The 56,482-nt window shown below is 69.4% G+C and carries 50 protein-coding genes (1 of these 50 cut by a window edge); 8 read left to right on the top strand and 42 right to left on the bottom strand.

What is annotated here, in order from left to right; translation table 11 throughout:
- Positions 1-1,637, bottom strand: the 5' portion of a protein-coding gene (locus tag QLQ83_RS14460; protein ID WP_282736221.1) for an SEC-C domain-containing protein. 190 nt of this gene lie to the left of the window's left edge; 1,637 of the gene's 1,827 nt are visible here — the first part of the coding sequence; its start codon is at positions 1,635-1,637; its stop codon lies beyond the left edge, outside the window.
- Between the two features lie 84 nt (positions 1,638-1,721).
- Positions 1,722-2,966, bottom strand: a complete 1,245-nt coding sequence (locus QLQ83_RS14455; RefSeq protein ID WP_282736220.1) for an ABC1 kinase family protein — start codon at positions 2,964-2,966, stop codon at positions 1,722-1,724.
- 118 nt (positions 2,967-3,084) lie between these two features.
- On the opposite strand from QLQ83_RS14455, the gene QLQ83_RS14450 reads away from it, so the two are divergent.
- The 3 genes from QLQ83_RS14450 (at position 3,085) to QLQ83_RS14440 (ending at position 6,592) form a co-directional block, all read left to right on the top strand.
- Positions 3,085-5,004 carry a DNA topoisomerase III gene (locus QLQ83_RS14450; RefSeq protein WP_282736219.1) on the top strand — a complete coding sequence of 640 codons (1,920 nt, stop codon included), beginning with the start codon at positions 3,085-3,087 and terminating at the stop codon, positions 5,002-5,004.
- 16 nt (positions 5,005-5,020) lie between these two features.
- Positions 5,021-5,956, top strand: a complete 936-nt coding sequence (locus QLQ83_RS14445) for a ketopantoate reductase family protein (protein WP_282736218.1) — start codon at positions 5,021-5,023, stop codon at positions 5,954-5,956.
- 63 nt (positions 5,957-6,019) lie between these two features.
- Positions 6,020-6,592 (top strand): hypothetical protein, encoded by a 573-nt coding sequence (locus tag QLQ83_RS14440; RefSeq protein WP_282736217.1) that lies wholly within the window; start codon positions 6,020-6,022, stop codon positions 6,590-6,592.
- A gap of 107 nt (positions 6,593-6,699) precedes the next feature.
- Here QLQ83_RS14440 and ppc read toward each other — a convergent pair whose 3' ends face one another.
- Genes ppc through cysM form a run of 5 tightly spaced genes read right to left on the bottom strand, consistent with a single transcriptional unit; the run spans position 6,700 to position 14,860 of the window.
- On the bottom strand, positions 6,700-9,348 hold the full coding sequence (gene ppc / locus QLQ83_RS14435; protein WP_282736216.1) for a phosphoenolpyruvate carboxylase: 2,649 nt from the start codon (positions 9,346-9,348) through the stop codon (positions 6,700-6,702).
- Entirely contained in the window at positions 9,345-10,241 is an 897-nt protein-coding gene (mazG, locus tag QLQ83_RS14430; protein WP_282736215.1) for a nucleoside triphosphate pyrophosphohydrolase, read from the bottom strand. The genes ppc and mazG overlap by 4 nt, the downstream gene beginning before the upstream one ends.
- Entirely contained in the window at positions 10,238-12,523 is a 2,286-nt protein-coding gene (gene relA / locus QLQ83_RS14425) for a GTP diphosphokinase (RefSeq protein WP_282736214.1), read from the bottom strand. Before relA ends, mazG begins: the two co-directional genes overlap by 4 nt.
- The gene (locus QLQ83_RS14420) at positions 12,516-13,961 is read right to left on the bottom strand and encodes a TRAM domain-containing protein (protein WP_282736213.1); all 1,446 of its coding nucleotides are present in this window, start codon (positions 13,959-13,961) and stop codon (positions 12,516-12,518) included. The genes relA and QLQ83_RS14420 overlap by 8 nt, the downstream gene beginning before the upstream one ends.
- A 2-nt stretch (positions 13,962-13,963) precedes the next feature.
- Positions 13,964-14,860, bottom strand: a complete 897-nt coding sequence (gene cysM, locus QLQ83_RS14415; protein WP_282736212.1) for a cysteine synthase CysM — start codon at positions 14,858-14,860, stop codon at positions 13,964-13,966.
- 118 nt (positions 14,861-14,978) lie between these two features.
- On the opposite strand from cysM, the gene QLQ83_RS14410 reads away from it, so the two are divergent.
- Complete coding sequence (locus tag QLQ83_RS14410; protein WP_282736211.1) at positions 14,979-17,708, top strand: ATP-binding protein; 2,730 nt, start codon at positions 14,979-14,981, stop codon at positions 17,706-17,708.
- Here QLQ83_RS14410 and QLQ83_RS14405 read toward each other — a convergent pair.
- From QLQ83_RS14405 to rpoE, 11 genes are all read right to left on the bottom strand, one after another.
- Positions 17,648-18,025, bottom strand: a complete 378-nt coding sequence (locus tag QLQ83_RS14405; protein ID WP_282736210.1) for a holo-ACP synthase — start codon at positions 18,023-18,025, stop codon at positions 17,648-17,650. The two genes, QLQ83_RS14410 and QLQ83_RS14405, sit on opposite strands and share 61 nt — an antisense overlap.
- Positions 18,022-18,822, bottom strand: coding sequence for a pyridoxine 5'-phosphate synthase (gene pdxJ, locus QLQ83_RS14400; RefSeq protein ID WP_282736209.1), 801 nt, complete (start codon positions 18,820-18,822; stop codon positions 18,022-18,024). The genes QLQ83_RS14405 and pdxJ overlap by 4 nt, the downstream gene beginning before the upstream one ends.
- A 200-nt stretch (positions 18,823-19,022) precedes the next feature.
- Complete coding sequence (recO, locus tag QLQ83_RS14395; RefSeq protein WP_282736208.1) at positions 19,023-19,724, bottom strand: DNA repair protein RecO; 702 nt, start codon at positions 19,722-19,724, stop codon at positions 19,023-19,025.
- Positions 19,725-20,624 carry a GTPase Era gene (gene era, locus QLQ83_RS14390; protein ID WP_282736207.1) on the bottom strand — a complete coding sequence of 300 codons (900 nt, stop codon included), beginning with the start codon at positions 20,622-20,624 and terminating at the stop codon, positions 19,725-19,727.
- Positions 20,621-21,325, bottom strand: a complete 705-nt coding sequence (gene rnc / locus QLQ83_RS14385; RefSeq protein WP_282736206.1) for a ribonuclease III — start codon at positions 21,323-21,325, stop codon at positions 20,621-20,623. The genes era and rnc overlap by 4 nt, the downstream gene beginning before the upstream one ends.
- A gap of 100 nt (positions 21,326-21,425) precedes the next feature.
- Complete coding sequence (gene lepB, locus QLQ83_RS14380) at positions 21,426-22,229, bottom strand: signal peptidase I (protein WP_282736205.1); 804 nt, start codon at positions 22,227-22,229, stop codon at positions 21,426-21,428.
- A 14-nt stretch (positions 22,230-22,243) separates the two neighbouring features.
- Positions 22,244-24,061, bottom strand: a complete 1,818-nt coding sequence (gene lepA / locus QLQ83_RS14375) for a translation elongation factor 4 (protein ID WP_282736204.1) — start codon at positions 24,059-24,061, stop codon at positions 22,244-22,246.
- 181 nt (positions 24,062-24,242) lie between these two features.
- Positions 24,243-25,664: a DegQ family serine endoprotease gene (locus tag QLQ83_RS14370; RefSeq protein ID WP_282736203.1), complete on the bottom strand. Its 1,422-nt coding sequence runs from the start codon at positions 25,662-25,664 to the stop codon at positions 24,243-24,245.
- A gap of 61 nt (positions 25,665-25,725) precedes the next feature.
- The gene (locus tag QLQ83_RS14365; RefSeq protein ID WP_282736202.1) at positions 25,726-26,724 is read right to left on the bottom strand and encodes a MucB/RseB C-terminal domain-containing protein; all 999 of its coding nucleotides are present in this window, start codon (positions 26,722-26,724) and stop codon (positions 25,726-25,728) included.
- Complete coding sequence (locus QLQ83_RS14360) at positions 26,724-27,431, bottom strand: sigma-E factor negative regulatory protein (RefSeq protein WP_282736201.1); 708 nt, start codon at positions 27,429-27,431, stop codon at positions 26,724-26,726. Before QLQ83_RS14360 ends, QLQ83_RS14365 begins: the two co-directional genes overlap by 1 nt.
- Positions 27,432-27,632: 201 nt before the next feature.
- Positions 27,633-28,238 carry an RNA polymerase sigma factor RpoE gene (rpoE, locus tag QLQ83_RS14355; protein WP_282736200.1) on the bottom strand — a complete coding sequence of 202 codons (606 nt, stop codon included), beginning with the start codon at positions 28,236-28,238 and terminating at the stop codon, positions 27,633-27,635.
- 307 nt (positions 28,239-28,545) lie between these two features.
- Between rpoE and QLQ83_RS14350 the strand changes: the two genes are divergently transcribed.
- Entirely contained in the window at positions 28,546-29,625 is a 1,080-nt protein-coding gene (locus tag QLQ83_RS14350; protein ID WP_282736199.1) for a 3-deoxy-7-phosphoheptulonate synthase, read from the top strand.
- Positions 29,626-29,736: 111 nt separating this feature from the next.
- Here the strand turns inward: QLQ83_RS14350 and dinG are convergent, their stop codons facing one another.
- Complete coding sequence (gene dinG / locus QLQ83_RS14345; protein WP_282736198.1) at positions 29,737-31,878, bottom strand: ATP-dependent DNA helicase DinG; 2,142 nt, start codon at positions 31,876-31,878, stop codon at positions 29,737-29,739.
- Positions 31,879-31,884: 6 nt separating this feature from the next.
- Positions 31,885-33,159 carry an ATP-dependent RNA helicase RhlB gene (gene rhlB / locus QLQ83_RS14340; RefSeq protein WP_282736197.1) on the bottom strand — a complete coding sequence of 425 codons (1,275 nt, stop codon included), beginning with the start codon at positions 33,157-33,159 and terminating at the stop codon, positions 31,885-31,887.
- 169 nt (positions 33,160-33,328) lie between these two features.
- Here rhlB and QLQ83_RS14335 point away from each other — a divergent pair, with 169 nt between their 5' ends.
- Entirely contained in the window at positions 33,329-33,580 is a 252-nt protein-coding gene (locus QLQ83_RS14335; protein ID WP_282736196.1) for a hypothetical protein, read from the top strand.
- 2 nt (positions 33,581-33,582) lie between these two features.
- On the top strand, positions 33,583-34,410 hold the full coding sequence (gene xthA / locus QLQ83_RS14330) for an exodeoxyribonuclease III (protein WP_282736195.1): 828 nt from the start codon (positions 33,583-33,585) through the stop codon (positions 34,408-34,410).
- Positions 34,411-34,437: 27 nt separating this feature from the next.
- Here the strand turns inward: xthA and QLQ83_RS14325 are convergent, their stop codons facing one another.
- The 9 genes from QLQ83_RS14325 to QLQ83_RS14285 form a co-directional block, all read right to left on the bottom strand.
- Positions 34,438-35,532 (bottom strand): hypothetical protein, encoded by a 1,095-nt coding sequence (locus QLQ83_RS14325; protein ID WP_282736194.1) that lies wholly within the window; start codon positions 35,530-35,532, stop codon positions 34,438-34,440.
- 19 nt (positions 35,533-35,551) lie between these two features.
- The gene (locus tag QLQ83_RS14320; protein ID WP_282736193.1) at positions 35,552-36,334 is read right to left on the bottom strand and encodes an energy transducer TonB; all 783 of its coding nucleotides are present in this window, start codon (positions 36,332-36,334) and stop codon (positions 35,552-35,554) included.
- A complete protein-coding gene (locus QLQ83_RS14315; protein ID WP_282736192.1) occupies positions 36,331-36,741 on the bottom strand; it encodes an ExbD/TolR family protein in 411 nt (136 codons plus the stop codon). Before QLQ83_RS14315 ends, QLQ83_RS14320 begins: the two co-directional genes overlap by 4 nt.
- Positions 36,734-37,267, bottom strand: coding sequence for a MotA/TolQ/ExbB proton channel family protein (locus QLQ83_RS14310; protein ID WP_282736277.1), 534 nt, complete (start codon positions 37,265-37,267; stop codon positions 36,734-36,736). Before QLQ83_RS14310 ends, QLQ83_RS14315 begins: the two co-directional genes overlap by 8 nt.
- A complete protein-coding gene (locus QLQ83_RS14305) occupies positions 37,251-38,639 on the bottom strand; it encodes a MotA/TolQ/ExbB proton channel family protein (RefSeq protein ID WP_282736191.1) in 1,389 nt (462 codons plus the stop codon). The genes QLQ83_RS14310 and QLQ83_RS14305 overlap by 17 nt, the downstream gene beginning before the upstream one ends.
- Entirely contained in the window at positions 38,636-39,442 is an 807-nt protein-coding gene (locus tag QLQ83_RS14300; protein ID WP_282736190.1) for a DUF3450 domain-containing protein, read from the bottom strand. The genes QLQ83_RS14305 and QLQ83_RS14300 overlap by 4 nt, the downstream gene beginning before the upstream one ends.
- A 240-nt stretch (positions 39,443-39,682) precedes the next feature.
- Positions 39,683-40,294 (bottom strand): superoxide dismutase, encoded by a 612-nt coding sequence (locus QLQ83_RS14295; protein WP_282736189.1) that lies wholly within the window; start codon positions 40,292-40,294, stop codon positions 39,683-39,685.
- 324 nt (positions 40,295-40,618) lie between these two features.
- Positions 40,619-41,545, bottom strand: a complete 927-nt coding sequence (locus QLQ83_RS14290; RefSeq protein WP_282736188.1) for an electron transfer flavoprotein subunit alpha/FixB family protein — start codon at positions 41,543-41,545, stop codon at positions 40,619-40,621.
- Complete coding sequence (locus QLQ83_RS14285) at positions 41,542-42,294, bottom strand: electron transfer flavoprotein subunit beta/FixA family protein (RefSeq protein ID WP_282736187.1); 753 nt, start codon at positions 42,292-42,294, stop codon at positions 41,542-41,544. The genes QLQ83_RS14290 and QLQ83_RS14285 overlap by 4 nt, the downstream gene beginning before the upstream one ends.
- 393 nt (positions 42,295-42,687) lie before the next feature.
- Between QLQ83_RS14285 and QLQ83_RS14280 the strand changes: the two genes are divergently transcribed.
- On the top strand, positions 42,688-44,331 hold the full coding sequence (locus QLQ83_RS14280; RefSeq protein ID WP_282736276.1) for an electron transfer flavoprotein-ubiquinone oxidoreductase: 1,644 nt from the start codon (positions 42,688-42,690) through the stop codon (positions 44,329-44,331).
- A 103-nt stretch (positions 44,332-44,434) separates the two neighbouring features.
- Here QLQ83_RS14280 and QLQ83_RS14275 read toward each other — a convergent pair whose 3' ends face one another.
- The 13 genes from QLQ83_RS14275 to fabD form a co-directional block, all read right to left on the bottom strand.
- Positions 44,435-45,265: a sulfurtransferase gene (locus QLQ83_RS14275; protein ID WP_282736186.1), complete on the bottom strand. Its 831-nt coding sequence runs from the start codon at positions 45,263-45,265 to the stop codon at positions 44,435-44,437.
- Positions 45,250-47,475 (bottom strand): ATP-dependent helicase, encoded by a 2,226-nt coding sequence (locus QLQ83_RS14270; protein WP_282736185.1) that lies wholly within the window; start codon positions 47,473-47,475, stop codon positions 45,250-45,252. The genes QLQ83_RS14275 and QLQ83_RS14270 overlap by 16 nt, the downstream gene beginning before the upstream one ends.
- Positions 47,466-48,044 (bottom strand): DUF1285 domain-containing protein, encoded by a 579-nt coding sequence (locus tag QLQ83_RS14265; protein WP_282736184.1) that lies wholly within the window; start codon positions 48,042-48,044, stop codon positions 47,466-47,468. Before QLQ83_RS14265 ends, QLQ83_RS14270 begins: the two co-directional genes overlap by 10 nt.
- Before the next feature lie 46 nt (positions 48,045-48,090).
- Positions 48,091-48,936 (bottom strand): TatD family hydrolase, encoded by an 846-nt coding sequence (locus QLQ83_RS14260; protein ID WP_282736183.1) that lies wholly within the window; start codon positions 48,934-48,936, stop codon positions 48,091-48,093.
- A 48-nt stretch (positions 48,937-48,984) separates the two neighbouring features.
- Complete coding sequence (locus QLQ83_RS14255; protein ID WP_106229220.1) at positions 48,985-49,320, bottom strand: PilZ domain-containing protein; 336 nt, start codon at positions 49,318-49,320, stop codon at positions 48,985-48,987.
- 29 nt (positions 49,321-49,349) lie between these two features.
- Complete coding sequence (locus QLQ83_RS14250; RefSeq protein ID WP_282736182.1) at positions 49,350-50,345, bottom strand: DNA polymerase III subunit delta'; 996 nt, start codon at positions 50,343-50,345, stop codon at positions 49,350-49,352.
- A complete protein-coding gene (tmk, locus tag QLQ83_RS14245; protein WP_282736181.1) occupies positions 50,342-51,010 on the bottom strand; it encodes a dTMP kinase in 669 nt (222 codons plus the stop codon). The genes QLQ83_RS14250 and tmk overlap by 4 nt, the downstream gene beginning before the upstream one ends.
- A gap of 19 nt (positions 51,011-51,029) precedes the next feature.
- Complete coding sequence (gene mltG, locus QLQ83_RS14240; RefSeq protein WP_282736180.1) at positions 51,030-52,034, bottom strand: endolytic transglycosylase MltG; 1,005 nt, start codon at positions 52,032-52,034, stop codon at positions 51,030-51,032.
- A 15-nt stretch (positions 52,035-52,049) separates the two neighbouring features.
- Complete coding sequence (gene pabC / locus QLQ83_RS14235; RefSeq protein WP_282736179.1) at positions 52,050-52,871, bottom strand: aminodeoxychorismate lyase; 822 nt, start codon at positions 52,869-52,871, stop codon at positions 52,050-52,052.
- A 17-nt stretch (positions 52,872-52,888) separates the two neighbouring features.
- Positions 52,889-54,127 carry a beta-ketoacyl-ACP synthase II gene (gene fabF / locus QLQ83_RS14230; protein ID WP_282736178.1) on the bottom strand — a complete coding sequence of 413 codons (1,239 nt, stop codon included), beginning with the start codon at positions 54,125-54,127 and terminating at the stop codon, positions 52,889-52,891.
- A gap of 200 nt (positions 54,128-54,327) precedes the next feature.
- Positions 54,328-54,561 (bottom strand): acyl carrier protein, encoded by a 234-nt coding sequence (gene acpP / locus QLQ83_RS14225; RefSeq protein WP_008956801.1) that lies wholly within the window; start codon positions 54,559-54,561, stop codon positions 54,328-54,330.
- Between the two features lie 132 nt (positions 54,562-54,693).
- The gene (fabG, locus tag QLQ83_RS14220; protein WP_282736177.1) at positions 54,694-55,437 is read right to left on the bottom strand and encodes a 3-oxoacyl-ACP reductase FabG; all 744 of its coding nucleotides are present in this window, start codon (positions 55,435-55,437) and stop codon (positions 54,694-54,696) included.
- A 31-nt stretch (positions 55,438-55,468) separates the two neighbouring features.
- Positions 55,469-56,440: an ACP S-malonyltransferase gene (gene fabD, locus QLQ83_RS14215; RefSeq protein WP_282736176.1), complete on the bottom strand. Its 972-nt coding sequence runs from the start codon at positions 56,438-56,440 to the stop codon at positions 55,469-55,471.
- Positions 56,441-56,482: the final 42 nt, after the last annotated feature.

Genomic DNA, 56,482 nt, shown 5'->3' with positions numbered 1-56,482 from the left:
TCCCCCAGCGCCTCGGCGGCCTCGTCGCGGCGCTCCAGGCGATAGAGCGCCAGCACCCGCCCCATCAGCAGCCCCAGCGGCGGGGTCTCGTCGTCATCGCCGTCGAGCTCGCGCTCACTCAGGGCCAGGGCAGCGCGGTCGCGACCTTCCCGGAGCAGCTGGTCGAGCACCAGCTCGCGCAGGCCCAGGCTGTCCTGGTCGTCCAGGGTGAGCAGCCGCTCGGCGAGCTCTCGGGAGCGCGCCCGGGCACCGCGCTCCATGCCCACCACCAGTGCCAGACCGGTGCGCAACAGCACGGCGTTGTCGGCACTGTCCCACAGGAAGGCGCCCTCCCCCTCGGCGCGCACCTGCTCAAGCCAGCGCTCCAGCCGGCTCGCCAGGGGCTCGAACAGGCTCGGCGCCATCCACGGCAGGCTGCCGAAGCGGCTGGCGAGTGCCAGCGCCAGGGATTGCACCACGGCGGGGGCGTCCAGCCACTCGGGATGGGCGCAGAGCGCCGGCAGCCACTCCCCGGCATGGGGCCAGGGATCCTCGTCGAAGCCCATCGGGGCGTCGCTCTCGACCCGCGCCCGGAAGACCTTCTGCCAGGCGGCGAACAGGGTGTCCTCGCGGGCGGTGGTGTGGTACTCGAGGCTGCCATCGTCGCCGACGCGGATCTCCAGGCGCGGGGCCACGGGCAGCGATTCCAGCAGCGCCTGCAGGGCCACCAGCGGCTCGGCCAGGTCCTCCTCGGCACTGAGCAGCTGATCGGCGAGCGTCGCCCCGGGGTTCTCGGCCAGGTCGGCCAGGAACTGCAGCTGGTCGGGGTCCAGGTCGCCCTGGCGGGCCAGGCGCCGGAACCAGAAGCGCGACCGCTCGGCGGCTTCCTGCTCATGCCCCTCGTGCAGCAGCAGCATGGCCTCGATATAGGCCAGGGTCGGCGAGTCGGGCAGGGCCTGCTGGGCGCGCACGAAGGCCGCCCGGGCACTGTCCAGGTCATCGTTGTCCAGGTGCATCAGGCAGAGCCGCTCCAGGGCCACGCCGCGCAGGAACAGCGGCCCGCGGTCGAGCACGGCGTCGAGCAGCGCCTCGCGCTTGCGGTGGAAGCCGCGCTCCTGGTAGAGGTCGATGAGGATCTCGAAGGCGGGCTCGGCCTGCTCGGGGAGGGTCAGCCAGTCAGCACGCTCGAACAGCGACTCGAGGATCTGCTGGGCCCGCCCGCGCTGGCCGGACTCGGCGGCGATAAGGCCGGCCTCCAGCAGCGCCTGGGCCGGGGCGCGGCCGCTGGCCAGGGCGGCCTTGAGGGTATCGCCCTTCCAGTCGCGCAGCGAGAGCATCCACATCAGGTGCGGCGGCACATGACCGGGCAGGCTGACCGCCCCGCAACAGTGCTTGGTCTTGCGCCCGGAATCGCACCAACAGGGTTCGTTGCGCCCGGGCCGGGCCAGGGGCTCGGCGGCGAAGTCGAGTCGTGCCAGCGGGGTCTGCGACCACAGCTCCGGCGCCAGCGCCTGGGCCAGCGCCAGGTTGCCGCCGACCAGGGCTGGCCCCTCGTCGCGGGCCCAGGCCATCAGCGTGGGGTAGCGCTCGTCCTGGCGAATGGCCACCAGGGCACCCGAGGCAAAGCCCAGCAGCTGTTCTACCCATACTGCCAGCATCGCGCACTCCAACGTTTGGAAAACGGCATAGTCTACCAGTCCGGCGCCAGGCTGGGCAGGTGGGTCTGTCGCCTGTCCGGGAGATCAGGCGTGCCCTCTGGGGAACAGCGGCCGGGTGCGCTCGGCCATGTCGAGTCTCGCGCCGAGGCGCACCAGATTCCAGTAGTGGCCGTTGAGGGTGCGCGAGAGCAGCAGCGTGTCCGCCGGGGGCTGCAGGCGGTCCATGGCTGCCCAGACCTTCGGGGAGAGCTCGCGTAGCCGACGGTGTACCCGGACGTCGCCGAAGTCCTGCTCACCCGGTTCGAACAGCGGCGTGACCGCCTCGGCCGCCTCGCGGTAAAGGGCCAGGGGCGCCCCCTGCCCCTGACGGCCACCCAGTTCGAGCATCGCCGCGTCCATGGCCATGGGATCCCCCACCAGGGTCGCCTCGAGCAGCCGCATCATCGCGGCCAGGCGCGCCTCGGGCACCGGGATCACGGCGCCGAGATCGTAGATCACCAGACGCCCCGTCGGGTCGGCGGCGAAGTTGCCGGCATGGGGGTCGGCATGCAGCTCGCCATGGGTGAAGAGTTCCTCGGTCAGCCAGTCGGCGAGCGTCGTCGCCACCCGCTGGCGCAGGGCGTCGTCGGCCGCCTCGAGATCACGCAGCGGGGTCCCGGCGACGTAGCGCATGGCCAGCACCCGCGGGCCGGAGAAGTCCGGCAACGGCTCGGGGATCACCAGGCTGTCGAGGTGCGCATAGCGCGAGCGGTAGCGGGCCAGTGCCTGTGCCTCCGCGTGGTAGTCCAGCTCGCCGCGCAGGCTCACCGCCAGCTCCTCGAAGAGCGCATCGAGCCGCGCCTGGGGCACCTTGAACCAGCGACCCAGGCGCATCAGGCGTCGCACCTGCGCCAGGTCGCTCTCCAGTACCTCGGCCAGTCCCGGATACTGCACCTTGAGCACCAGGGTCTCGCCGTCCCGGGTCGTGGCGCGGTGCACCTGGCCCATGGAAGCGCTGGCGAAGGGGCGCTCCTCGATGCCGGAGAACACCGCGTCCAGGTCGCCGTACTGGGCGACCAGGGTGCGGCGGATGCCCGTCCAGGGCATCGGTTCGGCCTGGCGCTGCAGGCGGGAGAGCTCCTCGGCGAGGTCGGGCGGCAGCAGGTCGTCCCACTGGGACATGATCTGGGCCAGCTTCATGGCCGGCCCCTTCAGCTCGGAAAGCCCCTCGAAGAGGGCCTCTCCCAGGGCCCGCCAGTCGGCCTGCCCGCCCATTCGGGTGCGGATCAGCGCCCCGCCGGTGCGGGCGCCGAGTCCCAGCAGGCGCCGGGTACGGCCGCGTTCGCGCATGCCTCTCTCCTCCGATCAATATTGTACAACCATTGTACATCTATTGGTGCAGCTTACACCTGGCGAGGCGTGGCGAATACTGGAAGAATGTCCATGTCATTCACCGCGACGAGCCATCATGCGACTGATCATCGCCGAGAAACCGAGCCTGGCCCGGGCCATCGCCGAGGCCCTGCCCGGCTCCCCCCGCCGCGACGACGGGGCCCTGGTGGTGGGTGAGACCACGGTCACCTGGTGCCTGGGCCACCTTCTGGAACAGGCCCCGCCCGATGCCTACGACCCGGCCCTGAAGCAGTGGCGCCTCGACCAGCTGCCGATCCTGCCGGGCCGCTGGAAGCTGATGCCTCGCCCGAAGGCCCGCGGCCAGCTGGCGGTGATCCGTCGACTGCTCAAGTCCGCCCGCGAGGTGGTGCATGCCGGCGACCCCGACCGCGAGGGGCAGCTGCTGGTGCAGGAGGTGATCGAGCACCTGGGCTGGAAGGGGCCGGTGTCGCGGCTGCTGGTCAGCGACCTCAACCGCCCGGCGGTGCAGCGCGCGCTCGCCCGGCTCGAGGACAACGGTCGCTTCGCGCCGCTCTACCGGGCAGCCCAGTGCCGCGCCCGGGCCGACTGGCTCTACGGCATCAACCTGACCCGCGCCTGGACGCTCACCGGCCGCCAGGCCGGCCACGACGGTGTGCTCTCGGTGGGACGGGTCCAGACCCCGGTGCTGGGGCTGGTGGTGCGCCGCGACGCCGAGATCCGCGACTTCGTCCCCAGACCCTTCTTCGTGCTGTGGGCCGACCTCGCCGTCGCGCAGGGCCGGTTGCGCACCTGGTGGGTGCCCGGGGAGGCCCATCCCCTCGACGACCAGGGGCGCCTGCTGGTCCGGGAACCGGCCGCCGCCCTGGCGGAGCGCCTGCCCGGTGCCGAGGGTCGGCTCACGGCACTCGAGCGCCGTGACAAGCGCCAGGCCGCTCCCCTGCCCTACTCGCTCTCGGCGCTTCAGGTGGATGCGGCACGGCGCCATGGGCTCTCCGCCAAGGCGACCCTGGACATCTGCCAGCGTCTCTACGAGCGCCATCAGCTGATAACCTACCCCCGCTCGGACTGCCGCTATCTGCCCGAGGAGCATTTCGCCTCGGCCCGTAGCACGCTGGAGGGCGCCTGCCGCCAGGACGAGACGCTGCGAGGCTGGCTGGCCGGTGCGGATCTCTCACGGCGCTCCAGGGCCTGGGACGATCGCAGGGTCGGCGCCCACCACGCCCTGGCGCCCACCGGCAAGACCGCCGACCTCGCGCGACTCGAGAAGGCCGAAGCCGATGTCTTCCGGCTGATCGCCCGCAACGTCCTGGCGCAGTTCTATCCCGCGCTTTCCACCCGCGAGGTGAAGGCGGCATTTTGCCTCCTCGACGAGACCTTCCGCGCCCGGGGCCAGGAGATCCTCGACCCCGGCTGGAAGCCGCTGTTCACCACCCGTGACGAGGCACCACCGCTGCCACCGCTCACCGAGGGGGAGACATGCCGGGTCCTGGAGGCCGGTGTCGAGGACCGTGAGACCCGCCCGCCGGAGCCCTTCACCGACGCCAGCCTGATCAAGGCGATGATGAACATTGCCCGCTACGTGGAGGACCCGGCCGTCCGGCGCACCCTGCGCGAGCACGACGGCCTGGGCACCGAGGCGACCCGGGCCGGCATCATCGAGACGCTGGTGGAGCGCGGCTACCTGATCCGCCAGGCAAAGGCGCTGCGCGCCACGCGGCTCGGCAGCGCGCTGATCGCCTCGCTGCCCGAGGCGGTGGGCCGCCCCGAGCGTACCGCGCTCTGGGAGCAGCGCCTGGGCGCCATCGCCGAGCAGGGCGACGCCCCGGCCCCCTTCCTCGCGGCCCTGGTCGAGGACCTGCATGGCCTGCTCGCCGCCGCCGACGCGGGGCGGATGCGCGAGGCGCTGCACAGCGCCCGGGGCGAGCAGGCCCCGGCGGCGCGCTCGGCTCGAGGCCCCCGGCGCGGCGGGTCGCGCCGCAGGACGCCCGCGGCACGGCGCACTCGCCGCCCATGATCCCGGGAGCTGCCCCATGACCCCTGCGACCCACTGGATCGTCGGCCCCGGCGCCCTGGGACGGCTGATCGCCCTCCGGCTGGCCGGACGGGTCCCGGTGAGGCTGGTCGGCCGCCGCCCGCTTCCCGACCGCCAGACCCTGGTCACCCCGGAGGGCGACGCCCGGGTACAGGCAGTTGTCATGGCGCGGATCGATGCCCTGCCCGCGGACCCCCCGGCTGTGGTGCACCTGACCACCAAGGCCCACGGCGCCGAGGCGGCCCACGCCGCCCTTGCCGCCCGGCTGCCCGCCGGGGTGCCGCTGGTGCTGTGGCAGAATGGCTTCGCCTGTCAGCCCCGGCTCACCGAGCACCATCACGGCCCGGTGCTCTGCGCCACCACCACCGAGGGCGCCCATGTACAGGACGACGACCGGGTGACCCATGCCGGCCATGGCGACACCTACATCGGCGCCCTGGACGGGAGCCACGCGGACCTGGCCACCGCGCTGGCGCAGACCCTGACCGCCGCCGGGCTGCCGGCCGAGGCGGTTGCCGACATCCGCGTGCGGCTATGGCGCAAGCTGGCCGTCAATGCCGCCATCAACCCCCTGGTCGCCCGGTTCGCGATCCGTAACGGGCAGTTGCGCGACCGCCCCTTCCGCCCCATGGTCGAGCGGCTGATCACCGAGGTCGCGGCGATCCTCGCCGCCGAGGGCGTCACCCCACCCGGCGATGGGGGGCTGGAGGGCTGGCGGCAGCTGGTCTGGCAAGTCGTCGAGGCCACGGCGAGCAACCGGGCCTCCATGCTGCAGGACGTGATGGCCGGCCGCCTCACCGAGCACGAGGCGATCCTCGTCCCGCTGCTGGACGCCGCCGCACGGCACCGGCTGACGGCCCCCTGCCTGGCACGCCATCTCCATGACCTGCGCCTCCGGGCGGCGGCATTGGCGGAACCTCCGGCGGCTTGCTAGTCTTGAGTGACTATGATTCCGGGCCGGCGGCCCCCTCAGACTGCCGACTCAAGGTCGGGGAACATGCAACCGGATTCACGCCTCGCCATCGCACTGGCTAGCGTCCTGGCGCTGGTGGCGCTGCCCACGCAGGCCGACTCGGCCATGCCCGCCTACGGCGGCATGGCGCAGGATCTGGTGCACCTCGACAATGGCATGATCGTCCAGGGAAGCGACGTCGAGACCCCCGATGGCTATACCTCGGGCTTCCGCCTCACCGCCGGCTTCACGCCGCAGCACCTGCCCCGCCTCGACCTCGGCGCCGAATTCAGCTACCGCGAGAGCGATGACGTGCCGGTGTCACTCACCGATGGCCAGCAGCTCCTCGACACCACCAGCCTGGGAGGCAGCCTGGTGGCCGGCGTGCGTCTCGGGCCACTCGGCCTCTATGCCAAGTCGGGCCTGGCGGAGTGGCAGGGAGATCCCGTCGGGGGCGGTGACCAGCTTCGCGAGGGCGGGGGTACGGCCAGGGTGCAGGGCTTCGGTGCCCGCTTGCAGCTGCGCCACCTGGTGAGTCGCCTGGAGTTCGAGGAGATCGATGCGCCGGCCATGAACCACCTCAACCTGATGACCGCCTCGCTGCACTTCCCTTTCTAGCTGCAAGCTGCAAGCTGCAAGCTGTAGGATGATGGTGTCCATCCAGGCACAAGCCACAAGGGATTTCCTTGTCGCTTGTGCCTTGCCGCCTGAAGCCGGCCGAAGGCCTAACCCGTATTGCGCAGCCCCGCGGCGATCCCCGCCATGGTCACCATCAGCGCGCGGGAGAGGTCCGCGCTGATCGCCCCGTCGGCATCGCGGTTACGCTGCAGGAGCTCGGCCTGCAGGCCGTGCAGCGGATCGATGTAGGGGTTGCGCACCTCGATGGCCTGGCGAATCAACGGCGTCTTCTCCAGCAGTTCCTGCTGGTCGAGCACCTCCAGCAGCGCCTCGTGGAGTCGACCGAAGCGGGTGCGCAGCCGCTCCCCGAGCGCCTTGAGGGCCGGCTCGTCGACCAGCCGGTGCTCGTAGTAGGCGGCGATCCCCACGTCGGCCTTGGCCAGCAGCATCTCCAGCATGTCCAGGTAGGTACCGAAGAAGGGCCACTGGTCGCGCATCTCGCGGAGCACCTCGAGCCCCCCCTCATCCTCCAGCCGCTGGCTGAAGGCCTCGCCACTGCCCAGCCAGGCCGGCAGCATCAGGCGGATCTGGGTCCAGGCGAAGATCCAGGGAATCGCCCGCAGGGTCTCCACACCACCGTCCTGGCGACGCTTGGTGGGGCGTGAGCCCAGTGGCAGACGCCCGAGGGCGCCTTCCGGGGTCACCGAGCGGAAATAGGGGACGAAATCGGGATCCTCGCGCACCACCCCCACATAGGCGCCATGGGCCACCTCGGCCAGGCGGTCCATCTCCTCGCGCCATTCCGGCCTGGGCGCCGGCGGCGGCAGCAGGCTCGCCTCTAGCACCGCACAGGCATAGATCTCCATGGAACGCAGGGCGATCTCCGGCTGGCCGAACTTGAAGCGGATCATCTCGCCCTGCTCGGTCACCCGCAGGCTGCCGTTCACCGAGCCCGGCGGCTGGGAGAGGATGGCCGCGTGGGCGGGACCGCCACCCCGGCCCACGGTACCGCCGCGGCCATGGAAGAGGGTGAGGTCGACCCCGTGGCGGTCGCAGACCGCCACCAGCGTCTCCTGGGCCCGGTACTGCGCCCAGGCCGCAGCCAGCTGGCCGGCATCCTTGGCGGAGTCCGAATAGCCGATCATCACCTCCTGGCTGTCGCCGGCCAGGGCGCGATACCCCGGCAGCGCCAGCAGGTGGTCGATTACCTCTCCGGCGTGGTCGAGGTCATCGAGGGTCTCGAACAGCGGCGCGATAGGCAAGGTGACCGTGCCCCCCACCTCCTTCATCAGCAGCGCCACGGCGAGCACGTCGGACGGCTCCCCGGCCATGGAGATGATGTAGGTCCCCAGCGCCTCACGATGCTCGGAGGCGATGACCCGGAAGGTATCGATGACCTCGCGGGACTCGGCGGAGCACTCCCAGCGCCGCGGGATCAGTGGACGCCGCGAGGCGAGCTCGGTGAGCAGGAACTCCTGGCGCTGCGCCTCGTCCCAGTCGCGGTAGTGGCCGAGCCCCAGGCCATGGGTGAGTTCCTCCATCACCTGGGCGTGGCGACTGGCTTCCTGGCGCAGGTCGAGCTTGGTCAGGGTCACCCCGAACACCGCCACGCGGCGCAGGGTGTCGAGCAGCACGCCGTTGGCGATGGTGTCGAGCCCCACGTCACACAGCGAGCGATAGCAGGCCAGCAGGGGGGCATAGAGCTGGTCGCGGGTCTCGATGATGGGGCCACCCTTGTAGCTGCCCCCGTCGAGCTCGGCCTTGGCCCAGTCACGGGTCGCCTCGACCCTCGCAAGCAGGCGCTTGATCAGTTCGCGGTAGGGTTCGGCGACATCGCCCACCTCGGCCTTGAGCGCGCTGTTGGCCTTCCACATGGAGAGCTCGGCCTTGAGCTGCTCCAGGTCGCGCAGGTAGAGGTCCGCCGCCATCCAGCGCCCCAGCAGCAGCACCTCCCGAGTCACCTTCGCCGTAACGTTGGGATTGCCGTCGCGATCGCCGCCCATCCAGGACGCGAAGCGGATCGGTGCGGCGTCCAGCGGCAGGCGCTCGCCGGCGGTCTCCAGCAGCAGGTTGTCCAGGTCGCGGTGGAAGTCGGGCACCGCCTGCCACAGGGAGTTCTCGATCACCGCGAAGCCCCACTTGGCCTCGTCCACCGGGGTCGGTCGCTCATGGCGGATCTCGTCGGTGTGCCAGGCCTGGCTGATCAGCTCCTCCAGGCGGCCCTGGGCACGCGCCCCGCGCTCCGGGTAGTCCCCGGAGGACTCGATGGCCGTGAGGCAGTCGTCGATGGCGTCATACTTCTGGATCAGGGTGCGGCGAATGACCTCGGTGGGGTGCGCGGTGAGCACCAGCTCGACGCGCATGCCGGAGAGGGTCTCCACCAGCTTGCGCGGCGAGTGGCCCTCGCCCCGGGCCCGCTCGAGCAGCTCGGAGAGCACCGGCTGGGAGCCGGGCTTGTAGTCCTCGACCCGACGGAAGCGCGCCCGATAGTGCTGCTCGGCGATATTGGCCAGGTTGAGGAACTGGTTGAAGGCCCGGGTCACCGGCAGCAGGTCCCGGTCGGGCAGCTTGCGCAGGTACTCGATCAGGGCGCGCTGGCTGCCCTCCTCGCCCTGGCGGCCGCGCTTGGCGAAGCTGCGAATGGTCTCGATGCGGTCGACGAAGCCCGGGCCCAGGTCATCGGCGATGGTGCGGCCCAGGCTGTCGCCCAGGATACGGACATTGTCACGCAGCGATTCATGCAGGTCATGGCTCATGGCCGGGACTCTCCTTGCGGCGGTTCCTGAACGGGGGTGTCGAGGCGCTTGGCGTCCTGCCAGTGCCGCTCCATGGCCTCCAGGCCGGCCTCCTGCAGCGGCACCTCGGCGGCGGCCAGGGCCGCCTCAACGTGACGGAAGCGCCGCTCGAACTTGGCATTGGTGGCCCGCAGGCACTGCTCGGGTTCGGCCTTGAGCGTGCGCGCCAGGTTGGTCACCGCGAACAGCAGGTCGCCCACCTCCTCGGCGGCATGCGTCCGGTCCCCCTCGGCCAGGGCCTGCTCCACCTCGTCGAGCTCCTCGCGGATCTTGGCCAGCACGCCATGGGCATCCGGCCAGTCGAAGCCGACCCGGGCGGCACGCTTGGAGAGCTTGGCCGCCCGGGAGAGGGCCGGCAGGGTGCGGGGGACATCGTCCAGCACCGACGCCGCGGCGCTGTCACGCGAGGCACCCGGGGTGTCGCTTGCCCGCTCGGCGCGCTCCTCGGCCTTCAGCGACTCCCAGCGGGAGTGGACCTGTCGGGTCTCGATGTCCTCGGCACTGACCCCCGGCGGGCGGCGCGAGGCCAGGGTCCCGTCGGGGAAGACGTGGGGATGACGGCGCAGCATCTTGGCGGTGAGGACATGGACCACCTCGTGGAAATCGAAGCGCCCTTCCTCGGCCCCGAACTGGCTGTAGTAGACCACCTGGAAGAGCAGGTCACCGAGCTCGCCGGGCAACTCGTCCCAGGCCCGCCGCTCGATGGCATCGGCGACCTCGTAGGCCTCCTCCAGGGTATGGGGCACGATGGAGTCCCAGTCCTGCTTCACGTCCCAGGGGCAGCCCTGATCGGTGTCACGCAGCACGGCCATCAGCTCGAGCAGGTCATCGAGGTCATACCGGGGCTTGCTCATGTCATCCTCCTCCTGCGCTTGCCCGACTTGCCCTGGCCACCCCCGCTGCGCAGCCGTCGCACCTCGATGACGTTGGGCAGCTGCTGGATGCGCGAGAACAGACGCCCCAGGGTCTCCAGGCCGTCGACCTCGACGGTGATGGACATGCGTGCGATGCCGTCCTCGGTGTCGGTGAGGGTGTTCACCGAGAGGACGTTGACGCGGTCGTTGCTGAGCACGCCGGTGACATCGCGCAGCAGTCCCGAGCGGTCCCAGGCCTGGATCTCGATGTCCACCGGGTACTGGGTGCGGGCACGCTCGCCCCACTCCACCTCGATGATGCGCTGGGGCTCGTCCAGGCGCAGCTGCAGGATATTGGGGCAGTCCTGGCGATGCACGGTGACGCCGCGCCCCTGGGTGATGAAGCCGACGATGGCGTCGCCGGGCACCGGATGGCAGCAGTTGGCCATGCTGGTCTTGAGGTTGCCCACCCCGAGCACGGTGATGTCGCTGCCACTGCCCTTTCCCAGCGCCTTGCGGGGTTTGGCCAGCAGGCGGTCGAGCTGTTCCTGATCGTCGCTCTCGCCGAACAGCTGCTGGGCCTGGTGCAGCACCTGGCCGATGCGCAGGTCGCCCGCCCCCAGGGCCGCATACATGTCGTCCGGGGTGGGGTAGTTGACCTTGTTGGCCAGGCGCGTCAGGTCCATGCCCTCGACGTCGAGACGCTTCATCTCGCGCTCGAACAGCGCCCGGCCCTCCTCGAGGTTGCGGTCACGGGCCTGCAGCTTGAACCAGGCCTGGATCTTGGCCCGCGCCCGGGAGGTGCGCACATAGCCCAGGTTGGGGTTGAGCCAGTCGCGGCTGGGCCCGCCCTTGCTGGCGGTGAGGATCTCCACCTGCTGGCCGGTCTTGAGCCGGTAGGTGAGCGGTACGATGCGGCCGTTGACCTTGGCCCCCCGGCAGCGGTGGCCCACCTCGGTGTGTACCCGGTAGGCGAAGTCGATCGGCGTGGCGACCCGGGGCAGGTCGATGACGTGGCCGTCCGGGGTGAAGACGTAGATGCGGTCCGGGGCCACGTCGCTGGTCAGTCCCTCGCGCAGGTCGCCGAAGTCGCCCACCTCCTCGTGCCACTCCAGCACCTGGCGCAGCCAGGCGATCTTCTCCTCGTAGCTGGCGCTTCGCGCGCTGGTGTCGTGGCCCTTGTAGCGCCAGTGGGCACAGACCCCGAGCTCGGCCTCCTCGTGCATGGCGAAGGTGCGGATCTGGATCTCGAGCACCTTGTTCTCGGGGCCGAGTACCGCGGTGTGCAGCGACTGGTAGCCGTTCTTCTTGGGGTTGGCGATGTAGTCGTCGAACTCGTTGGGGACGTGATGCCAGCGCGAGTGGACGATGCCCAGCACCGTGTAGCAGTCGGTCACCTCGGGCACCAGGATACGCACCGCCCGGATGTCATGGACCTGGGAGAAGTCGATGCGCTTGCGCTTCATCTTGCGCCAGATCGAGTAGATGTGCTTGGCGCGCCCGTCGACCTGGAAGCGGCTGATCCCCTGGGCCGACATCAGCGACTTGAGGGTATTCACCACCTCGCTGATGTAGCGGTCGCGGTCCAGGCGCTTCTCGGCGAGCTGGCGGGCGATGGCCTTGTACTCCGCCTCGTGCAGGTAGCGGAAGGAGAGGTCCTCGAGCTCCCACTTGAGCTGTCCGATGCCCAGGCGATGGGCCAGGGGCGCATAGATATCGAAGACCTCCCGAGCCACCTGCAGGCGCTTCTCCCGCGGGGCGTCGCGCACCTGGCGCAGGGCGCAGGTACGCTCGGCGATCTTGATCAGGGCGACGCGGACGTCGTCGATCAGGTTGACCAGCATCTTGCGCAGGTTGTCCTGCTGGTCGTGCTGGCTCAGCCCCTGGCTGGGGGCCTGGAAGGTGCTGATGGCGGCCATCTGCAGCACGCCGTCGATGAGCCCGGCGACCTCGTGGCCGAAGCGCTTGTCGACCTCCTCGAGGCCGATCAGCTTCTCGCGGACGGCACGGTAGAGCACCGCGGCCTCCAGCGCCGGCTGGTCGAGCTTGAGCTCGCCCAGGATGTCGGCCATCTCGAGGCCCATGCGAAAGCTCGAGCCATCCTTGAGCCAGGCCTTGTGGGGGCGGTCGGACGCCAGCTCCAGCTGCTGGGCCAGCTCGCAGGCACGGCGCATCTCGTCGACGTCGCGCAGCTTGACGTCGTCCTGCAGGCGTGTGAGCCACTGGTCGATCGCGACCCTCCCGTCCCGGGTCAGCGGCTGCTCTTCACGCACTTTAACCATCGCTTGACGCTCCTTGGGCCTGCCGCGCCGAGCCGGGATACTCGAACAGCAGCATGGATTCCAGGTGTGAGGTGTGCACGAACATGTCGGCCACGGCCGCACGCCGGATACGATAGCCACCGTGCACAAGGTGTGCCGCATCCCGGGCCAGGGTGGCCGGATCACAGGAGATGTAGAGCAGCCGCGGCACCGGATGTTCCACCAGTGCCCGGCTTACCGCCTCGGCCCCCTCCCGGGGCGGGTCCAGCACCACCACGTCGGGGACGGCCTCCTGTAGCAGGGCGCGCACGGCCGGCGGCGCGGCGAGATCCGCCTGACGCGCCACGACGTCCAGGCCCCGCCCTGGCGCATTGGCGCGGGCATTCTCGCCAAGCCGCGCAACCATCGCCGGATTACCCTCCACCGCCGTCACCCGTGCACCGGCGGTGGCCAGCGGCAGGCTGAAATTGCCCACGCCGGCGAACAGGTCCAGTACCCGCTCACCGGCGGCCAGCGGCGCCAGCCAGGACAGGGCTGTCCTCACCATCAGGCCATTGACCTCGGCATTGGCCTGCAGGAAGTCCCCGGGGGCGACGCCCAGGGCGAGGTCCCCGTCTGGCCCCGGCACCCGGCAACGTAGTGCCGGTGCGGCCGTCAGCCAGTCGAGCTCGGGCGCCTCGCGACCCAGCCAGCGGGCCAGGTGTACGCCATGGGCCCTGGCGAAGGCCTGCCAGCGCCGCACATCCCCCGGGTTGTCACGCAGCTGCCGCACGACCACCACCACTGCCTGATCACTCTCGAGCAGCTCGAGGTGCCCCACCTGGCGCGGTGCCTCGAGCTCTGCCAGCAGCTGGTGCAGCGGCACCAGCAGGGCGTCCAGGGCCGGCACCAGCACGGTGCAGGCGTCGATGTCGATCAGGCGATGGGTATGGCGCGCGCGAAAGCCCAGGTGGACGTCACCGTCGGCGTTCACCTTGACGCCCAGGCGGGCACGCCGGCGGTAGTCCTGTCCCGCGCCGGCGAGCAGCTCGGGCGACGCGGCCAGGGCGATGCCCTGGCGCCCCAGCAGCTCCTCCAGGACCGCCTGCTTGTGGCGGCGCTGTGCCGGTAGCGCAAGGTGCTGCAGGTCGCAGCCGCCACAGCGCCCGAAGTAGGGACAGGGGGGCACGACGCGCTCCGGCGAGGCCAGCAGCAGCTCCTGCACATGGGCCTCGTCGAAGCGCTTGCGGGTGCGATGGACGGCAACCCTCACGTGCTCGCCGGGGAGTGCGCCTTCGATGAATACCGTCTTGCCCAGAGCGGTGCGCGCCACCCCTCGCCCGTCATGGGCCAGCCCCCGGATCTCCAGGGTATCCTGCTCGCCGACGCCGGAGGCCTCCCGGCGTTCCCCCTGGCGCCCATGCAGCCCCGAGACACCCGTCGCCGCGCGCATCGGACGACGCTTGCCCAGCATGGCCATGCTCAGCGCTCCGGGGCGAACAGGCCGGTGGAGAGGTAGCGATCGCCACGGTCGCAGACGATGAAGACGATCACCGCCTTCTCGACCTCGGCGGCGAGCCGCAGCGCGCCGGCGAGCGCCCCGCCGGACGAGACCCCGGACAGGATGCCCTCCTCCCGCGCCAGGCGACGCATGTGCTCCTCGGCCTCCTGCTGGCCGATGTCCAGCACCCGGTCGACGCGGCTGGGATCGAAGATGCTCGGCAGGTACTCCGGCGGCCAGCGGCGGATGCCGGCGATGCTGGCCCCGTCCTCGGGCTGCAGGCCGATGATCTGTACCTCGGGGTTGCGCTCCTTGAGGTAGCGCGACACGCCCATGATGGTGCCGGTGGTACCCATGGAGCTGATGAAGTGGGTGATGGTGCCGCCGGTTTGCTCCCAGAGTTCCGGGCCAGTGGTGCGGTAGTGCGCCAAGGGGTTGTCCGGGTTGGCGAACTGGTCCAGGCGCTTGCCATCGCCGCGGGCGATCATCGCCTCGGCCAGGTCACGGGCCTCCTCCATGCCCCCTTCCTTGCTCACCTCGACCAGTTCGGCGCCGTAGGCGGCCATGGCCTGCTTGCGCTCGGCGGAGGCACTCTCCGGCATGGTCAGCACCATGCGATAGCCCATGATGGCGGCCGCCATGGCAAGGGCGATCCCGGTGTTGCCGGAGGTCGCCTCGACCAGGGTGTCGCCGGGCGCGATCTCGCCGCGGGCCTCGGCCTGCTGGAGCATTGAGAGGGCGGGGCGGTCCTTGACCGACCCGGCGGGATTGTTGCCCTCCAGCTTGGCCAGCAGGGTATTGCCGCGCCCGGCGGTGATGCGCTTGAGACGGACCAGCGGCGTGTGACCGACAGTCTCCTCGAGAGTGGGGAAATGCATGTAACCTTCCTGATGGAAACGCCTTTTCAGCATTATATCCCTGCGGCTGCACACTGGACAGGCATCTGCCCGCCCTGTGGCATACTGGACGCCGATTCACCGCCCGACGAGCCCACCGATGTCCCTCAAGACCCGACTGATGCTGATGATCCTCGGCCTCCCCCTGCTGCTGCTGGCCCTGCTGGTTGTCGCGGTCCTGGTGCTCGAGGATCGCCAGCGCCACGCGGAACTTCGCAACCAGCTGACGCGGGGTGCCGAACTGGTCGCGCCGGCCCTGGGTGAGGCCCTGTCAACGCAGGATGACCGGGCACTGTCACGACTGACCGACGGTCTGCTGGCGCTGCCCCATGTCCAGGCACTGAGCCTGCAGGATGGTCAGGGCGCGCCGCTGCTGGCGCGCGGCAGGGTTCGCGACCTGCCGGCGCCGACCGACCCCGACACCTCACGCCTACTGGAACGCGACCGTCGCTGGCTGCTGCAAATCCCCCTGACCGAGGGCGCGCCGACGCCGGCCTGGCTGGTGCTGGACATCGACACCACTCCCTTGCTGCTTACCCGTTATCGCCACCTGGCCAGCGCCGGCCTGGCGCTGATGCTCGCCGGCCTGCTGCTGTTCCTCGCGGCCTATGCCACCACGCGACGGCTGAGCCAGCCGCTGGAGGATGCCGGCCGCGCCCTGGATCGCCTGACTCTCGGCGTGGTGCCCGAGCGGCTGGCCATCCCCCCGGCACCGGAACTGGCCGGGCTCGCCCGACGCGTCAATGACCTGGCCGACCACCTGGAGACGGCCCGAGAGGAGATGCAGGCCCAGATCGAGCAGGCCACGGACGAGCTCCAGGAGTCCATGGAGACCATCGAGGTCCAGAACATCGAACTGGACCTGGCCCACCGTAGGGCCCTGGAGGCCAACCGCGTCAAGTCGGAATTCCTGGCCAACATGAGCCACGAGATCCGCACGCCCCTCAACGGCATCGTCGGCTTCTGTCGTCTGCTGGGACGCTCTCGGCTGGAGCCGCGCCAACGGGAATGGCTGGACCACGTGCAACGTGCCTGCGACAACCTGCTGATGCTGGTCAACGATGTCCTGGATTTCTCCAAGCTGGAGGCCGGCCGGGTGGAACTCGAGACACTGCCGCTAGACATGGTCGGCCTGGTCGACGAGGTGCTCGGCCTGCAGGCCCCGCTGGCCCAGCAGAAGGGACTGCAGCTGCTCGGCCTGGTCTACGATGACGTGCCGGCCGACCTCAAGGGGGACCCGCTGCGGATCCGCCAGGTGCTCACCAACCTGGTCCACAACGCCCTCAAGTTCTCCGACGAGGGCGAGGTGATCGTGCGGGTGATGCTGGAACAGGCCGAGGCCAGCCGGGTGGTCCTGCGCGTCAGCGTCAGCGACACCGGCCTGGGGCTGACCGACGAGGCCCGCCGACGCCTGTTCCAGGCCTTCCATCAGGCCGACATCAGCCATCCGAGAGAATTCGGCGGCACCGGCCTGGGGCTGGCCATCTGCCGTCAGCTGGTCGAGCAGATGGGCGGGGAGATCGACGTCGAGAGCGAGCCCGGCGAGGGCTCGACCTTCTCCTTCACCCTCGCCCTGTCGGCCAGCACGCAGAGCGAGCGCCCCCCGGAGCTCAGCCTGGACGGGGAGGTCATCGTGATCGAGGAGCCCCACCCGCCCACGCGTCGCGCCCTGCAGCACCTGATGACCCGCTGGGGCGCCCGGGTCACCACTAGGGCAATCGCCGGGAGCCTGCCTGCCGCCTCGCTGGTCGTGGCGGGGCTGGGGAGCGAGGACCTCGACGAGGCGCACCTGGCGGGTTGGCAACGCCGGCTGGATAGGCTGGGCTGCCCCGCCCTGCTGCTGATCAACGCCAGCCCCCCCGACCTACCTGCCCTGCCGCTGCCGCATGGCGGCGAGGTCCTGGGCAAACCGGTCTCCCGCTCGGCCCTGGCCGATGCCGTGGACCGCCATCTGGCGGGAACGCCTCGGGCCCTGCCGGCCCCCGCGCAGCACCGGCCGTCAGCGCCGCCGGTCCGGCTGCTGGTCGTCGACGATACGGAGTCCAACCGGCGGCTGCTGGACGAGCTGCTGGCCGGGCCCGGCCTCACGGTGACCCAGGCGGCAAGCGGGGAGGAAGCCCTGGCACTGGCGCATGACCGGGACTTCGACATGGTGTTGATGGACATCCGCATGGCGGGCATGGACGGGGTGGAGACGACCCGGGCATTGAGGCGCCTCGGCGGCGCCTGGCAGCGGGTGCCGGTCATCGCCGTCACCGCCCATGTACAGGGCGAGCAGCACCGGGTGCTGCGTGAGAGCGGTCTCGACGATGTGCTGATCAAGCCGCTGCAGCCACAGCGCCTCGCCCAGCTGCTGGAGGAGCACCTGGGCATCGTGCTGCCGGCGCGGGACGCGGAGAGCGGGCCGTCGACACGCGGTGATACCCCGGGGGAGGAGGACGCGGAGCTGGCGGTGGTGGACCTGGAGCTAGGGACCCGCCTGGCCGGCGGACGCGAGCCCCTCGCCCGGGAACTGCTGGAGAAGCTGGCCGACTCGCTGGCGCACAGCGAGCGGGCCATCCGTGACGCCGTCGCCCGCGACGACGAGGTGGCCATGCTCGACGCCCTGCATGCCCTGAATGGCGCCTGTCGCTATTGCGGCACGCCGCGCCTGGGGCTGCTGGCGGAAACCCTGGAGACACGGCTGCGCTCGCGGGGCGTGTCCGCCGTGGTGCCGCTGCTCCCCGACCTCTATGCCGCCATGGGCGAGCTGCGCGCCTGGCAGGCGACTCAGCCCTCGAGCACCACGAAGGCCATCGCCAGGGCCTCCTCGTCGGAGAGCGACAGGTGAACCGACCTCACACCGGCCGCCTCGGCCAGCTCATGGGCCTTGCCGGAGAGGACCAGTGAGGGACGCCCCAGCGCATCGTTGACCACCTGGATCTCGGTCCAGCGCATGCCCCGTCGCAGGCCGGTGCCCAGCGCCTTGACGAACGCCTCCTTGGCGGCGAACCGCTTGGCCAGGAAGGCCGCGGGCAGGACATGACCACGGAACCGTTCTCGCTCCCGCTCACCGAGCAGGCGCAGCGCGAAGCGCTCTCCGTGCCGTCCCATGGCCCTCTCGAAACGGGCCACCCGGGCGATGTCGGTGCCGATGCCGATGATCATCGGCAGCAGTCCGACTCCTCGTCATGATCGTGGTCGTGTTCCTCGAGCGAGGCCACGAAACCCGCCTCCTGGCCGGCGATAGCCAGCCGCTTCATCTCGGCCACGGCCTCCTTGAGGCCCACGAAGAGCGCCCGGGCGATGATCGCGTGACCGATATTGAGCTCGTGGAGCCCGGGCAGCGCAGCAACCGCCTCGACGTTGTGGTAGTTCAGGCCGTGGCCGGCATTCACGATGAGGCCCAGTTCGAGGGCCATCTCGGCGGCGGCGGCGAGACGGGCATGCTCGCGACGGGCGGCCTCGCCCGCGACCTCGGCGTAGGCACCGGTATGCAGCTCGATCACCGGCGCGCCGGCCCTGGCCGCCGCCTCGATCTGGGCGGGCTCGGGATCGATGAACAGCGACGCCTCACAGCCGGCCGCGGCGAGCCGACGGCAGGCCGCGGCAACGGCCTCAAAGCTCCCCGCCACGTCGAGCCCGCCCTCGGTGGTCAGCTCCTCGCGCTTCTCGGGCACCAGGCAGACATGGGCCGGAGACAGCTGCTCTGCCAGGCACAGCATCTCCTCGGTGACCGCCATCTCCAGGTTCATGCGCGTATTGAGCACCTCGGCCAGCAGGCGCACGTCGCGCTCCTGGATATGGCGACGGTCCTCGCGCAGGTGCACGGTGATGCCGTCGGCGCCGGCCTCCTCGGCGAGCAGGGCCGCCTGTACCGGGTCCGGGTAGCGGGTGCCACGGGCCTGGCGCAGGGTGGCGATATGGTCGATATTGACGCCGAGCAGGATACGGGGGGGATGCATGGGGACTCCATGGGGGTCGGAAAATCAGGAATAAGCAACCCGCCTGAGCCGTGGGCTCAGGGCTGATCCGGCGGCAGCCCTGCGAGGAGGCGCTGTGAACCCATCCCTGGGCGCTACCGATGCCATCCATGGCATAGGACCTCCTCTTCGGCCTACCCCCGGCGCCCCTCACGGTCATTGCGAGAAGTGCCAGAAAGCCATCAGTGTGAACCGGCCCGCCGGCGCTGGGCAAGCTGGCGCATCAGCTCGCGGGAGCGCAGCGAACGGCTGCCGAGCAGCGGGGCCAGCGCCGCCCGGGTGACCGCCTTGGCGGGACCGGCGAGCCCCGGCTCGGCCCAGTCGCCGCGGGCCAGCAGGCGCAGGGTGCGCCCGTCGATGCCGCCCTCGCCGGCCACGAAGGCCCGCGAGGCCGGATCGAGGACATAGCGACGCTGGGGGTCGAGTTCGCCCCCCTCCGGGTCGGTGAAGCGCGGCCAGGCGTCCAGCGCTTCGAGCGCGGCCACCTCGAGCCGACGCAGCGCACCGGCGCGCCCCTCGGGCCGGGGCAGCACCTCGAGCATGGCGGTGTAGAAGGCAAAGACCTCGGGGACCGGCAGCTCCACCGGCAGTACCCGCGTCAGGAGTTCGTTGGCATAGAGGCCACAGAGAAGCCCCTCGCCGGCGAGCAGGGCCGCACTGCCGCGTCCCTCCATCAACCGCAGTCGCTTGAGCTCGCCCTCGCCGACCCAGGTGACATGCAGCGGGGCGAAAGGCTGCAGCCGGCCTCGCGAACGCGAACCGGGGCGCTGGACGCCCTGGGCCACGGCCCTGACGCGGCCGTGGTGCAGCGTCAGCAGCTCCACCAGGGCGCTGGTCTCGCGGTAGGGCCGCTTGTGCAGCAGGAAGGCGGGGGCAGGCTGCATCTAATCCAGGTCGTAGCCCAGGCTCTTCAGCGCACGCTCGTCGTCGGACCAGCCGCGCTTGACCTTGACCCACAGGTTGAGCATCACCTTGGCCCCCAGGGCACGCTCCATGTCGAGGCGCGCCTCACGACCGATGTTCTTGATGCGCTCGCCGTTCTCGCCGATCAGGATCTTCTTCTGCCCGGCCCGTTCGACGAGGATCAGTGCGCTGATGTGCACCACTCGCCCTTCGTCGCGGAACTCCTCGATCTCCACGGTCATCTGGTAGGGCAACTCGTCGCCCAGCTGGCGCATGACCTTCTCGCGCACCAGTTCGGCGGCCAGGAAGCGCTGGCTCTTGTCGGTGATCTGATCCTCGGGAAAGTAGTGCACGCTCTGCGGCAGGTGCTTGGCCACCTCGCCCTCCAGCTCCGGGACGTTGGTGCCGTGCTTGGCGGAGATCGGCACGATGGCGGCGAAGTCGCGGCGCGCGCCGACCTGCTCCAGCCAGGGCAACAGGCTGGCCTTGTCCTGCAGGCGGTCGACCTTGTTGACGGCCAGGATCACCGGCGCCTCGACGTGTTCGAGGCGCTGCAGCACCACCTGGTCCTCGTCGCTCCAGCGGGTACGGTCGATGATGAAGACCACGCAGTCCACGTCACGCAGGGCCTGGACGGCGGCCTGGTTCATGAAGCGATTGATCGCCTTGTTACGATCCTTGGCCATGATGTGGATGCCGGGGGTGTCGACGTAGATGAACTGGGCCTCCCCCTCGGTCTTGATGCCCATCACCTGATGGCGAGTGGTCTGGGGACGCCGCGAGGTGATCGAGACCTTCTGGCCGAGGATCCGGTTCATGAGCGTCGACTTGCCGACATTGGGACGGCCGACGATGGCCACGAAGCCGCAGGTGGTGGTCATGGACGGTCCCCCGTGCTGTTGGACTTGACCGGTTCGAGGCGAGAGAGCGCCTGGGCGGCGGCCTGCTGCTCGGCATGACGCCGGCTCGATCCGACGCCCAGGGTGTGCTTCTCGAGCATCTCGACGTGGCACTCGACGGTGAAGGTCTGGGCATGGGCCTCGCCCTCCACCGAGGTCACCTCGTAGCGCGGCAGGGGCACCTGGCGTGACTGCAGGAACTCCTGCAGGCGGGTCTTGGGGTCCTTCTGGGTATCATCGAGGCTGATGGCCTCCAGCCGCTCGGCATACCACGAGAGCACCCGCGCCCGGGCGACCTCCATGCCGGCATCCAGGTAGATCGCGCCGAGCACCGCCTCGACGGCATCGGCGAGAATCGATTCACGACGATGGCCACCGCTCTTCATCTCGCCGGACCCCAGCCGCAGGCATTCGCCGAAGGCCATCTCCCGGGCCAGCTCGGCCAGTGTCTGCCCCTTGACCAGGCGCGCACGCAGCCGCGACAGCTGGCCTTCCCTGGCCTGGGGGAAGCGCTGGAAGAGTGCCTCGGCGATGATGAAGTTGACGATGGAATCACCGAGAAACTCGAGGCGTTCGTTGTTCTGGCCGCCGTAGCTGCGATGGGTCATGGCCAGCTCGAGCAGACCGGGGTCGGCGAACGTATGGCCGATGCGGCGGCTGAAGGCGTTGAGGGAGTTGCTCACGGAGCTCCTGACTAATATTCGATGATGGACATGGGGGGTCGTGTCGGTGGACCCGGCGACGCGCGCGAGCCGCCGGGTCCGAGGGGCGGCAGGTGTCGCCCTACTGGATACGGCGCACGCTGGTGAAGCTCGGCAGTCCACCGTCCCAGTGCATCCAGACGGCGAAGGCGCGCCCGACGATGTTCTCCTCCGGCACGAAGCCCCAGTAACGGCTGTCGTTGGAGTGATCACGGTTATCGCCCATGGTGAAGTAGTGCCCCTGCGGCACCTCAAGCTCGCGCACCTGGGGACCCGGGTCCCGAGGATTATTGTAGATACGGTGTTCCAGCTCGCCCAGTTGCTCGGCCAGCAACAGCTCGGTGGGCGCCGCGGCGGGGCCGGCCTCGAGCAGCGCCTTGGGCACCGCCTCGCCATTGACGAAGAGCTGCTTGTCCTCATAACGGATCCGGTCGCCCGGCAGGCCCACCACCCGCTTGATGAAGTTCACGGCGGGCTCGTCGGGAAAGCGAAACACCATGACGTCACCCCGCTCCGGCTCGCCGACCTCCAGGATGCGGGTATTGACCACCGGCAAGCGCAGGCCATAGGCGAACTTGTTGACCAGGATGAAGTCGCCGACCTCCAGCGTCGGTCGCATCGACCCGGACGGGATCTGAAAGGGTTCGACTACGAAGCTGCGCAGTATCAGCACCACCAGCAGCACCGGGAAGAAGGAGCGGGCATAGTCGACCGGCCAGGGCTCCTTGAGCGCCTTCTCGCGGGCCCGCTCATCGAGCCCCTCGGTCGTGCCGGCCTCGGCGGTGGCCAGGCGCTGCCGGCGGGCAGGACGCCACCAGAGCAGATCGAGCAGCCAGATCACTCCGGTGACGGCCACTGCCACCACCAGCATCAGAGAGAAGTCCATGGGGTTATCCGTTCCTAGTCATTGACCCTGAGCACGGCAAGGAAGGCGTCCTGGGGAATCTCCACTCGACCGACCTGCTTCATGCGCTTCTTGCCCGCCTTCTGCTTCTCGAGCAGTTTCTTCTTGCGACTCACGTCGCCGCCGTAGCACTTGGCGGTGACATTCTTGCGCAGCGCCTTGACGGTGGAGCGCGCCACCACCTGGCCGCCGATGGCGGCCTGGATCGCCACATCGAACATCTGCCGCGGGATCAGCTCCTTCATCTTCTCGACCAGCAGGCGACCGCGGCTGTGGGCGTGATCGCGATGGATGATCACCGCCAGGGCATCGACCCGGTCACCGTTGATCAGCACGTCCAGGCGCACCAGCTTGGCCGCCTGGAAACGCTCGAAATTGTACTCGAGCGACGCATAGCCCTTGGAGATGGACTTCAGGCGGTCGAAGAAGTCCATCACCACCTCGCTCATCGGCAGCTCATAGGTGAGCTGGATCTGGCTGCCGAGGAACTGCATGTCGAGCTGGGTGCCGCGGCGCTGCTCGCACTCGGTGATGACATTGCCGACGAAGTCCTGGGGCACCAGGATGCTGGCGCGCACGATGGGCTCGCGCATCTCCTCCACGTCAGCCATGTCGGGCAGCTTGGAGGGGTTGGCGACGTAGATGACCTCGCCATTCTTGAGCAGCAGCTCATAGACCACGGTGGGCGCCGTGGTCAGCAGGTCCAGGTCGTACTCGCGCTCGAGGCGCTCCTGGACGATCTCCATGTGCAGGGTGCCGAGGAAGCCGACGCGGAAGCCGAAGCCCAGGGCGTCGGAGTTCTCCGGCTCGTAGTCCAGCGAGGCATCGTTGAGCGCCAGCTTCTCCAGGGCGTCGCGGAAGTCTTCGTAGTCGTCGGCGCTGACCGGGAACATCCCGGCATAGACCTGCGGCTTGACCTTCTGGAAGCCGGGCAGACGCGCGACGTCAGGGGTCCTGGTATGGGTGATGGTATCCCCCACCGGGGCACCCTGGATCTCCTTGATACCGGCCACGATGAACCCCACCTCGCCGGCGCGCAGGATGCCGGTTTCACGACGCAGCGGGGTGAAGATGCCCACCTCGTTGGCCTGCCAGTCACGCCCGGTGGACTTGATGCGGATCTTCTCGCCCTTCTTCAGGGTGCCGTCGAAGATCCGCACCAGCGAGACCACGCCCAGGTAATTGTCGAACCAGGAGTCGATGATCAGCGCCTGTAGGGGGGCCTTGGGGTCACCCTTGGGCGGCGGGATGTCGCGCACCAGGCGTTCGAGCAGCGCGTCGATCCCCAGCCCGCTCTTGGCCGAGACCTGGCAGGCGTCGGTGGCGTCCAGCCCGATGATCTCCTCGATCTCGTGAGAGACCTTGTCCGGGTCGGCCTGGGGCAGGTCCATCTTGTTGAGCACCGGCAGCACCTCGAGGCCCTGCTCGATGGCGGTATAGCAGTTGGCCACCGACTGGGCCTCGACGCCCTGGCCGGCATCGACCACCAGCAGTGCGCCTTCGCAGGCATACAGCGAACGCGACACCTCGTAGGAGAAGTCCACGTGTCCCGGGGTGTCGATGAAGTTCAGCTGGTAGGTGTTGCCGTCCTGGGCGTGGTAGTCCAGCGTCACCGACTGCGCCTTGATGGTGATGCCACGCTCGCGTTCGAGGTCCATGGAATCGAGCACCTGCTCCTTGAGCTCACGCTCGGTCAGCCCACCGCAGGTCTGGATCAGGCGATCGGCCAGGGTCGACTTGCCGTGGTCGATGTGCGCGATGATCGAGAAGTTGCGGATGTGCTTGAGGGGGTCGGCGGTTGCGTCTTGGGACATCGAGTCGATTCTGCCTTGTGGGTGTCGGGCCACGGCCGACAGGATGGATCGCGTTGCGGTCGGCTGGCGGGCTCTGGTCGGATTGGGCGCCATTGTAGCGGGATGCGCCTGCCAGATACAGCGACCCGATGGCGGGCGCCATCGGGTCGCGTGATTGCTGCCGCTCGCCGAGGCGGCGGGGTCAGCCGCGGGAGAGCCGCAGCGCCACGAACAGCGAACGGCCGTCGCGGTAGAGGCGCACCGGAATCGCGCGATCATCGGGCAGCCCGGTCACCAGTTCGGCAAGCTGGTCGGGGTTCTCCACCGCGCTCTGGTCGATGCTGACCAGGATATCGCCGGCCCGGATGCCCGCCTGAGCGGCCGTGCCGCGCGGGTCCACCTCGCGCACCCGGACACCGCCCTCGATGCCGAGTTCACGACGCTCGGCGTCCTCCAGCGGTGCCACGGCGATGCCCAGCCGCGCCGGCGCCGGTTCCTCGCCCTGGCCAGTTGCCGTGCCGCCCTGGCTGTCGGGCCAGTCGCCCACGGTGACGGTCTCCTCGCGACGCTCGCCGTCGCGCAGCAGCGTCAGTTCCACATCGCTGCCCGGGCTGACCCGTCCGATCAGCCGCGGCAGGGTACTGGAGCTCTCCACCGCCTCACCGTTCACCTCGAGGATGACGTCGCCGGCCTGGAGCCCGCCCTGGGCCGCCGGCCCCTCGGGATCGAGGTCGGCGATCAGCGCCCCCTCGGTGTTGTCCATGCCGAAGGACTCGGCCAGGTCACGGGACACCGGCTGGATCATCACCCCGAGCCAGCCGCGGCTGACGCGACCGTCGTCACGCAGCTGGTCGGCGACATCCAGGGCCACGTTGATGGGGATCGCGAAGGAGAGCCCCATGAAGCCGCCGCTGCGGGTGAAGATCTGCGAGTTGATGCCGACCACCTCGCCGTCCAGGTTGAACAGCGGGCCGCCGGAATTGCCCGGATTGATCGCCACGTCGGTCTGGATGAAGGGGACGTAGGCATCGCGGGGCAGAGTCCGATCGATGGCACTGACGATGCCAGCCGTCACCGAGTGGTCGAAACCGAAGGGCGAGCCGATCGCGGCGACCCACTCCCCGACCCGGAGATCATCGGAGTCCGCCAGGGTAAGGGCCGGCAGTCCGTCGGCGTCGACCTTGAGCAGGGCGACATCCGTCTTGGTATCGGCACCGATCAGCTCGGCCTCGAGTTCGCGCCGGTCGTTGAGTCGCACCAGGATCTCGTCGGCGCCCTCCACCACATGGGCATTGGTCATGATGTAGCCGGCCTCGTCGATGATGAAGCCCGACCCCAGGGACTGGCGCTCCTCGCTGCGCCCCGGCGCCCCTCCGGGCGGCACCGGGAAACGGTCGCCGAAGAAGTGACGAAAGATCTCCGGGATCTCCTGGCCGCCGAACTCGCCGAAGGGAGACGCCTGGCGTTCCACCATCCGCGAGGTGGAGATGTTGACCACGCCGGGCGCGGCCTGGTCGACCAGTTCGGTGAAGTCCGGTAGCTCGCGGGCCATGGCCGTCTGCCACGCCAGCAGGGCCGTGGCGAGCAGCATCCAGAGGGAAAGGTGTCGTGTCATGCGCTTCATGAAAGGCTCCTGCATCGGCAAGAATGGAAGTGTCCTTCATACCGTCTGTGTGTCAAAAGGTTCAGGGCATGTCGCCCTCATCGCCGGCCTGCCACTCCACCGAATCGGCCACGCGCAGCAGGACACCGGGGGGGAGCTCACCCATCACCACCACCTGGCGGGTCTGACCGCCGAGTTCGCGATGGCGCACGGCCGCATGGGAGACGCCGAGGCGATGCATGCCCGGGATCAGCTGGTCCGGTCCCTCCACGGGTTCCACGAACAGGCTGAGGGTGGCGAGCCCGTCACTGTAGACCCGGTGGCCGACATCATCGTCGTGGCGAGAACTGCGGGTCTCCACGGGCTGGGGGATAAAGCCCGTGGGTAGCCAGGCGGGGTGCCAGGGGTCCTCCGGGCGGGCACGGCGTCGGTCGAGGCCGATCTCTCCCTGGTACAGCTGTGGCTGACGCAGCTCGGTGATCTGGAAGGTCTCCACCACGCGCCCCTCCTCGTCCAGCAGGATCTGCTTGAGCGGCAGCCCCGTGGCAGTGTCGAGCCAGAAGCGATGGCCATACCGCATGACATCCAGGGGTTCGATGTCGAGGCGGATGGTGGTGCGATTGGCAAGGCGCTCCTCACCGCTCAGCTGGAGACGGTAGAGGCCATCTAGGTGTTGGGCGATCCCCGCCGGCGAGGCCGGCACCGGGGCATCACCCTCGGCCCAGCTCAGGCGCCCGATACGCCCGCGTCGCTCGAAGACCACCGCGGGACCGTCCAGAAACCGGGCCACCTCGCGCTCGACGCCCTCCACGACATCATGGGAAAGCGCCAGGGAACGGACCCCGTCGCCGCCGATACGTACCGCCCGCGCCTGGAACTCGTAACAGTGGTTGGCCCAGAGGCTGCGCTCCAACCAGCCCAGGGCCGTCTCGGGGGGCTCGCGCTCCGCCAGGGAGCGGCAGTCGAATCGCTCGGCCTGGGTCGAGTCGTCGTCGGGCTGTGCCACCGCGCCTGACGAGTGGATCAGCAGGGCCGCGACCAGCATCCCACCGAGCAGGCGGGTCGGACGACCCTGACGCATCAGTGCTGCCCCAGGGACTCGCTACCGGACGCACGCAGCAGCGGCATCCAGGTGTCACCGCTGCGATAGGCCGCGCCCTCGGCATGGCGGTCCAGGTAGGACTGCAACAGCTGAGCCTGTTGCTGGTCATCCCGGGCGGACTGCCGCGGGGAGAGGAACAGCGGCGAATCGAAGCCCGCCCCCACCGTCATCGCGCCCCGGGAATCACCGGAGGGCGTCTGGAAGAGCGGCAGGCCCGGCAGCGAGGGACGGCTGTCGGCGCCGGAGGACGCCAGCTCCGACCCGCCGAGAGCGGCAGGGCTAGCCTGCATCTCCCCCCCCGGCTGGCCCTGGGTGGCCACCTCGGCGGGGGCCTGCCCCGAGTCGAGGCTACCGTTGTAGAACTGCACGCCGGTGATGACCATCAGGGACACGGCGGCAGCGATGCCGGCACCGCGCGCCAGCGACACGGGACGACCGGATGGCTCGCCGGCGTCGACCCGGGGCAGCGGCTCGTCCTGCAGGCGCGCCATGATGCCCGCCGAGAGGTCGGTGGCGACATCGACCTCCGGTTCCCGTCGCATCAGGCTGCGCATCAGATGGTAGCGGCGCCAGGTCTCGGCGGCATCCGGGGAGTCGTCCAGTGACTTCAGGACTCGACGCAGCTCCAGCTCATCCCCTTCGTTGTCCATCAGGGCAGAAAGCGATTCCCGTGCGTTCTGACTCATTCTTCACACCCTCACACTCGACAAGGCGACCCGGTCCGGGTCCTTTGACAGCCTGTTGATCCCGACATCGGCGCGTGTCGCCCTGGCCATGTCGGCATGTTGTTGCCCGCTGGTGGCGGGCCGGTCACCGCATATGACGTCGCAGATGCCGGACAGTTCAGCAAATCGTCAAAAAGCTTGCAGTTTCTCGCCTCCAACGCCTCATTCGACCACCGACTCCTGGTTGCGGGAAGTGGTGACGAGCGGGCGGATGTGCTGGTCCACCGCCTCCCGGGCCCGGAAGATCCGCGAGCGGACGGTACCCACGGGACACTGCATGATGGCGGCGATATCCTCGTAGGAGAGGCCATCGAGCTCACGCAGGGTGATCGCGGTCCGCAAGTCGTCAGGCAGGCCCTCGATCGCCTCGAAGATGGCCGCCTCGAGCTGGTCGCGGGCCATGGCGGCCTCGGGGGTCTCGGTATCGGCCAGCCGTCCGCTGTGGTCGACGATCTCGGCATCGGCGATGTCCAGATCGCTGCCCGGGGGACGACGCCCCTTCGAGACCAGGTAGTTCTTCGCGGTATTGATGGCGATGCGGTACATCCAGGTGTAGAACGCGCTCTCGGCGCGGAACTTGCCCAGTGCCCGGTAGGCCTTGATGAAGGCCTCCTGCGCCACGTCCTGCACCTCGGCGTGGTCGTGCACATAGCGGCCGATCAGGCCGATGATCTTGTGCTGGTACTTCTTCACCAGCAGATCGAAGGCGCGGGTGTCCCCCTTCTGGGCGCGCTCGACGAGCTGCTGGTCGGTTTCCCGGGTGCCCATTCAGGCCCTCCCCGAACAGAGAGGCACGGACGGCGACCCGACGGCGGGTCGCGAACGGTCTGGCGTTGCTAGCATAGTGTCAACCTGGGGCCTTGCAGCCACTGAATGGTCAGGGTCATGAATCACGAGAGGTACAAGTGTTCCTGTTTCTTGAACGTCCATCAAGCCGATTGCCTTGCCCCGTTGCCGGCGATGGGACCTGCAGCGGCCCGCCGGGTTCCCGCGGCGATTGAATTTGCCGGCCCCGCGCGCGATAGTAGATGCCACTGGACATCGCCATCAGCGCAGACACGATACAGGAAGCACAATGTCAGAGCAGCAGGTCAATAACCTCAACGTTCTCGCCCAGGACGTCCTGATCACACCCGAGGCCCTCAAGCGGGAGATCCCCCTCACCGAGGCCGCCGAGCGCACGGTGATCGAGGGCCGCGAGACGATCCAGGCCATCCTCGACGGCCGTGATCCTCGCCTGCTGATGGTGGTGGGCCCCTGTTCCATCCATGACGTGGATGCCGCCCTGGACTATGCGCGCCGCCTGCGCCGGCTGGCCGATGAGGTCAAGGACAGCCTCTACATCGTGATGCGCGTCTACTTCGAGAAGCCCCGCACCACGGTGGGCTGGAAGGGCCTGATCAACGACCCTCACCTCAACGGCTCCTTCGAGATCGAGGAGGGCCTGCATATCGCCCGCAAGCTGCTGGTCCAGCTCGCCGAGATGGGCCTGCCCCTGGCCACCGAGGCGCTGGACCCGATCTCGCCGCAGTACCTGCAGGACTGCATCAGCTGGTCGGCGATCGGCGCCCGCACCACCGAGTCCCAGACACACCGCGAGATGTCCTCGGGACTCTCCTGCCCGGTGGGCTTCAAGAACGGCACCGACGGTAGCCTGGACGTCGCGGTCAATGCCCTGCAGTCGGTCTCTCACCCCCACAACTTCCTGGGCATCGACCAGGCCGGCCAGGTGGCGATCATCCGCACCCGCGGCAACGCCTATGGCCATGTGGTGCTGCGCGGCGGCAACGGCAAGCCCAACTACGACAGCGTCAGCGTGGCGCTGGCCGAGCAGGAGCTGAAGAAGGCCGGGATCAAGCCCAACATCATGATCGACTGCTCCCACGCCAACTCCAACAAGGATGCGGCCCTGCAGCCGCTGGTGCTGGAGAACGTCACCAACCAGATCCTCGAGGGCAACCGCTCGATCATCGGCCTGATGGTCGAGTCCAATATCGGCTGGGGCAACCAGAAACTGACCGAGGATCTCAGCCAGCTCAAGTACGGCGTCTCCATCACGGACGCCTGCATCGACTGGGACACCACCGTCGACGCCTTCAAGCGCATGAACGAGAAACTCGCGCCGGTGCTGGCCGAGCGACGCCAGGCCGCCTGAGCCCTGTCGCCGCCCCCACACTCCCGGGCCTGCCTGACGGCGGGCCCGTTCGTTGCGGGTGACGCCTACGCTGACCGGGGATCTCTCCCCCTTCCCCCTTCCCTCTGCCGCTCAGACTTCGCGTACGCCGTCGATCTCGCGCACGAAAGGAGGCAGGGCGTCGAGCAGCGCCCGGCCGTAGCGGCGGGTCAACACCCGGCGATCTAGCAGGGTGATGCGCCCATGGTCGGCCTCCTTGCGGATCAGTCGGCCACAGGCCTGCACCAGCTTGATCGAAGCGTCCGGCACACTGATGCGCATGAAGGCATTGCCGCCGCGGCTCTCGATCCATTCGGCCAGCGTCGCCCCCACCGGGTCGTCGGGTACCGAGAAGGGCAGCCGGGTGATCACCACATGGGTGAGGTAGTCACCGGGCAGGTCGATCCCCTCGGCAAAGCTCGCCAGGCCGAAGATGATGCTGCCCTCCCCCGCGTCCACCCGCGCCCGGTGGCGGGTGATCAGCTCGCGCTTGGGCAGGCGATCCTGGGCCAGCACCCGCTCGCGCCGGGCCCCGGAGAGCGCCTTCTCAACACCACGTAGCTGCGCCCGTGACGAGAAGAGCATCAGCACCGCCTCCCGGTCACCGAGTGCTTCCACGAAGTCGACGATGGCCCGCTCGTGCCCCTCGCGGTCGGCGGGATCGACCGCCTCCCGGGGCACGCTGAGCACCGCCCGGGAGTAGTCGAAGGGACTGGGCAGGCGCTGATAGCGATAGCGGTTAGCCAGCCCGGCACGCTCCTGCAGCCGCTCGAAGCGCCCCAGGGCGGTGAGCGTTGCCGAGGTCACCACGGCCCCGAAGGTGGCGCCCCACAGGCTCTTCGCCAGGGTATGGGCTGCCGAGACGGGACTGGCCGAGAAGGTCAGCTCGGGCTCGCCATTGAAGCGCTCCAGGGTCAGCCAGCGGGCGCGCGGCGGCTCGCCCTCGGGATCCGTCTCGGCGAAGGCCAGCCACAGGGCATGGGCCTCCAGGGCACGCCCGTGGAGCAGCGCCACCAGCGGTAGCCAGGCCTCGGCCTGTTCCCGCGGCAGGCCGGTGTGCTTGTCCGGGTCGAGGCTCTCGCGCAGGATGTCGGCCATGCCCTCCAGCGTTCGGGAGAGTTCGGCGAAGATCACCACCAGACCACCCGCCTGCTCGCGCAGTGCCTCGGGGGCGCGCCCCATCTCCAGACGGTGGTGCCGGCTCTCTTCGCCGTCGGCCAGCCCCTGGGGGCGGCCCGCCAGCTGGTGGCCGAGGGCGAAGGCCTCGCCAAGCCGGGGCTCCAGGGCATTGATCGCCTCCGGAAGCCCCGCCAGCAGCCGCGCCAGGGTCGGCTGGCGGGCCAGCGCCTGGTTGAGCTCGGTGAGCGAGCTCTTCAGGGTCTTGAGCCAGCGCAGCGCACCGCCCACGGCGAAGCGGTAGGTGAAGTGCTGGAGGGCCTTGTCGGGCAGGTGATGCCCCTCGTCGAAGACGTGGATGCAATCACCCGGAGCCGGCAGCACCACCCCGCCCCCCAGTGCCAGGTCGGCCAGCACCAGGTCGTGGTTGGCGACGATCACGTCGGCGCTCTCGAGATGGCGGCGGGCACGGAAGAAGGCACAGGCCCCGAAGTGGCCGCAGCGGCGGTTGGTGCACTGGCGGTGGTCCACGGTGAGACGGCGCCAGTGGCTGTCCTCGATGGCCTCGGGCCAGCTGTCGCGGTCGCCCTCCCAGCGGCCGTTGCCGTAGGCCTCGCCCAGGTCCTTGACCAGCGCCTGGAAGGCGTCGCCGCCGCTGGCCAGGGACTGCTCGAAGAGCGACAGGGTGGCGTTCTCCTCCCCGCCGTCCAGCGCCTGGTCGAGGCGCGCCACGCAGACATAGCGCCCTCGCCCCTTGGCCAGGGCATAGTCGAAGTCGAGCCCGCTGTGGGCCTTGAGCGCCGGCAGGTCCTGATGGAGCACCTGCTCCTGCAGGGCCACGGTGGCGGTGGCGATGACCAGCCGCTTGCCACGGGCCTTCGCCACCGGCAGCGCGGCCAGCAGGTAGGCCAGGGTCTTGCCGGTCCCGGTGCCGGCCTCGAGCACGCAGACATGCTCGTCACTGGTGCGCCGGCCGGCCTCGTCGGCCTCGATGCCCGCCAGGGTGCGGGCGATCTCGGCGATCATCAGCCGCTGGCCATAGCGCGGCGTGAGCTCGAGGCCCTCCAGAACCCGACGATAGGCGTCCTGGATCTCGGCCTTCAGCGCCTCCTCAAGCATGGGCCGTCAGAGCAGGCCTTCCGGCGGGTGCTCGCAGGGCAGCTTGTCGTTGATGTAGCGTTCGATCTCGGGCAGGGAGAAGGCGTCCTCCTCGCCCACGAAGCTTATCGAGACGCCCTTGGCCCCGGCGCGGCCGGTGCGCCCGATGCGGTGCACATAGTCCTCGGGGTCTTCCGGCAGGGTGTAGTTGATCACGTGGCTGACATCCTCGATGTGGATGCCGCGCCCCGCCACGTCGGTGGCGACCAGTACCTGGATCTGGCCCTCGCGGAACTTCTCGAGGGTCTCGATGCGCTGGTTCTGGGGCACGTCGCCGGAGAGCATGGCGGCATTGATGCCGGCCTTCTCGAGCAGGTCGTCGAGCTTGCGCACCAGGTCACGACGGTTGCCGAACACCATGACGCGGTCGAAGCTCTCCTGCTTGAGCAGGTTGACCAGCAGGCGCTGCTTGTCCTCGTCGCCGACCAGATAGACGCGCTGGTCGATGTCGGCGGCATTGTCGACGGTGACCTCGATCTCCACATGGGCCGGCTCATGGGTCCACTGGCTGGCCAGGTTGAGGATGTCCTGGCTGAAGGTGGCGGAGAACAGGAAGGTCTGGCGCTGCTCCTTGTTCGGCGTATGGCGGATGATGCGCTTGACATCGGGAATGAAGCCCATGGAGAGCATGCGGTCCGCCTCGTCCAGCACCAGCACTTCCACCTGGGTGAGGTCGACGTCGCGCTTCTCGTGGAAGTCCAGCAGCCGACCCGGGGTGGCGACCAGGATGTCGAGCCTGTCCCCCAGAGCGTCACGCTGCTTCTGGTAGTCCATGCCGCCCACGACGCTGGCCACCTTGAGGTCCGTGAAGCGGGCCAGGGCCTTGGCGTCCTTCTCGATCTGCAGCGCCAGCTCGCGGGTCGGGGCCACGATCAGCGCCCGCGGTGCCCCCGGCTTCTGGCCGTTGGGCGCCTCCTCCTCGAGGAAGTAGGCCAGGATCGAGATCAGGAAGGCGGCGGTCTTGCCGGTGCCGGTCTGGGCCTTGCCCACCACGTCACCGCCCAGCAGGGTCTGGGCCAGGGCCTCGGCCTGGATGGGCGTGCAGTACTCGAAGCCCAGGGCATGGATGGCCCGCATCAACGGCAGCGGCAAGTCGAAGTCATGGAAGCGCCACTTGCCCGCCACGACGGGGACCTGGAACTGGCGCAGATCCCAGTTCGACTGGCGACGGCGCGGCTTGCGCCGGCGACGCTTGGGCTTGCGGTTCTGGGCCGGTGCTGTGGTCTGTTCCGACTCGCTCATAGGCTGTGCTGTCTTGTCCGTATCGGTGGATGGGGTGCATGACGCAAACCGGCATTGTACCAGTCTCCGGCGACGAGGGCGCGCCCCGGACAGCTGCCGCCGGTTCGGCGCTGTCGGCCTGGCCGCCGCGACTGGTAGAATGGCGCCCATTCATGCAAGGAGTTGCATCATGACACGCCGAAAGAAGACCCGTTCGCTCGCCGACAAGGTGCAGATCCGCACCGGCAAGCGCAAGGATTTCAAGAAGTGGCGCCACGAGAATCCCGACCAGGTCACCTCGACGACCCGCTTCACTCAGAAGAAGCGCCAGCAGCGCAAGTTGCAGGCGGCCCGCAAGATGGCCCGCCAGGAGTCGGGGCAGCAGATCGCCATCCACCCCGGGACATCGGGCAGCGACACTCCCGAGCGCAAGGACGACTGACGATGCGCCTGGTCTCCTTCAACATCAACGGCATCCGCGCCCGCCTGCACCAGCTCGCCGCCCTGGTCGAGACGCATCGCCCGGCGGTGATCGGCCTGCAGGAAACCAAGGTCCAGGACAGCGAGTTCCCCGTGGCGGCGGTGGAGACGCTGGGCTATCGCGTCTTCTACCACGGCCAGAAGGGCCACTACGGCGTGGCGCTGCTGGTCGACACGGCCCAGTGCGGGGAACCGGAGGCGATCTTCCATGGCTTTCCCGATGACGGCGAACAGGCCCAGCGGCGCATGATCGGGGGGCGCGTGCGCCTGGGCGGCGGCGACCCCGTCACGGTGTGGAACGGCTACTTCCCCCAGGGCGAGAACGTCGAGCATCCGGTCAAGTTTCCCCACAAGCGCGCCTTCTACGCCCAGCTCCAGCGGCTGCTGGAGACGCAGCACCGCCCCGACGAGCGCCTGGCGGTGATGGGCGACTTCAACATCTCCCCCGAGGAGAGCGACATCGGTATCGGCGAGGCCAACCGCAGACGCTGGCTGCGCGAGGGCAAGACCAGCTTCCAGCCGGTGGAGCGCGAATGGCTCGCCGGCATCAAGGCCTGGGGTCTCACCGACAGCTACCGGCTTTGCTACCCGACGGCAGACGACCGCTTCAGCTGGTTCGACTATCGCTCCCGCGGCTTCGAGCGCGACCCTCGGCGCGGCCTGCGCATCGACCATATCCTGGTGAGCGCGCCGCTCGCCGAGAAGGTGACGGACGCCGGCATCGACTACGACCTGCGCGGCATGCAGAAGCCCTCCGACCATGCCCCGGTGTGGACGGAGCTGGCGCTGTAGGCAGCCCCCTGTGTTGAGGCCGATGACTCAGCGGGCGTCCATCGAGGCCATGGCCTCGAGCCAGCGCTCGGCGTCGTCCTCCCCCCGCTCATGAGCCCGGGTCAGCGCCCGCTCGGCCAGGTCGTGGCGTCCCCAGGCGTGGGCAAGCTGGCCGAGCCTCAGCCAGTCGCCGCCGCTGTCGCTCCGCCTGGCCACGGCCCCCCAGGCGCCCAGGGCACGATCGCGGTCACGCGCCGCCTCCCAGGCCCGAGCCAGCAGGCGCCGATGCGCCTCGCTGTCCTCCAGATGCCCGGCGTTCAGGGCTTCCTCGAGGTACTCGGCGGCCCGCGCCGGGGTGCCACCGGCCAGGTGCAGCTCGATCAGGCGGCGCAGGTCGTCGCTGTCTTCGAGCACCCCGCGCCGCCGGCCGGCCTCCCAGATCGCCACGGCCTGGCCGGCGTCACCCAGCCGCCGGGCCAGGGCCGCGGCCTGCCGCCAGCGCTCGGGGTCGCGACTCTCCCCCAGTCCTTCGGCCAGCAGCGCCAGGGCCGCGTCGTCCCGTCCGGCGCGCCTGAGCGCCGAGATGGCCAGGCCGCGCTGGGCCTCGCTCGGCTCGGGCGTGACAGCCAGGGCGCGCTCCACCCAGTCGGCGGCGTCATTCCATTGCTCCCGCTCGGCCAGCGCCCGCGCCAGGCGCCATCGATCCCGCGGTTCGCCGTCATGCCGCGTCAACCAGTCGGCCAGCAGCCTGGCGCCCTCTGCGGCTTCTCCCGCCGCCAGGCGAAGCCGGGCCTCGTCGCGCTGCCAACGGTCCTGCCGCGCCGCCTCCACGCCACGAATCTCGCGCGCGGCAAGAAGATGGTCGGCGGCCGCCGCCGGGTCGTCGGCGCGTGCCGCGGCGCCGGCGGCCAGTTGCAGATAGAGGGCCCGGGCCCAGCGGTCGGCGGCATTGCCGCCGGCCAGGCGCTCGGCCTGGGCCAGGGCCCGCTCGCTCACTGCATCGATCTCGCCGGCCTCGAGACGCTGCTGCAGGCGCTCCAGGTCGTCGATGAAGGCGCCCGGCAACGCCGGTGCCGACAAGGCCACGGGAGCCATCAGCAGCCAGCCGGCGATGACCAGGGAAAGGCGACGAAGATGCGACATGAGAGCTCCCTGTTGCAGGCTATCTCAGCTGGAATGCCAGCCGCTGCCGGGCGCGACGCTGACCGTCGGCCGGCGCGAAGCGCCACTGCGCTACCGCCTGACGCGCGGCCTTGTCGAAGACGTTGCGCGGCCTGGCGGAGAGCACGCGGACGCTCGACGGGTCGACGCTGCCGTCCGCGCGGATCACGAACTCCAGCTCCACGTGACCCTCGAGCCCGCGACGCTGGGCCCGCGCCGGATACTGCGGCGGCACCCGCTCGGTGGGCGCCGCCTGCCCCACGTCCACCGGTTCGCCGACCTCGGGGGCGCCTGCATCCGGCTGGCCACTGGCGGGCTCGCCGGATGCCTCGGCCGCGTCGGACGGCCGAGCCGACGCTTCGGCCCGGGGCTCCGGTTCAGGCTCCGGTTCAGGCTTCGGATCAGGGTCGGGTTGCGGCTCGGGCTGCGGTTCGTGTTCCGGCCGCGCCTCGCTGAGCTCGGGCAGCTCGGTGTCGAGTTCCATCGGCTCAGCCTCTTCCGGCGGCAGCGCCGGCTCGGGCAGGACCATCTCGTTCTGCGCCAGTGGCGCGGGCTCGGGCAGCGGCGGCGGGACGACCGGCTTCGACGGTGCCGGCGGGGCGGCCTCGGCGGGCACCTCGGCCGCCTCGGGTTCGGCGTCGGGCGACTCGATGCTGGTCAGCGGCATGCTCATCTCCAGCACCTCGATATCCGGCTCGGGGGGCGAGACCAGCAGCGCCAGCAGCCAGAACAGCAGCAGCGCCATGGCCACGCCGGCCGACGCCGAGAGCAGCACCCGGGTCATGGCGCGCCCCGGCTCGCAGCCACCGCGACCTGCTCGACGCCGGCCGTCCGGATACGGTCCATCACCTCGATCAGCAGGCCGGTGGTGGCCTCGCGGTCGGCCTGGATCACCACCCCGCCATCGTCGCTGACGAGTGCTGCGACTTCCTCGCCGACGCGGTGGGCGTCCACCGGCCGGCCGTCCACCCAGACGGTGCCCTCCGGGGTGATCGCCACCATCAGCCGGGCATCGGGCTGGGGGCTGGCGGCGCTGGACTCGGGCCGCTCGATCTCCACGCCACTCTCCTTGATGAAGCTGGTGGTGACGATGAAGAAGATCAGCATGATGAAGACGACATCCAGCATGGGGGTCAGGTTGATCTCGCCGGCATCGCCTTCCTCGGCGGCCAGGCTGCGGCGTCTACGCATGGGACTCCTCCACGGCGCGGGCCAGGCGGTCATGCAGCCGCTGGTCCTCGCGCCGGATGATCTGTTCCAGTCGGCTGGTGAACAGCAGCCCCACCACGGCCACCGCCATGCCGGCCAGGGTCGGCAGGGTGGCCCGCGCCACGCCATCGGCCATGGCCCGCGCCTGGCCGGTGTCACTCAGCGACAGGCTGTCGAACACGGCGATCATGCCGGTGACGGTGCCCAGCAGGCCGAGCAGCGGGCAAAGCCCCACCAGCAGCTTCAGCCAGGGCAGCGGGCGCCTCAGCCGGGCGATCAGCTCGCGGGTCCAGGCCTCCCGCAGGGTCAAGGCGCTCCAGCTGAGGTGCTCGTGGCGCGCCGCCCAGCGCGCGATCAGGGCACGGCGGGCGCGGCGGTAGGTGATGCGGAAGAACAGCACACGCTCCAGGGCCAGGCCGAAGAGCAGCGCCGCCACCCCGGCGATGCCCACCAGGATGATCCCGCCGGCATCGACCAGCCGCGCCAGGGGTTCAAGCCAGAGCGGCAGCACGGCGCTCGCTCCCGGATGCTGTCGGGGAGGCCCGGCGATGTTCGAGCTGCTTGGCCAAGGCCGCGCTGGCCTGGCCCTCCATCACCCCCGCCAGGTGACGGCTGCGTCCGGCCAGGGCGGTATGGGCAAACAGCAGCGGCACCGCGGTGATCAGGCCCAGCACGGTGGTGACCAGCGCCTGGCTGATGCCGCCGGCCATCAGCTGGGGGTCGCCGGTGCCGAACACCGTGATCGCCTGGAAGGTGACGATCATGCCGGTGACGGTGCCCAGCAGGCCCAACAGCGGGGCCACGGCGGCGAGCAGCTTGACCAGCGGCTGGCCGCGCTCGAGCCGCGGCAACTCGGCCAGCACCGCCTCATCGAGGCGCGCCTCCAGCGCCTCGGGCACGGGGTCGTCGGCGAGCGCCCGAAAGCGCAGCAGCACTCTGCCCAGCGGGTTGTCTTCGCGCAGCCGGCCGAGATCGCGCAACTGGCGGCGCGTCGCCATGCTCACCCTGAGCAGGTAGGCGTACTGCAGCAGTGCCACCAGCAGGCCGATGGCACCCAGGCCCACCACCACATAGCCCACGGCGCCGCCCTGCTGGAAGCGCTCCCTGAGGCTCGGCCGCTGGGCCAGGGCCTCGATGACCTGCCCCCGGGTAGGGTCCAGGGCCAACCGCTCCCCCTCCCCGGCCTGGAAATCGGCGAGCAGCTCGCTTACCTCCGCCGGGAGGGGGGGCGCGGTGGCGAGCACATCCTCCTCGGCACCGTGCTCGAGCAGCTGCCCCTCGCTGAAGGCGGCCAGGTCACCCAGGCGCACCACCTCGCGGGTGGCGACCTGGCCGCCACCGCCCGCCACGGGCGCATCGAACGCGACGACCCGCCCGGTCTCGGCGGTCAGCGCCATCAGCGCATCGCCCAGGGTCTCAAGGTGCTCGGGCCTGAGCACCTCGGCCTCGTCGAGGCGCGGCGGCAACGCGGCGCCGCCCACCGTGATCCAGCTCTCCGCCAGGTCATCGCGCAGTTCGCCGCTGTGTCGCACCAGGGTATCCAGCACCGCTGAAAGATCCTCTCCCTGAACCGCCTGGCGTTCGTCGAGCGCCTCGCGACGGGTCTGCTGGGCCTGCTCCTGTTCCGCCAGGCCCGCGAAGCGCGCCTGGGCTTCATTGTGAGCCTCGCGGGCCTCCTCGAGAGCTGCCTGCAGGGCCTCGCGATCCTCGACGAGCTCGGCCAGGCGCGCCGCATCACGGGCCTCGGCCGCCTCGCGCTCGGCTCGCAGGGTGGTCAGGGGCTCCTCCTGAGACTGGGCGGGCAGCCCGACGATCAACAGACTGCCCATCACCAGCCCTACCAGGGCACGGCGTGCGACACGCATCCCGGGATGGATCATGAGCTCGCCTCCGCGTCGGTGGTAGTGGCTCCCCGCTCGAGCGGCCGGGAGATCGGCAGGGTCAGCAGTTCCGGTGCCCGCTGGTCGCGGGCGATGCGCAGGCCGTGGCGCAGCTGACCACGTCCGGTTTCATCCAGTGCCTCCCAGCGCTCGGCATCGGCGCGCCAGACGCCACCTTCCCGGCCATCCGGCGTCAGGTAGTAGAGCCCCACCCGCCCCAGGCGCAGGAAGTCCACCTCACGGCGGGCGTCTCCCTCGTCTTTCCCCTCGTTCAGGATGCCGCGCCAGGCGTCCAGTTCACGGCCATAGTCGAGCTCGGTACGCCAGGCGGCGAGAATACGATCCAGGCGCTCCGCGGCCGAGGCATCGGGGTCGGCCAGGCCTGTCTCGAGACTCCTGGCACGGGCCAGGCGCTCTTCCTTGAGGAACGGCAGGTCGCGTTCCACCCAGGTCCGCAGGCGCGAGATCAGCGCCTGCTCGAGCTTCGGCAGCGCCTCGCGGGTCTCGGCCAGCGTATCCAGCGCATCCTCGCGGCTATCCAGCCGCTCGCCGCGTCGCTCCAGGCGTGGCGCCAGGGCGTCGCTGCGCACCTCCAGGCGCCGTGTCTCGGCCTCTAGCCGGCGCAGCTCGGCAAGCATCTCGCGGCTCTCGTCGTCGACCGTGGCGATGCGCGACTGCAGCTCGGCCTGGACGCGCTGGGCCCGGCTGGCCTCTTCGATCACGGATTCCTGTGCCTGAAGAAGGCCGAGGGTCAGCAGACCGAGGGCGATGCCGGCCGGTAATTGTAAGCGAAAGATCCTCACCATGGCTCTCCGTCGTGGTCCCGGGCAGGGCGCCCACCATGCCACCAATACGAACGATTATCAATGCGCATGATAATCGTCCGTGCGGATACGATGGTGTCATCCGCAGGTAGCAGATGGCGCGGGATGGCGCTGCTGATCCACCGGGCACTGACCTGTGACAAGCTCGGAGATTCAAGTCGCACGCGCAAAAAAGCCGCACCCTGAGGGTACGGCTCATCCGACGGGAAAGGCCTGGCATCAGGCCGTGGCGTTGCGGTAGCGACGCTCCACGTCCTCCCAGTTGATCACGTTGAAGAAGGCCGCCACATAGTCCGGGCGCTTGTTCTGGTATTTGAGGTAGTAGGCGTGCTCCCAGACATCAAGCCCCAGGACGGGCGTGTTGCCATCCATGATGGGGCTGTCCTGGTTCAGGGTATTTTCCACCACCAGCTGGCCCTGCGGTGTCACGCTAAGCCAGGCCCAGCCGCTGCCGAAGCGGCCCAGGGCCGCCTTGGTGAAGGCGTCCTTGAACGCATCGAAGCCGCCCAGTTCCGACGCGATGGCGCGGGCCACCTCGTCATGGGGCTCTCCTCCTCCATCGGGGGACATCATCTGCCAGAACATCGAGTGGTTGGCATGGCCACCGCCGTTGTTGATCACGGCCTGGCGCTTGCCCTCCGGCACGTGGTCCAGATTGGCAATCAGCTCCTCCACGTGAACCTCCTCGAGGCCGGTCCCCTCGAGGGCGGCATTGAGGTTGTTGACGTAGGTCTGATGGTGACGGGAATGGTGGATTTCCATGGTCATCGCATCGATATGCGGTTCCAGGGCATCGTAGGCATAGGGAAGGTCTGGAAGGGTATGCGCCATGATCACTCCTCCTCGTTGCTGTCTAGAGGGACCCGTGGTCCCGGTTCACCCACAAGGATGGCAGGGAACCGCAATTGTTGCTAATGATTCCTGTTATCCCTTGTATAGGAGATGTTAATCGACACCCTGAACGACGCGGGCCGGCCCCCAAGGGGCCGGCCCGCGGGCAGGCTGGCGAAAAAACGCGGCCTGCGTTACCGATCAGGCAGCGCCACGACGCGACCTTGACGTACAGCTTCTACTCGAGTTCCGGCAGCGCCTCGAAGAGATCCGCGACGAGGCCGATGATTGTCGAGAGCGCCACCGGGAAGTTCCCGATCTTCCTTACAGCTTGCTTTCCAGTTCCGGCAGCGCCTCGAAGAGATCGGCGACGAGACCGTAATCGGCGACCTGGAAGATCGGCGCCTCCTCGTCCTTGTTGATGGCGACGATCACCTTGGAGTCCTTCATGCCCGCCAGGTGCTGGATGGCCCCCGAGATGCCCACGGCGATGTAGAGGTCCGGGGCGACGATCTTGCCGGTCTGGCCCACCTGCATGTCGTTGGGCACGAAGCCGGCGTCCACCGCGGCCCGTGAGGCGCCGATGGCCGCCCCCAGCTTGTCGGCGATGCCCTCGAGCAGCGTGAAGTTCTCGCCGTTGCCCATGCCGCGGCCACCGGAGATCACCACCTTGGCCGCGCCCAGCTCGGGGCGGTCGGACTGGGCCAGTTCCTCCTTGACGAAGGTGGACTGGGTGTTGTCGGCGACGAAGTCGACGGCCTCCACGCTGGCGCCCCCCCCCTCGCCCACCGCGTCGAAGCCGGTGGCGCGCACGGTGATCACCTTCAGCGCGTCCTCGCTCTGCACGGTGGCGATGGCGTTGCCGGCGTAAATCGGCCGCTTGAAGGTGTCGGCACTCTCCACCGCAATGATCTCGGAGATCTGCGCCACGTCCTTGAGTGCGGCGACGCGCGGCAGCACGTTCTTGCCGGTGGTGGAGGCACAGGCCAGCACGTGGCTGTAGTCGCCGGCGAGCTCCGCGATCAGCGCCGCGGTGGGCTCGGCGAGCAGGTGGGCATAGGCGGCGTTGTCGGCCACGCGGACCTTGCTGACGCCGTCGAGTTTCGCCGCGGCCTCGGCAATGGGGCCGACATTCTCGCCCGCCACCAGCACGTCGATATCGCCGCCGATGGCCTGGGCGGCCGCGACCACATGGGCGGTGGCGCCGGCCAGGGCGCCGTCGTGATGTTCTGCCAGAACCAGAATGCTCATGAAATCACCTTCGCCTCGTTCTTGAGTTTGTCGACCAGCTCGTCCACGGAGCCCACCTTGACGCCGCCCTGGCGCTCGGCCGGCGGCTCGACCTTGAGCAGCGTGATCTTCGAGGCCACCTCGATGCCGAGATCCGCCGGGCTCTTGACGTCCATCGGCTTCTTCTTGGCCTTCATGATGTCGGGCAACTTGGCGTAGCGCGGTTCATTGAGGCGCAGGTCCGTCGTCACGATGGCCGGCAGCGTCAGCTCGAGGGTCTGCAGGCCGCCATCGATCTCGCGAGTCACCTGGGCCTTGTCGTTCTCGATGACGACTTCCGAGGCGAAGGTGCCCTGGGGCAGGCCGGTCAGGGCGGCGAGCATCTGCCCGGTCTGGTTGTTGTCGGTGTCGATGGCCTGCTTGCCCAGTATCACCAGGCCGGGCTGTTCCTCTTCCACCAGCCTGGCCAGCGCCTTGGCGGCGCCCAGCGACTCGACGCGCTCGTCGGTCTCGACGTGAATGGCGCGGTCGGCACCCAGCGCCAGGGCGGTGCGCAGCTGCTCCTGGGCGGCCTTGGGGCCGACGGTCACGGCGACGATCTCGGTCGCCACTCCGCGCTCCTTGAGGCGCACCGCCTCTTCCACGGCGATCTCGCAGAAGGGGTTCATGGCCATCTTGACGTTGGTGAGGTCGACGTCGCTGTTGTCCGGCTTGACCCGGATCTTGACGTTGTAGTCGATGACGCGTTTGACCGCGACGAGTACCTTCATAGTGTCCTCGCTTGGTTCACACTGGGAACCTGATGGTTGGAGAAGCGGGCTCTGCCCCGAAACGAGGCGGGTGGAGGCCCGCCTCCTTGGGAACCGGCTGACATACCCTTATGCGTTTCATGCAAGCGTTTGATAGGCGCAGCACCGATAAAACCCTTCCAATGTGCCATAGCCGCATCCCGATCAACAATCCCTCGAACCTCGGGCACATGCCGGGCCATGACGCGCTGCACCATCGCAGGGGGTGACCCTTTGCCGCTATTATGCCTATCATGGAGCATGGCTAGAAGCAAACGACCGTTTTAAATCCTTCCGACGTTGGTCGCATCCAGTGGCCGCGTCCTCGGGACAGCAAGGAGAGAGCAGGTGGAAGAACAAGTCGAACGCGATTCCATGGACTTCGATGTGGTCATCGTCGGCGCCGGACCCTCGGGGCTCTCGGCGGCGGCTCGCCTGATGCAGCAGGCAAACGAGGCGGAGCAGGAGCTCACGGTGTGCGTGGTGGAGAAGGGGTCCGAGGTGGGCGCCCATATCCTTTCCGGGGCGGTCTTCGAACCCCGCGCCCTGGCCGAGCTCTTCCCCGACTGGGAGGAGCGTGGCGCCCCGCTGACCACGCCGGCCACCCGCGACGAGGTCTACCTGCTCAAGGACGCCGAAAAGGGCCAGAAGCTGCCCAATGCGCTGGTGCCGCCCTCCATGCACAACACCGGCGGGGACATGACACGCTACGTGATCAGTGCCGGCAACCTCTGCCGCTGGCTGGCCGAGCAGGCCGAGGCGCTGGGCGTGGAGATCTTCCCCGGCTTCGCCGCCCAGGAGGTGATCCAGGACGAGGACGGCACCGTGCGCGGCATTCTGATCGGCGACATGGGCGTGGGCGCCGACGGGGCGCCCAAGGAGGGCCATATGCCGGGCATGGAGCTGCGCGCCAAGTACACCCTGTTCGCCGAGGGCGCCCGCGGCCACCTGGGCAAGCGGCTGATCGAGCGCTTCGGGCTCGATGAGGGCAAGGACCCGCAGCACTACGGTATCGGCCTGAAGGAGCTGTGGGACATCCCCGCCGAGCAGCATGAACCCGGATTGGTGCTGCACGGCTCCGGCTGGCCGCTGGACAAGCACACCCACGGCGGCTGGTTCCTCTACCACGCCGAGAACCAGCAGGTGGTGGTCGGCCTGATCATGGACCTCTCCTACCAGAATCCCTGGCTGTCGCCCTTCGACGAGTTCCAGCGCATGAAGCACCATCCGGTGCTGGCGACACATCTCGAGGGCGGCAAGCGCGTCGCCTATGGGGCCCGCGCCATCGCCAAGGGCGGGCTGAACTGCCTGCCGAAGATGACCTTCCCCGGGGGGCTGCTGATCGGCTGCGACGCCGGCACGCTCAACTTCGCCAAGATCAAGGGCCTGCACACCGCCATGAAGTCCGGCCTGGTGGCCGCGGAGAGCGTCTTCGAGGCGATCGCCTCGGGCGACGAGGGCGGCAACGAACTGACCGCCTTCACCGAGAAGTGGGAAGCCAGCTGGGCCTACGCCGAGCTCAAGGAGAGTGCCAGCTTCGGCCCGGCGATCCACAAGTACGGCACCTTCCTGGGCGGCGCCTACAACTTCGCCGACCAGCTGCTCGGCGGCAAGCTGCCCAGCCTCCACGACACCACGCCGGACCATGCGACGCTCAAGCCCGCCAGTGAGTGCGAGAAGATCGACTACCCGAAACCGGACGGCAAGCTCTCCTTCGACAAGCCCTCCTCGGTGTTCCTGTCGAACACCAACCACGAGGAGGACCAGCCCTGCCACCTGAAGCTGGCCGACCCCGAGCTGCCAATCCGCGACAACCTGCCCAAATACGCCGAACCGGCCCAGCGCTACTGCCCGGTGGGGGTCTACGAGGTGGTCGAGGACGACGCAGGCAACCCCAGGTTCCAGATCAACTTCCAGAACTGCGTGCACTGCAAGACCTGCGACATCAAGGACCCGGCCCAGAACATCACCTGGGTGGCACCGGAAGGCGGTGGCGGGCCGAACTACCCCAATATGTAAACTCCAAGTCAGCAGAAACAGAACCGCCCTCATGCATACGCCTGGGGGCGGTTTTCCTTCCAGCTTCAAGCTTATGGCTTACAGCTCCGGGCGTAGCCAGGGTTCAGTCGCCGGTGGCGATGGGCCGCGAGGGATCGCGAATCCACTCGCTCCATGAGCCGGGATAGAGCCTGGGCAGGGGCCGGCCGGCCACCGCATAGGCGAGGATGGTGTGGCAGGCGGTGACGCCGGAGCCGCAGTAGGCAATCGGCGACTCGCCCTCGGGCAGCTCGCTGGCCAGCGCCGCGGCGGACTTGAAGTGGCCGTCACCGGTCAGGTTGTCGGCACTGGGCCGGCACACGGCCCCGGGGATGTGGCCCGCCACCGGATCGATGGGTTCTGCCTCACCGCGAAAGCGCTCCCTGGCGCGGGCGTCGATGGGGGTCGCGGGCCCTGTCAGCAGCTTCTCGGCCGTGACGTGGCGCTCATCATGAAAGGCCGGCTGCCAGAAGGAGCCTGCGGGCATGGCCTCGGGGTCGCCATCCTCGAGCAGCTCGCCCCCCGCCGCCAGCCAGGCCCTGAGGCCACCGTCGAGGAGCCGCACGTCGGGATGGCCCGCCCAGCAGGCGAGCATCCACCAGGCCCGTGCCGCCGCGAGCTGGCCGCCCATGTCGTCATATACCACCACCGGCTGTTCCGGCCTGATCCCCAAGCGCTGGACCACCGCGGTGAAGGCCGCTGGCGTGGGCAGCGGGTGCCGGCCGCCCTCCCCCGGCGGGCCGGCCAGGTCACGTTCCAGGTCGAGGTGGTGGCTGCCCGGCAGGTGGGCCTCCCACCACAGCCGGCGGCCCGCATCGGGCTCGCCCAGGCGAGCACGACAGTCCAGCATCCGGGGCGGGGTGGCGCCCTCGAGGGCGTCGGCCAGCGCGGCGGCCGTGATCAGGGGGGTGGACATGCGTTGACTCCCTCCAGCAGTTCGATGGGCGCCCGGCGGGCGATCAGGCGGCGCCGGCCGGCGTTGTGGAAGCGTACCTCGATCACCGGGTTGTCCGGGTCACCCTCCACCACGCTGATCCGGCCCTCGCCGAACACCGCATGGCGCAGGGCCTGTCCGACATGGAAACGGGCTGACGGCGCCTCCGCCTTCGCGGCCGGACGCGCCGCCACCAGCGGCAGCGAGTGGCCCAGCGAGGCCAGGTAGCGCCCCACCAGGTCGGGATCGGACACCGGCAGCGGGCCCTGGGCCTCCCCCGCCTGGGTGCCGTCGAGCCGGCGGGCGACGCGCTGGCCATCCTCCCAGGCGGACTCGGCGATGAAGCGGCTGGGGCGGTGGTCACCGCCGTCATGGAGCAGCACCAGGCGTTCCCGCGCCCGGGTGATGGCCACGTAGAAGAGCCGCCGCTCCTCCTCCAGGCGCCCCGGCGTCAGGGGGTTGTCGCGGGTGTAGTGGGGAAAGTCCTCCTCGTTGACCCCCGCCACCAGCACCAGCGGCCACTCCAGGCCCTTGGCGCCATGCACCGTGCTGATCAGCACCCCGTCGTCGCGGTTCTCCACCGGCCGGGAGAGTAGCTCGATGAAGGCCTCGGTGTCGTTGCCCAGTTCGCCGGCCTGCTCGACCAGCACGTCGAGCAGGCGCACGTCCTCCTCGCCCTTGTCGCGTCGGGCGGCGGCGCGCTTGAGCACCTTCTCGGCGTCGACCTCGGACACCACGTGCTCGAGCAGACGCGCCGGCGGCCAGGCCGATCGACGGGGCAGATCGCAGAGCAATGCCCAACGCTTCTTGAGGGTGCGTCGCTGGTGGGGCCTGAGCCCATCGAGCAGCGGATCGTGACGCTCCGGCCAGCGCTGGGTCTCGGCCAAGCGGCTCGCCAGGGCAAGGATCCGCTCCCGGGCCACGAAGGGGGTGGGCTGGGCCAGCAGCATCGCCAGGTGCCCCGGATCCTGGAGCCGGCGGGGCTCGATGGCAAGACGCAGATAGCCGGCGAGGGCCTCGACCAGCGGCAGGCGGAAGACGAAGCGATCCTCCCGGGCCAGGCGAAAGGGGATGCCCTCGCGAAGCAGCGCCAGCTGCAGCGGCACCGACAGCGCCCAGCTGCGCACCAGCAGGCAGGCCTCGTCCAGCCCGCGGCCCTCGCGACGCCAGCCCTCGAGCTCGGCCAGCAGCCCCTGGCTGCCCTGCCCCACGGCCAGGCCGGTGGCGGGATTGCCCGGCGCGGCCAGGCAGAGCTGGTCGGGACGCCGCCGGTTGGCGGCGATGGCGTGATTGGCAGCGAGGGCCAGCGCATGGCCATGGCGGAAGGTGGTCGAGAGCGGGTAGTCGCGGGCCGCCCCGAAGGTGGCGGTGAAGTTCTCCAGCATGGTGTCGGGGTGGGCGCCCCGCCACTCGTAGATGCACTGGTTGGCATCGCCTACCGCCATGACCTCGGCATCACGGCCGGCGAGCAGCGCCAGCAGCCGCTGCTGGGCAGTGTTGATGTCCTGGTACTCGTCGATGACCACGTGGTCGAGAAAGCCCTGGACACGGCCGCGCAGACCGGCATCCGCCTCCAGCGCCAGCAGCGGACGGTAGAGCAGGTCGGCGAAGGTCATCAGCCCCTGGTCGGCCAGCAGCCGCTCGGCATGCTCGAAGGCGCCCACGAAGTGGCCGGTCTCCTCGCCGAAGTCGAGCTGGCGGTGGAGCTCGGCAGGCGAGGCCATCTCGGCCTTCACCAGCCCGCAGAAGTGGGACAGCGCCTCGAGACGTTCGGCCTCCAGGGCCGTTTCGCGGGCCTCGGGCGCCTCGCCCAGCGCGGCCAGGGTGGCCTGGCGCAGGAGCCGCTCGAGCTGCCAGTCGGCAGTGAGCAGCTGACGTGGCGCGAGCGCCCCCCAGCGTGTCAGGCTCGCGGTCAGCCGGTGGCCGAGAGAGTGGAAGGTGCGCACGTCGGGCAGCGGCCGGCCGTCCGGCGCCATCGCGGCCAGGCGGGCCTGGAAGTCTTCCCGGGCCGAGCGGTTGAACATCAGCACCAGGATCCGCGCCGGCGGCACGCCCTGCGCGAGCAGGTGCAGTACCCGGGCGACCATGGTCGTGGTCTTGCCTGCACCGGCCACCGCCGCGACCCGGGCGTGCCCCCGCTCATGGGCGACCACGGCGCGCTGCTCGGGGGTCAGCTGGCGGATCAGCGACATGGTGTCTCGCCATCACTCGACGCGCCGGTATCCAGCCGCCCCAAGGGCTGCCAGCTGCCCTGGCTGGTCAGGCCCAACTCGAGGATGCCCCCGCCGAGCTCCCGTGTCTCGGCCTGCTCCACCAGACGGTAGTAGACGTTGCGACCCAGCCGCGCGGCGAGCCCGAAGCGCACCGCGACCTCCGGCACCGTCTCACCGGCCGGCGTCTCGCTGAGCACCAGGCAGTGGGACTCGCCGAGTGCCAGGCGGTCGCCGACGTTGGTGGTCAGCCACCAGCGGCCGTCCCCGTCTCGCTCGGCATCCACCACCAGGAAGGGGCGGTCCTCGACCCGGATACGCTGCCGCTCGGCCGGCGTCACCAGCACATAGTCGCCATCGGGTTCGCGGCGCAGGATGGTCGAGAGCAGGCGCACTAGCCGCGGTCGGGCAATGGGCGTGCCCTCATGGATCCAGCGCCCATCTGCGGCGATGGTCAGGTCCATCTCGCCGAGGTGTTCGGGATGCCAGCGATCCACGGGCGGAATCTCGCCTTCGGGGTCGATCTGGGCCAGTAGCGGATCGAGTTGCATGATGCGCCCTCCCCCGGGCCACGGACGACAGGGTGATGACGATAGCCTAGACCAGCCCGGCGGAGCGCAGCGCCTCGCGCACGTCTGCCGGCGCCTCGGGCGCCGCGGCGCGGAACAGCCGGTAGAAGTTGGCGGTGGTCTGGGCGGCGACCTCCGCGACGCTGATGCCCCGCTCGCCGGCGATGCACTCGGCGACCTCGACCACCCAGGCCGGCTCGTTGGGCTTGCCACGATGCGGTACCGGGGCCAGGTAGGGGCTGTCGGTCTCGATCAGCAGCCGGTCCAGCGGCAGCCGTCGTGCCAGCTCGCGAAGCGATTCGGCGTTGCGGAAAGTGACGATGCCGGACAGCGAGATGTAGAAGCCATGTCGCACCGCCTCTCGGGCCATGTCCAGGTCCTCGGTGAAGCAGTGCAACACGCCGCCGACCGCCGGGTCGGTATGTTCGCGGATCAGGGCCAGGGTATCGTCGCGGGCGTCCCGGGTATGGATGATTACCGGTAGCTCCAGCTCGGTGGCAGCCATCAGCTGGCGGCGGAACCGCTCTCGCTGCACCTCCCGGGAGGGCACCCTCTCGGGCGACTTGTCGAGGTAGTGGTAGTCCAGGCCACACTCGCCGATGGCCACGGCGCCGACGCGTTCGGCCGCCTCCATGATGGCAACGACGCTCGGCTCCTCGGCGACGCTGTGTAACGGATGAATGCCGGCGGAGATCACCAGGTCATCATGGGTCCGGGCGAGCTCGGCCAGGGCCGGCAGGTCGTCGAGAGTCACGGCGATGGCCAGGAACTGGCGCACGTCCCGGGCGCGGGCGGCATCGAGGGCGGCGGCAAGATCGCCGCCGTGGGTCCCGGGGTCGAGACGGTCGAGATGGCAGTGGGAGTCGACAAACATTCGGAAAACAACCGATGTGAATGGATGGGCAGTAGAGACTCGGCGCGCTCAGAGCGTATAGGTCGGGGCACCCTTGTCGAGATGGCCGGCCAGCAGGGTCTCGATGCGATCCCGCACGGCCTGGTCCTCGGCACTGAAGTGGATGCCGATGCCCGGGACGCGGCGCCCGGCCACCCCCTCGGGCGAGACCCAGACCACCTGGCCGGTGACCGGGACCCGTTCGGCATCCCCGGGGAGCATGAGCAGCAGGAAGACCTCCTGGCCCAGCTCGTAGCGCTCGCGGGTGGGCACGAAGATGCCGCCTCGTTCCAGCACCGGCATGTAGGCCGAGAGCAGGGTCGGGACGTCCTGGATCGTCAGGGAGAGCGCTTTCTGTGCGGCCATGGAGCCTCCTCAGTCAAGGGCACAACAGGTCAAGAGCGCAGCAGCGTGGACCAGCGGACCAGCCAGGCCTCGAGGGCCAATTGGGGATTGGGGTTGCCCCCCTCGGCCAGCAGGCGACGCTGCTCGCGGGCATAGTCCAGCAGGCGGAACCAGTCACGTACCCGAGCATTCTTGACCGCCTGGCGATAGAGTACCAGCAGGTCGGGGTTGCGCAGCTCGCTGGTGTCGCCCGAGAGCCCCAGGCGAATCAGGTCCTCGAGCCAGGCAATACCGTACCACAGGATGGCGTCGATGGACTGGCGCTCCAGGCGGGCCGCCTCGGCCACCGGCTCGGCGCCCCTGACCAGCGCCTCGAAGGTCTCCAGGAGCTGCTGGCGCAGCGCCCGGGACTCCGGCTCGGCGAGCTCCAGCGCCCGCAACGGCAGCCCCCCCGCGGCCCGGAACCAGAAGCGGGCCTCCTCCTCGCCGCCCAGACGCTCGGCCAGCCAGTCCCGGCAGTCGGCCTCGGCCGGTACCGCCAGGCTCCAGTGCTGGCAGCGCGAGCGGATGGTGGGCAACAGCCGCGAGGGGATGTCGGCGAGCAGCACGAACAGCGTCCGTCCGCCGGGCTCCTCCAGGCTCTTGAGCAGCGCATTGGACGCCGCCACGTTCATGGCCTCGGCCGGCGCGATCACGATCACGCGATAGCCGCCCTGCTGGGCGGTCTGGGCGACGAAGGCATTGACCTCGCGCACCGGGCCGATGCGGATCTGCCGCTTGCCCTCCTCGGGGGCCACGCGCAGAAGATCCGGATGGTAACCCGAGGCCAGCATGTGACAGGCATGGCAGCGACCGCAGGCGTGCTCGCCCGGCGAGGCACAGAGGGTGCGTGCCACCAGCGCCTCGGCCAGGGAGTGCTTGCCGAGGCCATGGGCACCGGAGATCAGCAGCGCATGGGGCAGTCGCCCGGCATCGGCCAGGCGCACCAGCTCCTGCCAGCGCGCCTGCAGCCAGGGCAAGGGACGGGGGACCTCGACCTCGCTCATGACCAGGCCTCCAGCCGCTCGTCCAGCCGCGCCAGCAGTTCGGCCTGGACCGCCGCCAGGCCGGCCCCGGCATCGATCACCACCATGCGCTCCGGCGCTGCCTCGGCACGGGCGAGGTAGGCCTGGCGCACCGCCTCGAAGAAGGTGCCGCGCTCCCGCTCGAAGCGGTCGCGCTCGCCGCCCTGCCCCTTCAGGCGACCTTCGAGGCGCCGTTGGGCCGCGGCCATGGGCATGTCCAGCAGCAGCGTCAGGTCGGGCGTGAGGCCCTGCTGGACGAAGGCCTCGAGCTCGGCGATGCGCGCCGCCTCGATGCCGCGCCCGCCTCCCTGGTAGGCATAGGTGGCATCGGTGAAGCGGTCGCAGACCACCCAGGCGCCCCGCGCGAGCGCCGGGCGGATCACCCGCGCCAGGTGCTGGGCCCGGGCGGCGAAGACCAGCAGCAGTTCGGCATCCTGATCGAGGGGCTCCTCGCCGTCAGGATCGAGCAGCAGGCGGCGCATCGCCTCGGCGCGCGGCGTGCCGCCGGGCTCGCGTGTGGCGACCACCTCGTGGCCACACGCCCGCAGATGGTCGACCACGAGGGCCAGGTTGGTGGACTTGCCTACCCCCTCTCCACCTTCCAGGGTGATAAAGCGTCCTCGCGGTGTCGTCCGCTCGTCGGGCATGCGCTCTCCGGCTCGATAGTCAGCGATTGCGGATATACCGGTTCACGGCATTGTTGTGCTCGCGCAGGGTACGCGAGAAGTGGTGCGTGCCGTCGCCCTTGGCGACGAAGTAGAGCGTCTCGCCCTCCTCGGGCTGCACCGCGGCTTCCAGCGCGGCCCGTCCGGGCAGGGCGATCGGCGTGGGCGGCAGGCCCTCGATCACGTAGGTGTTGTAGGGCGTGGCCTCGCGCAGATCGGCGCGGGTGATGTTGCCCTCATAGCGCTCTCCCATGCCGTAGATCACGGTGGGATCGGTCTGCAGTCGCATGCCCTGCTCGAGACGGCGCGTGAAGACGCCGGCGATCTCCGGGCGCTCCTCGGGAGCCCCGGTCTCGCGCTCGATCAGCGAGGCCATGATCAGCGCCTCGTAGGGGCTCTCCAGGGGCAGGTCGTCGTCGCGCCCGGCCCAGAGCTCATCGAGGGTGGCCTCCATGCGCTCCAGGGCCTGGCGCAGGATCTCCAGGTCGCTGAGTCCCTTGTGATAGCGGTAGGTATCCGGGAAGAACCAGCCCTCGGGGTGGCGCCCCTCGCGGTCGAGCCGAGCCATCACCTCCTCGTCGGAGAGGCCCTCGGTGCGGTGCGCCAGCTTCGGCGCGGCATCGAGCAGCTCGCGCATCTGGCGGAAAGTCCAGCCTTCGGGAATGGTCAGCGGGTAGCTGACCACCTCGTCGCTGCCCAGCAGGGAAAGCAGCTCGCGTCCGCTCATGCCGGGCACCAGGCGATACTCCCCGGGGCGCAGGCGTGGCAGGGCCTCGGGCTCGAGGCGGGCGAGCAGCCGGAAGGCCCACGCATCGACGAGGATCCCCCGCTCGGCCAGTTCGCTCACCACCCGGTGGTAGCCGGCGCCGTCGGGCACCTCGTAGAGGGCTGGCTCCTCGAGAGCGATGGGCGCCTCCAGTCGTGACTGCCAATAGCGATGCCCGGCGAATGCCACCAGGGCCGCCAGGATGGCCAGAACCAGCAGAATCTTCAGTACACGCCCCATCTGGGTCGTCCTCATTCAGTCGTCAAGCCGCGTCGGATGACCGAGCGGCGCATGGGCCACCGCCTGCAGGCGGCGGTGCACCGCGCCGATGGTCCAGCGCTGGCGGGCCTCTCCCTCGGGCCCATCCAGCCGGGTCACCGGCCAGAGCCCCTGCACCGAGTTGCCGAGCCAGACCGCCTCGGCACTGGCCAGGACCCCGGGGGCGGCATCCACTTCCGCGATGGGCAGGCGCTCGAGCAGCACAGCCCGCAGCGTCCCGGCCACGCCACAGCGATCCAGGCGCGGCGTCTCGAGCCGCCCCCCCCGCTGCCAGAAGAGGTTCATGCAGGTGGCCTCCACCAGCCGGTCCTCGCTGTCGCAGAGCAGCCCCTCGGCGGTGTCGGCGCCCGACCACTCGGACCGCGCGAGCACGTTCTCCAGGCGGTTGAGGTGCTTGAGCCCGGCGAGCGCCGGCTGGAGTCCCAGCCGCAGGCGACAGAGGCGGACCCGCACGCCCGCCTTCCAGCGAGCGGCATCGGGGACGAAGGGCGACAGTTGCCAGCGCAGCCGGGGATCGGGCGCCGCCGGAGGGGCATAGCCGCGCCCTCCACTGCCCCGGGTCAGGATCAGCTTGAGGACCGCAAGCCCCTCCCCGGCCTGGGCCAACGGGCGCTCCAGGTCGTGCTGGGTGGGCATCGGCATCCCCAGCACTCGACAGCCACGCGCCAGGCGCGCCAGGTGATACGCCCACAACTGCGGGGCACCGTCACGCAGCAGCACGGTCTCGAAGAGGCCATCCCCATAGGCGACGCCGCGATCATCCAGCGGCCAGCCTTCCGGCGAGGCACCCGGTCCCACCTGAGGTTCCTCGGGCCTCACACCCTGGCGAAGACCAGGGTGCCGTTGGTGCCGCCGAAGCCGAAGGAGTTCGAGAGGCTGACGTCGATCTTCATCTCGCGGGCGGTATGGGGCACGTAGTCGAGGTTGCAGCCTTCCTGGGGGTTGTCCAGGTTGATGGTCGGCGGTGCCACCTGGTCACGGATGGCCAGCACGCTGAATACCGCCTCGACGGCACCGGCGGCACCCAGCAGGTGGCCGATCATCGACTTGGTGGAACTGACGGCCACCGACCTCGCGGCCTCGCCCATCACCTGCTCGACGGCCCGGCTCTCGGCCAGATCACCGTGCGCGGTCGAGGTGCCGTGGGCGTTGATGTAGTCGACGGCCGAAGGGTCGATGCCGGCATCGCGGATGGCATTGCGCATGGAGCGGGCGGCACCGTGGCCATCCTCCGGCGGCGCGGTCATGTGGTAGGCATCGTCGCTCATGCCGAAACCGGTGAGCTCGGCATAAATGGTGGCCCCGCGGGCCTTGGCCTGCTCGTACTCCTCGAGCACCACCACGCCGGCGCCATCGGAGAGCACGAAGCCGTCACGGTCCCGGTCCCAGGGCCGGCTCGCCGCGGCCGGGTCGTCGTTGCGGGTGGAGAGCGCCCGGGCCGCCGAGAAGCCCCCCAGGCCCAGCGGCGTAGTCGCCATCTCGGCGCCCCCGCAGACCATTACGTCGGCATCGCCGTAGGCGATGGTACGGGCGCTGTAGCCGATATTGTGGGTCCCGGTGGTACAGGCCGTGGTGATGGCGATGTTGGGGCCCCGGAACCCGTGCTGTATTGCCAGGTTGCCGGAGATCATGTTGATGATCGACCCCGGCACGAAGAAGGGCGAGATCCGCCGCGCACCGCCCTTGAGCAGGGCATTGTGATTATGCTCGATCATCGGCAGGCCACCGATCCCCGAGCCGATGGCCACACCGATACGATCGGCATTGCCCTCGTGACACTCGATCCCGGCATCCTGGATCGCCTGGGCACCGGCGGCCATCCCGTACTGGATGAAGAGGTCCATCTTGCGGGCCTCCTTGGGGTTCAGGTACGGGCTGATGTCGAAGTCCTTCACCGACCCGCCGAAGCGCGTGTTGAAGGCGCTGACATCGAAGTGTTCGATGGGCGCGACACCGCTCTTGCCGGCCAGGATGCTGGCCCAGCTCTCCTCCACGGTATTCCCCACCGGCGTGACCAGACCGAGCCCGGTCACCACCACCCTTCTACGAGTCATCAGCTTTCCTCCAGACAACCTTTTGTGACACGACCCCGCGACGGGGACGTCATTGCGCGCATTATACCCGAGTCTCCCCGACCTGTGCGGGCTCGGCAAGTTCCCGTCGCACATAGCACGAGAGCCGTCCTGACATGGCAGGACGGCTCTCCACGGGGCATTGGCCCCGGACGCCTCAGCAAGCGGTATCGACCGCCACCTTACTGGTGGGCGTTGACGTAGTCGATGGCTTCCTGAACGGTCGTGATCTTCTCGGCTTCCTCGTCGGGAATCTCGGTGTCGAACTCCTCTTCGAGCGCCATCACCAGCTCGACGGTATCCAGGGAATCGGCGCCGAGGTCCTCGGTGAAGGAAGAGGAGTTCTGGATGTCTTCTTCCTTGACGTTCAGACGCTCGGCCACAACCTTCTTCACGCGCTCTTCGATGGTGCTCATTATGACGTACTCCAGTCGTTCACATTGGCCGTTCGGAAAACCAGCCGTTAAAGATCCAGATCCGCTAGCCGGAAGCTGCGGGGTAGTTTATAGACGCCCCCGGGTCGGCGCAACCGCCACCCCCCGGAGGTTTCAACGCATGTTCATGCCGCCGTTGACATGCAGGGTCTCGCCGGTGATATAGCCCGCCGTGTCGCCGGTCAGGAAGCCCACTGCCGCGGCGATCTCCTCGGGCTCGCCGAGCCGCGCCAGCGGAATCTGGCCAAGCAGCGTCTTGTGCTGCTCCTCCGGCAGGGATTCGGTCATGTCGGTGGCGATGAAGCCCGGTGCCACCGCATTGACGGTGATGGCCCGCGAGGCCACCTCGCGGGCCAGGGCCCGGGTGAACCCCTCCATGCCCGCCTTGGCGGCGGCATAGTTGGTCTGCCCGAGGTTGCCCATGGTGGCCACCACCGAACTGATCGAGACGATGCGGCCGAAACGGGCACGGGTCATGCCGCGCAGGCAGGCCTTGCTGACGCGATAGACCGACTTGAGATTGGTGTCGATCACCGCGTCCCACTCGTCTTCCTTCATGCGCATCAGCAGGTTGTCGCGCGTGATGCCGGCATTGTTGACCAGGATCGTGGGGGCACCGAACTCCTCGGTGACCGCCTTGACCAGGGCATCGACGCTGGCCGGGTCGGTGACGTCCAGCTGGCGACCGCCCCCCTCGATCCCCGCTTCCGCGAGGTCGGCACCGATGCGCTCGGCACCGGCATCGGTGGTGGCCGTACCGATCACGATACGCCCCTGACGGCCCAGCTCATGGGCGATGGCGCGGCCGATGCCGCGACTGGCCCCGGTGATCAGGGCGACTCTACGCTCGGTTGTCATGGTCTCTATCCGTCCACGTCCGGGAGATGAATCAGCCATTGGCCGACGGCGACTGGCCGACGGCGTCCCTGGCCAGCTCGAGGGCCGCAGAGAGGCTATCCGGGTCGTTGACCGCCAGCCCCTTGCTGCCTCGGGCGATTCGCTTGTTGAGTCCGGTGAGCACCTTGCCCGGCCCGCACTCGATGAACACCTCGGCACCGCGGGCGGTCATCGCCTCGATGCAGGAGGTCCAGCGCACCGGCTGGTAGAGCTGCTCGATCAGCCGGGTGCGCAGGGTCGACACGTCGGCATGGGCCTGGGCATCGACGTTCTGGAACACCGTGTAGCGCGGCGAGCGCAGCTCGATCTCCCCCATGGCGGCCGCCAGGCGCTCGGCGGCCGGGCGCATCAGCTCGCAATGCGACGGCACCGAGACCGGCAACGGCATCGCGCGCTTGGCGCCGGCCTCCTGACAGGCGGCGATGGCCCGCTCGACGGCGGCCTTGCTGCCGGCGATCACCACCTGCCCCGGGGCATTGTAGTTGACGGCAGCGACCACGTCGCCGTCGGCGGCCCGGACACAGGCCTGCTCCACCGCCTCGTCATCGAGGCCGAGAATCGCCGCCATGGCGCCCTCGCCGGCGGGCACGGCCTCCTGCATCGCCTCGCCGCGCAGCTTCACCAGGCGCACGCCCTGGGCGAAGGGCAGCGCCCCGGCACAGACCAGGGCGCTGTACTCGCCCAGGCTGTGGCCGGCCATGGCCCCGGGGCGCGGCCCCTCGAGCTCCTGCCAGACGCGCCAGACCGCCACGCTGGCGGTGAGCAGCGCCGGCTGGGTGCAGGCGGTGGCATTGAGCGCCTCGGCCGGCCCCTCCTGCACCACCTGCCAGAGGTCGTAGCCCAGGGCATCGGCCGCTTCCTCGAAGGTCGTGCGCACCACGCTGTAACGCTCTGCCAGCTCGCGCAGCATACCGATCTGCTGGGAGCCCTGCCCGGGAAAGATGAGGGCAAGGGGTTGCGTCATGTCGATCACCTTTGCGCTTGTTGACTGTCGTCGATGCCGGAC

Origin of the sequence: Halomonas rhizosphaerae, assembly GCF_030010555.1 — a bacterium.
GTDB lineage: Bacteria > Pseudomonadota > Gammaproteobacteria > Pseudomonadales > Halomonadaceae > Halomonas > Halomonas rhizosphaerae.
The sequence above is the reverse complement of the archived record's forward strand: the minus strand, read 5'-3'. Positions and strand labels throughout refer to the sequence as shown.

Excerpts from the sequence above, each read along its gene's own strand:
- QLQ83_RS14420 (WP_282736213.1), bottom strand. The coding sequence starts at position 13,961 with ATGGCCATGCTGGGCAAGCGTCGTCCGATGCGCGCGGCGACGGGTGTC.
- QLQ83_RS14320 (WP_282736193.1), bottom strand. The coding sequence starts at position 36,334 with ATGACCCGGGTGCTGCTCTCGGCGTCGGCCGGCGTGGCCATGGCGCTG.
- QLQ83_RS14410 (WP_282736211.1), top strand. The coding sequence starts at position 14,979 with ATGTCCCTCAAGACCCGACTGATGCTGATGATCCTCGGCCTCCCCCTG.
- QLQ83_RS14455 (WP_282736220.1), bottom strand. The coding sequence starts at position 2,966 with ATGCGCGAACGCGGCCGTACCCGGCGCCTGCTGGGACTCGGCGCCCGC.
- recO (WP_282736208.1), bottom strand. The coding sequence starts at position 19,724 with ATGCAGCCTGCCCCCGCCTTCCTGCTGCACAAGCGGCCCTACCGCGAG.
- QLQ83_RS14360 (WP_282736201.1), bottom strand. The coding sequence starts at position 27,431 with ATGAGTCAGAACGCACGGGAATCGCTTTCTGCCCTGATGGACAACGAA.
- QLQ83_RS14305 (WP_282736191.1), bottom strand. The coding sequence starts at position 38,639 with ATGATCCATCCCGGGATGCGTGTCGCACGCCGTGCCCTGGTAGGGCTG.
- pdxJ (WP_282736209.1), bottom strand. The coding sequence starts at position 18,822 with ATGCATCCCCCCCGTATCCTGCTCGGCGTCAATATCGACCATATCGCC.
- QLQ83_RS14450 (WP_282736219.1), top strand. The coding sequence starts at position 3,085 with ATGCGACTGATCATCGCCGAGAAACCGAGCCTGGCCCGGGCCATCGCC.
- QLQ83_RS14315 (WP_282736192.1), bottom strand. The coding sequence starts at position 36,741 with ATGCGTAGACGCCGCAGCCTGGCCGCCGAGGAAGGCGATGCCGGCGAG.
- QLQ83_RS14405 (WP_282736210.1), bottom strand. The coding sequence starts at position 18,025 with ATGATCATCGGCATCGGCACCGACATCGCCCGGGTGGCCCGTTTCGAG.
- QLQ83_RS14365 (WP_282736202.1), bottom strand. The coding sequence starts at position 26,724 with ATGCGTCAGGGTCGTCCGACCCGCCTGCTCGGTGGGATGCTGGTCGCG.
- QLQ83_RS14290 (WP_282736188.1), bottom strand. The coding sequence starts at position 41,545 with ATGAGCATTCTGGTTCTGGCAGAACATCACGACGGCGCCCTGGCCGGC.
- QLQ83_RS14280 (WP_282736276.1), top strand. The coding sequence starts at position 42,688 with ATGGACTTCGATGTGGTCATCGTCGGCGCCGGACCCTCGGGGCTCTCG.
- QLQ83_RS14335 (WP_282736196.1), top strand. The coding sequence starts at position 33,329 with ATGACACGCCGAAAGAAGACCCGTTCGCTCGCCGACAAGGTGCAGATC.
- ppc (WP_282736216.1), bottom strand. The coding sequence starts at position 9,348 with ATGAGCCATGACCTGCATGAATCGCTGCGTGACAATGTCCGTATCCTG.
- QLQ83_RS14275 (WP_282736186.1), bottom strand. The coding sequence starts at position 45,265 with ATGTCCACCCCCCTGATCACGGCCGCCGCGCTGGCCGACGCCCTCGAG.
- fabG (WP_282736177.1), bottom strand. The coding sequence starts at position 55,437 with ATGACAACCGAGCGTAGAGTCGCCCTGATCACCGGGGCCAGTCGCGGC.
- relA (WP_282736214.1), bottom strand. The coding sequence starts at position 12,523 with ATGGTTAAAGTGCGTGAAGAGCAGCCGCTGACCCGGGACGGGAGGGTC.
- QLQ83_RS14270 (WP_282736185.1), bottom strand. The coding sequence starts at position 47,475 with ATGTCGCTGATCCGCCAGCTGACCCCCGAGCAGCGCGCCGTGGTCGCC.
- rhlB (WP_282736197.1), bottom strand. The coding sequence starts at position 33,159 with ATGAGCGAGTCGGAACAGACCACAGCACCGGCCCAGAACCGCAAGCCC.
- cysM (WP_282736212.1), bottom strand. The coding sequence starts at position 14,860 with ATGCATTTCCCCACTCTCGAGGAGACTGTCGGTCACACGCCGCTGGTC.
- QLQ83_RS14260 (WP_282736183.1), bottom strand. The coding sequence starts at position 48,936 with ATGTTTGTCGACTCCCACTGCCATCTCGACCGTCTCGACCCCGGGACC.
- QLQ83_RS14265 (WP_282736184.1), bottom strand. The coding sequence starts at position 48,044 with ATGCAACTCGATCCGCTACTGGCCCAGATCGACCCCGAAGGCGAGATT.
- QLQ83_RS14440 (WP_282736217.1), top strand. The coding sequence starts at position 6,020 with ATGCAACCGGATTCACGCCTCGCCATCGCACTGGCTAGCGTCCTGGCG.
- tmk (WP_282736181.1), bottom strand. The coding sequence starts at position 51,010 with ATGCCCGACGAGCGGACGACACCGCGAGGACGCTTTATCACCCTGGAA.
- dinG (WP_282736198.1), bottom strand. The coding sequence starts at position 31,878 with ATGCTTGAGGAGGCGCTGAAGGCCGAGATCCAGGACGCCTATCGTCGG.
- acpP (WP_008956801.1), bottom strand. The coding sequence starts at position 54,561 with ATGAGCACCATCGAAGAGCGCGTGAAGAAGGTTGTGGCCGAGCGTCTG.
- QLQ83_RS14295 (WP_282736189.1), bottom strand. The coding sequence starts at position 40,294 with ATGGCGCATACCCTTCCAGACCTTCCCTATGCCTACGATGCCCTGGAA.
- QLQ83_RS14445 (WP_282736218.1), top strand. The coding sequence starts at position 5,021 with ATGACCCCTGCGACCCACTGGATCGTCGGCCCCGGCGCCCTGGGACGG.
- lepA (WP_282736204.1), bottom strand. The coding sequence starts at position 24,061 with ATGTCCCAAGACGCAACCGCCGACCCCCTCAAGCACATCCGCAACTTC.
- QLQ83_RS14325 (WP_282736194.1), bottom strand. The coding sequence starts at position 35,532 with ATGTCGCATCTTCGTCGCCTTTCCCTGGTCATCGCCGGCTGGCTGCTG.
- lepB (WP_282736205.1), bottom strand. The coding sequence starts at position 22,229 with ATGGACTTCTCTCTGATGCTGGTGGTGGCAGTGGCCGTCACCGGAGTG.
- xthA (WP_282736195.1), top strand. The coding sequence starts at position 33,583 with ATGCGCCTGGTCTCCTTCAACATCAACGGCATCCGCGCCCGCCTGCAC.
- fabF (WP_282736178.1), bottom strand. The coding sequence starts at position 54,127 with ATGACTCGTAGAAGGGTGGTGGTGACCGGGCTCGGTCTGGTCACGCCG.
- QLQ83_RS14285 (WP_282736187.1), bottom strand. The coding sequence starts at position 42,294 with ATGAAGGTACTCGTCGCGGTCAAACGCGTCATCGACTACAACGTCAAG.
- mltG (WP_282736180.1), bottom strand. The coding sequence starts at position 52,034 with ATGGGGCGTGTACTGAAGATTCTGCTGGTTCTGGCCATCCTGGCGGCC.
- rpoE (WP_282736200.1), bottom strand. The coding sequence starts at position 28,238 with ATGGGCACCCGGGAAACCGACCAGCAGCTCGTCGAGCGCGCCCAGAAG.
- mazG (WP_282736215.1), bottom strand. The coding sequence starts at position 10,241 with ATGAGCAAGCCCCGGTATGACCTCGATGACCTGCTCGAGCTGATGGCC.
- QLQ83_RS14255 (WP_106229220.1), bottom strand. The coding sequence starts at position 49,320 with ATGGCCGCACAGAAAGCGCTCTCCCTGACGATCCAGGACGTCCCGACC.
- fabD (WP_282736176.1), bottom strand. The coding sequence starts at position 56,440 with ATGACGCAACCCCTTGCCCTCATCTTTCCCGGGCAGGGCTCCCAGCAG.
- era (WP_282736207.1), bottom strand. The coding sequence starts at position 20,624 with ATGACCACCACCTGCGGCTTCGTGGCCATCGTCGGCCGTCCCAATGTC.
- QLQ83_RS14250 (WP_282736182.1), bottom strand. The coding sequence starts at position 50,345 with ATGAGCGAGGTCGAGGTCCCCCGTCCCTTGCCCTGGCTGCAGGCGCGC.
- QLQ83_RS14370 (WP_282736203.1), bottom strand. The coding sequence starts at position 25,664 with ATGAAGCGCATGACACGACACCTTTCCCTCTGGATGCTGCTCGCCACG.
- QLQ83_RS14350 (WP_282736199.1), top strand. The coding sequence starts at position 28,546 with ATGTCAGAGCAGCAGGTCAATAACCTCAACGTTCTCGCCCAGGACGTC.